Here is a 57,671-nt window from a genome sequence, read left to right as displayed (position 1 = left end):
TTTCGCAAATAACGCCACTGCTTGCCAATCTTGTACAGGTTTAAATTGATTGAGATAAATATTGATTTCGGCGATTAATTCCCAGTAAAAATCTGGTTTTGGTTGAAATTGCACTTCTACAAAATAGATGGGTTTTTCTACGCTATCTGCCATAAAAATTCCATCAAATCGAAATGCTTTTTCTTTCACTTCCACAGAAGTAAATTGATAATCTGTGGCGTTTTCTGTAGGTTCACCCAGAATTTCAAATAATAGAGTGTGAAAAGTGAGGAAGATTTGGTAGAATATCGTGTCTGTGTGCATTATTCCTGATTTTGAAATTTCTTAATTACTTGGTTATCTCAGATTTTAACCATGTTTCCAAGTCATTAATATCTGTAAAATCTAATAATGCTTCTCCCAACTTTTCCAGTTGTTCTATGTTCAGACTGTTGATATTTTCGATGTAAATATCTTTTAATTTTCCAAACCTTTTTGATAACTGGCGTATTAATAAAATCATCTCACCATTCTGCCTACCTTCTTCTCTACCTTCCTGTCTACCTTCCTGCTTTGCTTCTTGATATACCCTTGTTTGCTTAATATCACTCACTAAAAACATTGCTTCTATCTCCTGACGGCTTAATTGTGAAAATTTGGACAATAAAACAGTCTCCAACAATTCTATAATACCTTGTTTTTCTCTGTCATTCTCAACTTCTGTCTTAGTCCTTGCCATGAGGGTTTTAACTAATTCCGGTGCTTGTGCTTCCTGACTGACAATTAACTCAATTAACCCCATACCAATTGAACCTGGTGGTAATTCATCTAAATAAATTCGTTTAATTCTCCCACTATTAATCAATTCTTGTTGATAAGCTGTTAATTCTCCTACATCTAAACTCCGTTTCGCAAATAACGCCACTGCTTGCCAATCTTGTACAGGTTTAAATTGATTGAGATAAATATTGATTTCGGCGATTAATTCCCAGTAAAAATCTGGTTTGGGTTGAAATTGCACTTCTACAAAATAGATGGGTTTTTCTACGCTATCTGCCATAAAAATTCCATCAAATCGAAATGCCTTTTCTTTCACTTCCACAGAAGTAAATTTATAATCTGTGGCGTTTTCTGTAGGTTCTCCCAGAATTTCAAATAATAGGGTATGGAACGTGAGGAAGATTTGGTAGAATATTGTGTCTGTGTGCATTATTCCTGATTTTGATATTTCTTAATTACTTATTTATCTGCTGATTTTACCCATCTTTCCCAGTTCTATATCTACTGTAATTGCATCTTCATCCTGAGATACAAGATAACGTTTTGGTATTTTGGTTATGAGAACAAATTTTATTTTCTTATTTCTCTGCTTCTGCGATTTATTTGGGAAATAATTATCTTGATAAATAAAAACTCTATATATATGGGCGCACACTTTCCCACCTCTAACATAAGGATACCCAAAACTCAGAACACTGTCAACCCCCCAAGCTGAAATTACCAAAACTCGTTACATTATTGATAAAATTCTCAATAATAATGAGAATAAACCCCCAATAATTGAGAAAGTGCTTTTTTGCCAAAATCCCATACAAATAACTTAAATAACTTATATCCTGACGTAAGGAAACCCAACATGATGAAAATTTAATTGGCTGGATTTGTTGGGTTGCCTTATCACTTAGCCCAACCTACAGAGTATAATATTTACCACAACCTTAAATAATTAATTATTAGGAAAATGCCATCTACCGTCACCCTCACCATTACCACAGGAAAACTTTCAGGAAAACAATATATATTTGATAGTCGCAGCACTTGTATTATCGGCAGAGGTGAAGATTGCAATTTGCAAATTGCCGATAATATTGATATGACAGTTTCCCGCTATCATTGCTTATTAGATATCAATCCTCCAGAAATGAGAATCCGTGATTTAGGGAGTTTAAACGGTACGATTGTTAATGGTAAAAAAATCGGACAAAGGAAAGCGGGAGAATCTCCAGAGGAAGCAAAAAAGATAGTTTTTACTGAATATGATTTAGTCAATAATGACCAGGTAGCGGTAGGAGATATTATTTTTGATATTGGTGTAGAAACAGAACTGGAAAAACAGAAAACTCCTTATATTCCAGTTGCAGAAGAAAATAATAGACCGAACTTTTTTGAAATTATTAAAAACCTGCTAAATTTAGCAAATCAAGGTAATCAAAATCTCCAGAAAATTTCTAATTATCAGATTATAAAATCTTTAGGTGAAGGTGGATTTGGAGAAGTATTTCTAGCTGAACATATCCCCACTAAAAAACGGGTAGCACTAAAGTTAATGTTACCTAAAGTTGCTGCTAAAGAACTGGGTGTAAAAATGTTTTTGCGAGAAACAGAAAACACCAAATATTTACAACATCCTCATGTGGTGCAGATGTTAGATTATGGCTATGTCGAAAATACCTTTTTCTTTACAATGGAATATTGTGCAGGTGGGGATGTTTGGAATTTGATGGAGAAATCAGGAGGACAGTTACCTGTTAGCATAGCTGTTGATATTACTCTGCAAGTTCTAGACGGGTTAATATATACCCATAATGTTGAAGTTCCTTGTGTGAAATTAGCAGACGGAAGACTAGGAAAAGGAAAAGGTTTAGTACATCGAGATTTAAAACCGAATAATATTTTTATTACCAAGGTCAACGGTAAAATGGTGGCTAAAATTGGAGATTATGGATTATCCAAAGCTTTTGATTTAGCTGGATTGAGTGGACACACTTTCACAGGTGCGAAAATGGGTACTCCTGCGTTTATGTGCCGTCAACAATTGCTAGATTTAAAAAATTCCTTACCAGAGGTTGATGTGTGGGCAAGTGCTGCTTGTTTATATAATATGTTAACGGGATATTTCCCCCGTGATTTTGTTGGTGATTCCTGGAATTGTGTGCTAAGAAATGATGCTGTCCTCATTCGTCAACGTGATAGTAGTATTCCCGAAAAATTAGCAGAAGTGATAGATTTGGCTTTAATAGAAAAGCCAAAAATTCATTTTCAAACTGCGGCTGAGTTTAAAGTAGCTTTGTTAGAATGTGTTTGATTATTAAATTTTAGTAATTTGAGGATCTAAAACAATGCGTGTACCAGTTATATCTACATGATAAGTCCAGAATTGATTTTTGACCTTAACAATTACTTCCCAACCTTTAATGGGATCAAATATTTGAGCGCAGACTTCACCAAAATTAAACACACAGGAATTGCTAAAAGTTTTCTGGGTTGACTGGGTAACTTTCAGAGAACTTATTGCTAAACCAGAACGTTTAGAAGCATCACTCAAAACCCCATTAGTAATTTTTTTTGGTAATTGATTATTGCTAATTTTCGGGTCTAAAAGAATTTGTGAACCTGATTTATTGACATGATAAATCCAAGATTGTTCTTTCACTTGTACAATTATAGTCCAGCCTGGAATAGGATTATATTCCTTTGTACAAACTTCTCCAAATTGGAAAATACAGGGATTACTAAAAATAGTAGATGTAACTTGAGTAATTTTCAAATCAGAAATTTTTAACCCAGAAACTCTAGAAGCATCTCTGAGAACTGCTTGAGAAATAGATTGAGGTAAGCTATTTTGGCTTAACTGTGACCGTTGGGGATTTTTAGCATTTGCAGATGTACTATTTTCAGTTACACTACAAGCAAACAAGCTAGTAATCATGAAAATAAAGACAAAGACTTGGGGAAAACAGCGATTACGGTACATTTGCAAAAATATCCTGGTAATTAAGTTCATGAGATGTCAATTAACAGTTGAATAATTCTCCTGGTTCTACTTTAGCTGTTTATAGTGAAATAGATATAAGTAGGTGAACACAATAAAACCAATCTGTGTAAAGAAACGTAAAATCGCCCAAACCCTCTTCACTCTTGCCTCTTGCCTTGCCATAACGACTATTTTCAATGCTAACCTACTTATGACGTGATTGATATTGATACATAACGCCAGATAATGCAGCTAGGAAAACCCAAGAGAGAGTATTTAACCGAATATCAAAAGTGGTGACATCAACAGTATTAAATAGTATCCAGCCGCTAAAGGTGAGAAGATAACTAAAGAAGATTAATCTGTTTTCTGGTGCTATAGATTTAGATTTCCAGAGAGTTTGACTGGCTGTAATTAAGATCCAAATTAGTAAACCACAAAATAGCAAAGTAGTAATTAACCCAGTTTCGGCAGACAGCATTAAAAATAAATTATGAGGATGGTTAACATCAATTTGCATTTGGGTTTTATAAAGTCTTCCGAAACTGCGTAAACCTGAACCAGTTAAAGGATGTTGTTGAGTGAGATTCCAGGCAAAATCCCATTGAGTTTTCCGCATTAATCCTACTGGTCTATTAGGAAACATATCATCATTTAATCGCGCCCAAATACCGTAGGGAACAAAAAGTCGGAAAAATTGGGCAATAGGTGCAGGTGCAAAAGCTGCGAAGAAACAAAGACTGGTAATGGTGAAAACAGCCGCAACAATTAATCGCCAACCTTTATATAAAGCATAAGCTAAACAAGCAAAAATAGTGATTCCCCAACCATTACGAGAATTGGTGAGAATTAAGGCGATAAAGTTAGTACATACAGTAATTGTCAAGAAGATAATTAGGGGATTGTTTTGTTTGAGTTTGTGGTAGTTTTCTAGCCATAAACCTAAACCCAAAATAAAAATAGTTACTAAATAAGCAGCTAAAGTATTAGGGTGCATGAAATTAGCAGTCATGCGTCCTGATAATGATTTTTCTGGTGCAACTATCCAATCAAAAACAATCCATAAAAACTGAAATTGGAAATTCCAACCGAGAAATAATTGCCCAAAACCGATGATTAAAACAGGTATAGATCCAAATACCATGATCCAAGCAATTTGTCGTAATTGGGCGGGTGTTTGGATGAGAGGAGTGAGTCCGGTAAAAAAGAAGAAGAAGGGGATGAAGTTGAATAAACCCAAAACAGCATCGAGTTTGCCAGAGGCGAATCCGGTGGTAATCAGGAGTAAGATACTCAAAATAGCAAATCCCTTGTGAATTGGGCGATCGCTAATGATATGGTATTGTTTACGCCAGGTTAGCAATGATGCCACAACAATAGAGATACCGCCCAAAAATGGACTCAGAGGAAAAGATATTAGTCCAAATTGTAGCCAATGCCAAGGGGTTTGTAGGCGGGGGTTTGGATGATAAAAACTTTTATTTAAGCTATTTCCCAACATTCTGTACGGGTAAGACGAATTTGCGCGAGGGTGAAGACTGTAGGAATAATTCTGCCATAGTTTGTGGCGATCGCTCTCCAACCCAAATCAGCAAAAAACCAAGCCCACATCACAGGACCTACCAAAGCAAACGCACCACGAACCGCACCATAACGGGCTGCACTCATGGTCATACCTCGACGGGACATTTGCAAAGCCACATAGTTTTGAAACTGTTTGGTAGCTAATCCTGTACCTGTAATTGCTGCTTCTTTAGCTACTTGATAGGTAGCAAAATGAATAGCAAATTGACGGGCGATTTGTTGAAGAACAAAAGGTTGGATGACAGAAGTTACAGCCAAAGCACTACCACCTTTAAATATTAATCCTAAAGGATCACGTTGCAATGACAATGGTAATGGTTGTTTAAGTTTTGATTCTACTAACTGACGTTGCACATTAATAGTTAATTGTTGCTTTTCTTGTTTTGGTAGCTTTTTCCAAACCTTTCCCAGTAGATGCAAAAAAATTTCTGCTTCTAAATCAATTGTTGTTAGATCTTGATAATAGTGAATTTTCAAATATTTGCATACTTGAATTAGGGCTTGTCGGTAAGTTACTTGATCAGTGCGTCCTCGTAATACTGTTATACCATCAGCCGCTAAAAACCGAAAGCGGTCTTCTATTGTATCTAACCAAGCTTGGTGATCTTGGCTTTGCACTGCAATAGGTTCGGGTGTATGAACATAATCTAAGGGGTTAAACTTGCGACTAAACAGAATAGCTGTCAAGTCCTGTAGTTCCTCTTCGGTGGCTAATTCCAATACCGCCCTGAGTTCTTCCAATTTCCCTTCCTCTCTTCTGTACCACGTAGTCTGTACCTTATTCTACTATCTTGTTAATCAAAATTATTGGCGTTACTGATTCAGAATATGATTTTACCTCACGCAGAGGCGCTCCAGTCGCAGAGAGTAAGAGTTTAAAATCATTGATTTTTCAATTTCATACTTCAGTTCAGCAACACCTAATTATTAAATTCGCTTTAATATCTGCGGAAGGTTGATTCTAACATTTCCTGGCGTTAGGATCTTCAAATTCCCCAGGTTCACGGACTAGAAATTGATTTAAAATCGCCTTACCTGAAGGATCTATTACCTCTAATCTTACTAATTCAGGTTGAACAATTTGCCAAGAAACTCGGTATTTATATTTAGCATTAGTCCAAGTGAAGACAGGACGGGCTTGAGTACCAGATGCTTTAGCACCAATTAAACAAAGTTTTTTACCTGTTTTGAGGTTTAAGTTTTTATAATAATATTGACCTTTAGCTTGCCAAAGAGTTAAATGCCAATTTCGTGGTTGTCCTTGCACATCAAAAAATTCCCCCTCTGGAAAAGCCAGGTTAGCTACAGCCTGACTCTGAACGGAAACATCTGCAACTATGGGTAAAGAAAGACCCAAAACTAAAGAGATAGCTATTCCTTGAACTTGCATCATTAATTCTCCCTTTTTAAAACAAGTTTATAGTCAAGCTACTGGTAATTTTTAGATACATAGCCAAGTGATTATGTATCTGTAGTAGCTTGATCTAAAGATGGGTTGCCACCGCATTATGATCTAATATTAAACCACCTTGCTCAGTAATTTTTTTCGCTGCATCTAAAAGATACTGGTAATAAGTATGAGCAATAATAGATAACTGCTTACCAGCAGGGTAAACCATATACCAGGTGCGTTTAATCGGAAAGTGTTGGACATCCAAAATACTGAATTCCGCAACGTCTGTGAGTAAAGTATGACGGGATAATACAGAAATACCTAACCCACCAGCGATCGCTTGCTTAATCGCTTCATTACTCCCCAACTCCAATTTCACCTTCACCTTTACCCCATGTTCTTCAAACAGACCTTGGACAGCACTGCGAGTTCCCGAACCCGGTTCACGCATAATAAACGGTTCTTCTCCCAAACGTTCAATCGGAATATTTTTTTCCTTCGCTAAGGGATGATTTGCCGGTGCAAAAACTACTAAAGGGTTTTCTAGAAATGGCTGAAAATTGACATCGAAATGATCAGGAATTTGACTCATAATATACAAGTCATCCAAATTACCCATCATCCGATCTAAAATCAGTTCATGATTTGTAACTTGGAGAGAAATATCAATCCCAGGGTAAAGCTGACAAAAAGGACCTAACAATCTGGGAATAATATACTTAGCAGTAGTAATTACAGCCAGTCTTAATTGTCCTTGCTTCAATCCTTTTAAATTTGCAATAGTCATTTGAAACTTGTCCATAGTCTCAAAAATTTGCCGACAAGTAGCAAATAATTCCCGTCCCGCTTCCGTCAAATATAAACGCTTTCCTACCTGTTCAAACAATGGTAAACCTACTGATTTTGTCAACTGTTTGATTTGCATGGAAATGGTAGGTTGAGTCAAAAACAACTCTTCCGCAGCGCGTGTAAAACTACCATGTCGGGCAGCAGCCTCGAACACCTTCAACTGGTGCAACGTCGCTTGATTCAAGCTGATTCTCCTCTGATAACAATTTGTAGATATAGCTTGGTATCGCGTAACACTAGGGATCTTTTCAGTGTTATTTATACAAAGTCCTCAAGTTTAGTATATATATAAATGTATATTCTTTGTCATTATATTTGTCCTGAGACTAGCTAGGGTAGCACCTAGTAGTCAACCCGAAAATGACGGGTGGAGGGAAGCAGGGGTAGGGGGGGGTTGGGGGGGTTGGGGAGGTTGGGGGGTAGGGGAGGTTGGGGGGGTAGGGGAGGTTGGGGGGGTAGGGGAGGTTGGGGGGGTAGGGGAGGTTGGGGGGGTAGGGGAGGTTGGGGGGGTAGGGGAGGTTGGCGGGGTAGGGGAGGTTGGGGGGGTAGGGGAGGGAAGAACAGAAGTTTTTTCCGATCATTATCCGTCAAAATAACTTTGACGAACTACTAGATATGGTAAACATAATATAGCTACGCCACGCTATGCGAACGCGGCTATACAAACGAAATAATCCTGTAATTATACTCAAAACGGCTAGAAGCTGGACTCTTTTATTATACAAAGAACAAGGTTCAAAGCCTCTCCCCGTTGCGGGGAGAGGTTTGGAGGGGGGTTTCATATTTGGTTAAACTATGAACCGTTTGCAGTATACAAAAGATGGATTCGATTATTGTGTTCCGAGAGTGACAGAACGGGGTTAATGGTTCAAACTTTGAGAAAATGTAGCAATTCATCTGATAATCTAAAAGGTAATATTCCAGTTAAAAGCTCAACTGCTTTTGCACATCTACACCAGATACCTAACAACGGTGTCAATTATTAGTACCATGTCTGATTTTAACGCTAATTCCACCCAATTACGAACACAACTCGCTAAAAAATACTTCGATTTATCCCCTGCTATCCAAAAGATTATCCAATTGTTTTCGATAATTTATGCACCGATAGACAAAAGTTCATTCCTCAGTTGTCTTTCGCAAACTGCTGCCTTAGACGAAAAGAATAGACCTTGGACTGCTACAACCCTCAATTACCAAATTGAAAAATTGGTAATAGCACTTTTGCTAGTTAAGGAAAACAAATCAGGTCCTGAATGCCATCCGTTACTCACAGAAATTGCTACTCGTCATGCGGTAGAAACCGGAAAGTTCGATATATTAGTTAAAGCCGTAGAGGAAAAACTACCTGTAAGTAATCACTGGAACAAGAATTCGCGGATGTTCCGCAGTCTCCGCCAGTGTATCAGAGAAATCCGCATTGGTCTTTACCGCCAAGACCTTAATTTTATTAATAAGCAAATTGAAGATTACCAAAATTACAGTAATCATACAGAAAAAATAGTCATAAAAAATATTTTTGAGCAGATATGCAATAACCCATTTGACGAAAATTGGTTTAAGACCTTACCACAAGAATTATATGAACGTGGTATATCTAGCATCCTCTTCAATTCGGCATTAAAATTGGCTGACTGCGAAGATGCGTTTATGATGCTAGACGAAGAATGTTGTGAATCTGAAAAATATGCTTCAGATTATCTAAATCTGGTTTTGACAGAACAATTCTTATTACGGGGTGATACCGAAGAAGCACAGGATAGTTTAGAACGGATATCAGAGAAATATCAACATAACACAGCTACTTATTGGGGTTGGTTGAATTTTCTTCGAGGTGAAAATGAACAAGCCATTAAATATTATACAGATGCCCTCAAAGCTATAAAAAAAGCCACAGGCAAACGCTCAATATATTTTAATACAATGGGCGGCTTATTTTTTATCTTAGCATTGTTAAAAGATGGTTCAGCAGAACGCCTCAAAGAAGCAGAAGAGTATGCCACATTAATGTCTCGTGAATCAGATCATTGGCTCACATTTGTTTATGTCAGATTGAAAATGGTACTGCAAGTTCAGCGAGGTGATATTACCCAAAAAGAACTTGTAGTAAGTGCCTATATTGCTTCTGTAGAAGAAAAAAATAGCTTAAATACATTATTTTGTTCTCTGTGCCTTTACTGGATGGATGCTGAGAGTGCAAAAAAACGCCTACCTGATTTATTAGAACCATTATATCGGCGATCGCTCGCATCCGGTCATCACTGGCTGACAATGGAAACCGCAGAACTTCTATCCCGACTCAAACCCAGCAGCAACTATAAACAACAAGCAGCGGCACTACGAGAAGATAGCGGCATCCAAACCATAGTAGATGTAATCCAACCCCAAGCAGATTGGGAAATGTGCCTCAATGCCCTCGCAAATCTCCAGAAACAACCACAAAAACCTGGCAAACCAGAGTCAGAACTGCGGTTAGCATGGTTCATCACCTTCCATTTCGTTCAATGTAGTTTACAGCCCAAAGAACAAAAAGTTAATGCCAAAGGAGAATGGAGTAAAGGTCGTCCCATAGCCCTTAAACGTCTTAGCAGTGGATTAGCTGAGTTTGATTACGTCACACCCCAAGATATGCGGGTCTGTGGTTGTATTGAGGCATATAGTGAGGGCTATTATGGCAAAGTTGACTATATGTTTAACGAAAAAGCCATCTTAGCTTTAATTGGCCACCCCACAGTTTTTTGGGAAGATACGCCTAATATCCGGGTAGAAATAGTTAAAGGAGAACCAGAACTACTGGTGAAAAAAGAAAAACAAGGTCGTCTCACCTTGGAATTTTCGCCCAAATTACCAGAATCACAGAATATTCTGCATATTAAAGAAACCCCAACCCGCATCAAAGTTATTGAAATTAAAGCTGAACACAGACGTATTGCCGAGATTATTGGTAAAGATAACAAATTAAATGTTCCTGCGATCGCCGAAAAGCAAGTTTTAGCAGCCATTAATGCCGTCTCTGGTATTGTTACCGTCCATTCTGACATTGGTGGGGGACTAGAAAATGCCGAAGAAGTCCCCGCCCAAACCCTACCCCATATTCACCTCTTACCTGCCAATTCGGGCTTGAAAATCACCCTGTTATCCCGTCCCTTTACCCAAGGTGGCCCTTATTTTCGTCCCGGTGCAGGTGGTGAAACAGTCATTGCCGAAATTGAAGGTAAACGTCTGCAAACTAAACGCAATCTATCAGAAGAAAAACAACTTGCTAAAGCTGTTATAGCAGCCTGTCCCACCTTAACGCGCATTGAAGAACAAGATGGTGAATGGACAATAGAAGAAGCAGAGGACTGTTTAGAACTGCTGCTAGAATTGCAAACACTGGGAAACAGCGTTGTTATGGCTTGGCCAGAAGGGGAAAAACTGCGGGTTAGTCACAATGCAGACTTGAAAGACTTTAATTTATCAATTCAACGTCAACAAGACTGGTTTGCAGCCACCGGTGAATTAAAATTAAATGACGACCTGGTGCTAGATATGCAGCAACTCCTAGCACTCTTAGAGAAAACCCCCAGCCGATTTATTCCCCTGGGTGATGGTCAATTTCTAGCTTTAACCCAAGCTTTTCGCAAACGTCTTGACGAATTGCGGATGTTTTCGGAAAAACATGGTAAAGGTATGCGTTTCCACCCCTTAGCCACATTAGGATTAGAGGATTTTGTGGATGAGGTAGGTAAGCTAAAAGCAGATAAACACTGGAAGGAACATATCCAGAAACTCAAGGAGGTGAAAGACCTGCAACCAGAACTCCCGTCTACCTTTCAAGCCGAATTACGGGACTATCAAATGGATGGTTTCTGTTGGTTGGCGCGTTTGGCACATTGGGGTGTAGGTGCTTGTTTAGCCGACCAAATGGGACTGGGTAAAACCGTGCAAGCATTAGCAGTCATTCTTAGAAATGCCCATGCAGGTCCAACTTTAATTATTGCCCCCACTTCCGTCTGTATGAATTGGGTGAGTGAAGCGCAGAAATTCGCCCCAACTCTGAATATTATGCAATTTTCTGGTGCTAACCGCCAAAAATTATTGGATGGTTTACAACCATTGGATATGTTGGTATGTAGTTATGGATTATTGCAGCAGGAAGAAGTATCTCAAATGCTTGCTCAAGTGCAGTGGCAAACGATTGTATTGGATGAAGCCCAATCAATTAAAAATATGGCTACTAAACGTTCCCAAGCAGCCATGAACCTGAAAGCTAATTTTAAACTGCTGACAACTGGAACTCCCATTGAAAATCATCTGGGTGAGTTGTGGAATTTGTTCCGCTTTATTAATCCTGGTTTATTGGGTTCTTTTGAAAGCTTTAATCAACGCTTTGCAAATCCCATTGAGAGATATCAAGATAAACAAGCACGTAATAAACTGAAAAAACTAATTCAACCATTCCTATTACGACGGACAAAAAATCAGGTGTTAGAAGAATTGCCTTCTCGCACGGAAATTCTGCTTCATGTGGAGTTAAGTAAAGAGGAAAAAGCATTTTATGAAGCGTTGCGTCGTCAAGCTATATCTAAACTAACTGAAAGTAATGCAGATGCAGGACAGAAACATTTACAAGTTTTAGCAGAAATTATGAAACTGCGTCGCGCTTGCTGTAATCCTAGTTTGGTAATGCCTGACACTGAATTATCCAGTTCTAAGTTGCAGCTTTTTGGTGAGGTGCTGGGTGAACTGCTGGAAAATCGCCATAAGGCGTTGGTGTTTAGTCAGTTCGTTGACCATTTACATATCATCCGCAATTATCTGGTTAAAGAAGGGATTAAATATCAATATTTAGATGGTAGTACCCCAATGGCAGAACGGAAAAGAAGCGTGGATGCCTTTCAATCTGGGGATGGGGATGTTTTTCTCATTAGTCTCAAAGCCGGGGGTACAGGACTGAATCTCACCGCTGCTGATTACGTGATCCATACAGACCCTTGGTGGAATCCGGCTGTGGAAGATCAAGCTTCTGACCGCGCCCACCGGATTGGACAACAACGCCCGGTAACAATTTATCGTCTGGTGGCTAAGGATACTATTGAAGATAAGATTGTGGAGTTGCATCATCACAAGCGAGATTTGGCGGATAGTCTCTTGGAAGGTACTGACATGAGTGGTAAGATATCAACTGAGGCTTTACTGCAATTAATTCATGAAGGTTGATGAGTTTTATACAAGTAGGCTTTGCTGGAAAAGTTGTCTGTGAGGGCTAGAAGTATGGCTAACGCTACGCTATCAGCAAGCCCTACTTATTCATCATTCCAAATCTCTTCCTTAACTCTCACAGGCAGTTTCGCCAAATCAGGCAACTCCACAGCTTCCACATCTGTTATTTTATCTTTAATATTAATAGGTATATTAACTGGTTGACGTTCTTCCATCCAGCAACTAGCCACAGGTAAAGTTTCTTCCAACTCATCCAAAGGACGAGGAATCACCATAACTGCATTTAACTCACCAATGCGTTCCGCTTCAAACATTCCCGCTTCTACTGCTACGGCAACATTAGCCACTGAACCGCGAATAATTGCCGTACACAAACCAGCGCCAATTTTCTCATAAGATGCTAATTGCACATCAGCAGCTTTAAGCATAGCATCACAAGCACCCACCATAGCAGGAAACCCGCGAGTTTCCACCAACCCAATCGCTTGATTACTCAAACGGCTGTATCCACCACCATCTCCCATAAATCGAGTCAGACGGTTAATAGGTAGAATTATATCTAAATTAGGATAAGGACGCGCAATCACCAAACTAGAAACCAACTGTCCAAACTGTTCAGCCGTTTGCACACCAGCTTCCACAGCCAAACGGACATCAGCAATGCCACCTCGGACAATTGCTGTACAATGACCACTACCAATTTTTTCATAACCAACTAAGTGGACTCCAGCCGACTTTAACATCATGTCAGCCGTGCCAACTATAGCGGGAAAACTGAGAGTCGAGACTAAACCTAAAGCAGTGTCTTTGAGGCTATCACGGCGACGTGGTGCATGAATATTACTCAAAGCACTTTGATTATATGTTTCCATCTAAATTTTCCAGGATAAGGTTCGTATAGCGTCTTCAATCACAAAAGAATGAAAACTAGCATTTTAATATGGACTTACGTTCATACTTCATACTTAACACTTAACCTGAAGAATTGTGAGAGTTTTCGTTACCCAAGGATTGTCTATGGGGAAATAATGTACTCAGCAGCCTATTTATGCTACCTTGTCCATAGATTTGCGTACCAAAAATGTTGTGAGCTTCTAGATCAGACTCGCTAGGTTCTAAGTTTTCAGAAGTAGTTTCTGTAGACTCTGGAAGCGGAGTTTCAACGGGGGTGGAATCACTAGCCACAGCCGTTTCCGACTCTGGTGGAGACTGGCTTTTCGGTGTAGGTGAAGGTGGAGATACAGGTGTAGATTGGTGTTTAAACTCCAGAAAAGCCGCAACCGAGAGTTGAGTTGAGGAAAATACTTTTTCCTGTTCCTCTGGTTTCTCTGGTTGAGAATGAGGAGATTCAAGTTGTTCGGCTAATTCCTCTGGTTTCTCTGGTTGAGAATTAGTAGATTCTGGTTGTACCGCTGACGGTTCAACAATCTGCCGACTAGTATCTCCCAAAATTGAACCAGAGGGAATAACTTGTCCTGGCGCTACGGAACAGTTAAAAACCGTTGTGGCTGCACCAATACAAGCATTAGCCCCAATTTTGCCTTCACCAACCATCAAAAAACCGGCTCCCAAGTTTGCTCCTGCTTCTATTTCTAGAATACCCTCACTTACTTGGAGAATTGATCCCATACCCAGACATACTCCAGCCCCAATCACAATTGTACTGTTAGTAGCTGCTTGCAGAATTACCCCAGGAGCTATTACTGCACTGGGATGAATAATTACGTCGCCATGAATATGAGCATCAAATCTATCGCCCAGGCGTAGCAGCGATACAGACATGGAATTTATTACCTCGGAAGCCGGAAATGGTCAGTTGTCAGTTGTCAGTTGTCAGTTGTCAGTTGTCGGTTGTCAGTTGTCGGTTGTCAGTTGTCAGAAGGAAGAAAATTTCTCCCCTACTTCCTCTGCTTCCCCTACTTCCCCTGCTCCCCTGCGCCTGCCTCTACGGACGTTGGATAATTGCTTCTAATACGCGGCGTTTCGCTTTAGGGTCAGTCCCAACTAAGCGTACATATTCGCCTGGGTATTCAGAGACGTATCCTTCTAGAGCAGCGATCGCTTCTCTTTCAGATGTAGCCTGAATTTGACCCGCAACTGTCCAAGTTCCTGTGCGGAAACGGCGTTGATCTACGTGTTCCACCGCAATTTTTGCCCCACTGGACAATAGTTGGCGCAATTGACCTACTATTTCCGCAGTTAACCGGGTGCTAGTAGCTGTCGCCGTTGCAGTGGCAGAACTTGTACTGGTAAATGATTTTGCGCTACCAGAAGATGCTACTTGTCCATTCGGTCTTTGGATAATTGCTTCTAATACGCGACGTTTGGCTTTAGTGTCAATCCCAATCAAACGTACATACTCACCTTGATGAGTTTCTATACACTCTTCCAAGGCAGCTACAACTGCTTGAGCCGAATTAGATTGAATTGGTTCACAACTGTTCCAAGAACCTGTACGGAAGCGACGCTCGTCTACGTGTTCTGTCCCAATTTTGAAACCACCAGCCAAAAGTTGACGAATTTGATCTACAGTTTCTGCACTCAATTTGGCACTACCAACACCATTGCCGTTACCATTACCATTGTAACTACCAGCAGATGCAGCGGCAGGGGCTTTAAAGCTAGATGTACCAGCAACAACACCTTCAGGACGTTGAACGATTGTTTCTAATACCCGTCTTCTGTTGCTGTCAATACCAAATAGACGCACATATTCACCGCTGTGGTCTCTCAAGCAAGACTCTACAGCCGCAACAGCTTCACCTAAAGACCGAGTTTCAATTGCTTGACAACTTTGCCAAGAACCTGTACGGAAACGTCTTTGGTCTACGTGTTCTGTCCCAATTTTAAATCCTTGTTCTAGTAGATAACGTAATTGATCTACTGTTTCTGCACCCAAGCTATAGCTAACCACGTCACTACTCCTTTCTAACTCTTCAACTTCAATACTTGTATAAGATTTAGCACCGGAAAGATTGAGTTCATCCCGAATCGGCGCAATACACTTGCTATCCGCAGCACAGTGATAACCAGCCCGTAAAGCCTGATTAATCCCTACTACATGGTGAGCAAATTCTTGATCCTGTGCTTGGACATCTGGCAATCTATCCGCTTGCTGCTGGGTCGTAATTATTGATCCAGAAGCTACGTATTTACCCGGTGGAATTTCCACATCTTGAATTAGGGCGTGCATCATCACAATGCAGCCTGCACCCACCCTGGCATTAAATACCGTAGAACGAAAGCCAATAAAACAACTATCGCCAACGTAAGCAGGTCCATGAATCAGTGCCATGTGGGTAATGGAGGCACTTTTCCCAACCCATACTGAGTATTTCTTGCCATCATCACCAACGACTCGGCCTTGCTCCAACCCATGAATGACCACACCATCTTGAATATTGGTATTTTCACTAACACAAAAAGGTGTCCCTTCATCGGCTCTAATCGAAGTCCCCGGAGCAACAATTACATTTGCACCTATATTGACATCACCAATGAGGTTACAAGAAGAGTGGACAAATGCAGTTTCATTGATTTTTGGTTCTGCTAAACTCCTTGACCATGGGGTTGGGGGTGCCGCCGTGCTGCGGACTACCATTGCGAGATTCCTCCTGAAATAAGCTTTTTGTCAGTGGTCATTGGTCATTGGTCAGTGGTCATTGGTCATTGGTCATTGGTCATTGGTCATTGGTCATTGGTCATTGGTCATTGGTCATTGGTCAGTTGCCTATTTTCATCAACTCTTACCTCTTACCTCTTACCTCTTACCTCTTACCTCTTACCTCTTACCTCTTGCCTCTTGCCTCTTGCCTCTTGCCTCTGTTCTGACTATCTATACTGGTCTTTCTTGCTGTAAATTACACGATCTTCAACGTAAATGGTGTCTATAATTGCCACTACTGCTGCGTCTAACGGTCGTTGTTCATTACCTGATAATTGACGAGCAGCACTGCCACGACTGACAAGTACCCACTCATCTACTCCTGCCCCTACACTGTTATCGGCGGCTACCTCGTATACTGGCAGGAGATTGCCATTTTCATCTATTAATTGCAACATTAGTAGCTTCACACCCCGCAGACTGGGATCTTTTTGGGTGCTGGTTACTGTGCCACGAACTCTGGCAATTTGCATTATTAATTATGGTCTTCTACCGAAAGGGCGGATTGTGTTAACACCTTCCCGGAATTGTTCTACATCTTCGGTATAACGAATGGGGAGGACATATTCCAAGTTTTCGTGGGGACGAGCAATAATGTGGGTAGACAGCACTTGTCCACCGTTGACGCGCTTAACTGATTCTACTCCAGCACCTACGGAAGCTTGAACTTCGGAAACATCACCACGGACGATAACTGTCACCCGACCACTACCGATTTTTTCATAACCAACCAAGGTAACACGAGCAGCTTTTACCATCGCATCAGCAGCTTCTACTACGGCTGGAAAGCCTAGAGTCTCTACCATTCCTACTGCAATTGACATTTGTTTTTGTCCTTAAATTAAATTTTTACTTGTACCAGATTTAAACTCAAGCAAGCAGTCCTGTTAATGTTTTTCGTTTAAACAGTAATTAGACTAAGCCCGGAACTGTTCTACAGCTTCTGTATAACGAATTGGCAAGACATATTCTAGGTTTTCATGAGGACGAGCAATGATATGGGTAGATACCACTTCACCACCGTTGACTCTTTTAGCTGCTTCAATGCCGGCTGCTACTGAAGCTTGAACTTCAGAAACATCTCCTCTCACAATAACTGTAACGCGAGCGCTACCAATTTTTTCATATCCTACTAAAGTCACACGGGCAGCCTTCACCATTGCGTCAGCAGCTTCTACTACTGCGGGAAAGCCTTTAGTTTCAATCATTCCAACTGCAATTGGCATCGCAGAACTCCTCAAAATTTAATCGAATTAGAACTATGGGTGGAAATTTTGGACGGGGATGCTCATCCTGATCCGAAAATACTGCCACATTTAAGCATAGGAAACCTTGGCATCCCTGGCAACATAAATTACTATAATAGTTTGTAATAAAATATATTAAAAAAAGTTAACAAAAGTTCATACGGTCTTTTATGAGATTAAAATTCACTGATCCCTAGAGTGACAACTTATGCTTTATAATTTCTTTATCACTTTGAGAATTACTATAGTTCATAGCCCAAGCTAATTCTTTGATGAGGAGGATTGGTGAGTGCTATATATGGGACGGACGGGCTACTGGCTATATCTTTCCTGTGATTCGCTATGGCTATAAACAGTGGGTAAAAATCTGCAAATTTTACCAACGTACTTAAAAAACAAATTTAAAAAAAGCAGAAAAATAAAAAATGTTGTTCAAAAATTATTAGAATATCTAAGATGTTAAATTATATTTAATGGCTCAATAATAGGCTAATCTAAAGTAAATGTGCTTAGGCATATTGAGCTAAAAAAAGTTAAGAAAACATAGATTTTCACAAGGATATTGTTTTTTGAGCAAATGATTATTTAAAGGCTGCTTAAGAGAATCGGAACTGAGTTGTTAAGGAAAATATTAGATGAATGAGTTTCTATTTTTAACGAGTTGCTTCGTGCCTCTTTATAGTTTACTAGGGGCAATTTTGACTTTGCCTTGGAGTATAGGAATCATCCAGCGTACGGGACCTAGACCTGCGGCTTACTTGAATTTATTGACTACCATCTTAGGTTTTGTCCATAGTTTCTTAGTATTTAAAGATATCTGGAATCGAGAACAGGAAAATTTAGTAATTACTTGGTTTCAAGCTGCTGATTTTCAATTATCTTTTGCTCTGGAAATTTCCGTAGTCAGTGTTGGGGCAACAGTTTTAATTACTGGATTAAGTCTATTGGCGCAAATTTACGCACTAGGCTACATGGAAAAAGATTGGTCTTTAGCCAGATTTTTTGGTCTAGTCGGATTTTTTGAAGCTGCTCTGAGTGGTCTAGCAATTAGTGATTCTTTGTTTCTCAGCTATGCTTTGCTGGAAGTTCTCACCCTTTCGACTTATTTACTGGTGGGATTTTGGTATGCTCAACCGTTGGTAGTGACGGCGGCGCGAGATGCCTTCTTGACGAAGCGGGTAGGTGATTTGTTGCTGCTAATGGCTGTGGTGACTCTTTCTACTTTAGCGGGTAGCTTAAACTTTTCGGATTTGTATGAGTGGGCGCAAACCGCTGATTTAAACCCTGTGACATCAACCTTGCTCTGTTTGGGTTTAATTGCCGGTCCTGCTGGTAAGTGCGCTCAATTTCCCCTGCATTTGTGGTTAGATGAGGCAATGGAGGGACCCAACCCAGCTTCGGTGATGCGAAATTCGTTGGTGGTAGCTGGAGGTGCTTATTTCCTCTACAAAGTCCAACCATTATTATATTTGTCCCCTATTGCCTTAAATACTTTGGTGGTTGTGGGGGTAATGACAGCGGTGGGGGCGACATTGGTATCTCTAGCCCAAATTGATATTAAGCGATCGCTCTCCCATTCCACCAGTGCTTACATGGGATTAGTATTTTTGGCTGTAGGCTTGGAACAAGGTGGAGTGGCGTTAATGTTACTCCTGAGTCATGCTATTGCCAAAGCCTTATTATTCATGAGTTCTGGTTCAGTTATCTACACTACCCAAACCCAAGATCTAACGGAAATGGGGGGTTTGTGGTCAAAAATGCCAGCTACTACCACAGCTTTTATAGTCGGTTCGGCAGGTATGGTAACACTATTACCCTTGGGCAGTTTTTGGGCAATGTTAGCTTGGGCTGACGGCTTAGTAAAAATTAGCCCTTGGGTAATTGTGGTTTTAATCTTAGTTAACGGCTTAACGGCTTTGAATTTAACTAGGGTATTCCGGTTAGTTTTTTGGGGACAACCCCAACCAAAAACCCGTCGCGCTCCAGAAGTTGCCTGGCCAATGGCATTACCAATGGTGACTTTAACTATCCTGACGCTATTATTACCCCTGATGCTACAGCAATGGTATTTATTACCTAGCTGGGAAAGCCTAGATTGGTATGTAGTCGGATCTTTAGTAGCTTCTACCATTGCTGGGGTGACTATTGGCGCAACAATTTATCTGCACAAGGCTTGGTCAAGATCGAGAATTTTGATTTGGCGACTTATACAAGACTTATTAGGCTATGATTTTTACATAGACCGCATTTATCGCTTAACGATTGTAAGTGCTGTGGCGCTGTTATCGAGGATATCCGCGTGGAGCGATCGCTTTTTGGTAGATGGTCTAGTCAACTTAGTCGGCTTTGCTGCGATTTTTAGCGGACAAAGTTTGAAATACAGCATTTCTGGTCAATCACAAGGCTATATGCTAACAATCCTTGTCTTTATTAGCATTCTTGGTTTCCTAATTAGTCTGTCATTAGGTTTATTCGAGAAATTACCTTTTTAGGTAATGGGTAATGGGTAATTGGTAATGGGTAATGGGTAATTGGTAATTGGTAATGGGTAATTGGTAATTGGTAATGGGTAATTGGTAATGGGTAATGGGTAATTGGTAATATTCTTCCCCTACCTCCCCCACCTCCCCCACCTCCCCCACCTCCCCCACCTCCCCCACCTCCCCCACCTCCCCCACCTCCCCCACCTCCCCCACCTCCCCCACCTCCCCCACCTCCCCCACCTCCCCCACCTCCCCCACCTCCCCCACCTCCCCCACCTCCCCCACCTCCCCCACCTCCCCCACCTCCCCCACCTCCCCCACCTCCCCCACCTCCCCCACCTCCCCCACCTCCCCCACCTCCCCCACCTCCCCCACCTCCCCCACCTCCCCCACCTCCCCCACCTCCCCCACCTCCCCACCCTCTATTCCCTAACTTTCATGCTCAGTACATTGATCTTACTGCCGTTAATTGGTGCGGCTTTTATTGGTTTCTATCCTTTTACCATCTCTGGTAAACTATCCCGAATCATTGCTTTCGTCTTTAGCGTGATTATTTTTTTATGGAGTATTTTCCTGGGAATTCAGTTTAATCCCGGAGAAATTGGTCAACAGTTTGCTGAATCCTTACCTTGGATAGATGCTATTGGCTTAAACTACAATTTGGGTATAGATGGTTTATCTCTCCCGTTGTTAATTCTCAATGGACTATTAACCTGTATTGCTATTTATAGCAGCGATGAATCCCAACAACGTCCGAGATTTTACTACTCTCTAATTCTGCTCTTAAGTGCTGGGGTGATAGGAGCATTTTTAGCACAGGATTTATTATTATTCTTCCTGTTTTATGAATTGGAACTAATACCCCTATATTTGCTAATTGCGATTTGGGGGGGAGAAAAACGGGGTTATGCAGCCACAAAATTTCTGATTTATACAGCTTTTTCAGGAATCGTCATTTTAGCCAGTTTCCTGGGGATGGTTTGGTTAAGTGGTTCTCCCAGTTTTGGACTAGCAACCTTAAATGCCCAATCTCTACCCTTAGCAACCCAAATTTTACTCCTTGCCGGAATTTTGGTAGGATTTGGCATTAAAATTCCCCTCGTTCCCTTCCATACTTGGCTACCAGATGCCCACGTTGAAGCCTCTACACCCATATCTGTGCTATTGGCGGGGATATTATTAAAATTAGGGACTTATGGCTTACTGCGATTTGGGATGAATTTATTGCCAGATGCTTGGGCTTATGCAGCACCTTGGTTAGCTACATGGGCAGTAGTTAGTGTTTTGTTTGGGGCATCTTGTGCGATCGCGCAAACGGACATGAAAAAAATGGTAGCCTATAGTTCTATCGGTCACATGGGCTATGTCTTATTAGCAGCAGCCGCATCCACACCCCTCAGCGTTTTGGGTGCAGTCATGCAAATGATTAGTCACGGGTTAATATCCGCCATGTTATTTCTGTTGGTGGGAGTTGTTTACAAAAAAGCTGGTAGTCGAGATTTAAATGTCATTCGGGGACTATTAAACCCAGAACGAGGTTTACCAGTTATTGGTAGTTTAATGATTTTTGCCGTTATGGCCAGTGCAGGTATACCGGGAATGGTGGGATTTATTTCCGAATTTATTGTTTTTCGGGGCAGTTTTGCCATTTTCCCCGTCCAAACATTATTAGCCATGCTCGGAAATGGTTTAACTGCGGTTTACTTCCTAATTCTCTTAAATCGTGCCTTTTTTGGGCGGTTATCAGCAGCAGTTACTAACTTACCTCGTGTGTATTGGAGCGATCGCATCCCTGCAATCATATTAGCAGTAGCGATCGTTATTTTTGGTATTCAACCCAATTGGTTAGTCTATTATACCCAAGCCACAATTACCACCATGGTAAAAACTAATAATCATCATCTAGTAGCAAATCGGGAACCATTGGATTCTTAACCAAAACAAGCCCATCATAGTCATCAAAAAAACCCCAAAAATCATAGTTTAGACATTTTAATTCCAGGAGAATTGACATGATAACGACTAAAAACAGCCCCACTTACAACCCTCTAGCTGAATATATTCAACGCTTACAAACTGGTCAGGTATTACTTAAAGATAGTCCCGAAAACGTTCTAGAAGTTGTTGGTATTCTCAAAAGTTATGGTGTAGTTTTAGATGCCTATTCTAAAAATCTTATTTACATTGCTGAACATCAATTTTTAGTATTTTTTCCCTTCTTTAAATATTTTGATGGCGATATTTCTGTTGCCAAATTATTCCGCCATTTATGGCATGATCGGATTAATTTTGAATATGCTGAATATTGCATGAAAACCATGATGTGGCATGGTGGCGGCGGTTTAGACGCATACTTAGATACTCAAGAATTTCACGATAGAGCTAAAGCTGTTATTGCTGCTAAATTTAAATATAATCCCCTCATTTGGGGAGTAAATGAACTGTTTCCCGAATTCTTGATAGAACAGTTACGAGTCTCTGCTTATTATACTGGGTTAGGTCAATTTTGGCGAGTCATGGCGGATATGTTTCTGAATTTATCAGATCGCTATGACAACGGCGAAATTAAAACAATTCCCCAAGTTGTAGAACATATTAAATTGGCTTTAGTTGCAGATGCAATGAAACCAATTACATATAGTGTCAAAATTGGCGATAAAGTTTATGATCTTATTCCTCAATCAGTTGGGTTAACCTTCCTTGCAGATACCGCAATTCCCTATGTAGAAGCGGTATTTTTTAGAGGCACACCATTTTTAGGTACAGTTTCTTTAAACGCACAAGCATATCAAGTTCCCCCAGATTTATCTCGATTTCAATATGGTGCATTATACGCAGATCCTTTACCTATTGGTGGTGCAGGTATTCCTCCCACATTGTTAATGCAGGATATGCGCCATTATCTCCCAGAATATTTACATAATATTTATCGTCGCAGTCTTCGGGGTGAAGATGATTTGCGAGTGCAAATTTGTATGAGTTTCCAAAAGTCTATGTTTTGTGTAACTAGTGCCGCAATTTTAGGACTTTTACCTTATCCTCTAGATAGTCAAGATCCATCTGAGCAAAAACATAATCAAGTTTATTTAGAAAAGTGGATGTCAAGATTAGAGAATTCCCGGTTATTGGAAGTGAATAAATAGGTAAAGCTCTTGGAAGATTTTTTGTCAAAATCAGGATGTCCAGGATTTGAGAATTTACAGGATGTTATTTGATGATGGTTGGTTATTCTTGAAGGATTTTTTTGTCTGAATCAGGATGTCCAGGATTTGAGGATTTTCAGGATGTTATTTGATGATAGTTAGTTACGCACAAGTCATGGAAGAATAAACCACGAAGAACGCAAAGGAAACGAAGGTAAGAGGTTTTAGAGAGATTTTCCTATTTCATCCTCTACATCCCTAAATGTTGGTTATCCTAATTCTCACCATCTGCGTCTATCTGCGTTCATCTGCGTTCTTATCCTGTACATCCTTAAATCCTGGTTATCCTGATTCAGACAAAATACAATTTCTGAAAATCCAGATCAATCTTCAAAAACCATCCTGTGCATCCTTTAATCCTGGTTATCCTGACCCAGACTATTCTAGCCGCCAAATTTTGATAGTCCAGTCATCACTTCCACTCACTAAAGTCCTAGCATCGGGGCTGATGGCTAGGGAAGTAACTCCCACTCACCAAAGTTTGACCATCAGGGTTGATGGCTACATCATTTACATCCTGAGAATGTGCAGTTAGGGTATGAATTAAAGTTGCGGTAGTGATATTTTTGGGAGTAACTGCGGGTGTGGTTTGAGTAACTTTAACAGAAGTAGTATTAGTTTTAATAAGGGACTTCCGATATTAGGAGGTTTAATATCTCAACGTTTTAGCGTCACTACCTTAATAATTCTTAACCCCATTTTGCCAAAAAAGTCTAACCTGGCATTTTTACCCAAAATTATTGAGAATACCTGCGAATGACTCAACGTATTTTCAAGGGTCTTGACTTCTGAGAGGGTTATGTTATGATAGTCTTGAGAAAAATCCAAGGGGTTTATCTTATCTAAATTAAAATAACTCCTAATAGAAGTCAAAAACCAAAAGTTTGTAGGTTGAATTGACTCCGAACAAAAACATAATCAAATTTATTTAGAAAAGATCCTAAATTAATATCCCCGACTTCTTTAAGAAGTCGGGGATATTACTCTTGCAAGTCAAAGAAATTTACAGACCAAACCAAGCTAAGAAATTATCCCACCAAGAAGTAGAAATATTTCCCACAGATAATTGCATTTTTTGGCGAATGTTTTGGATATTCCAGTTGGTAAGTCTAGCTAGAGTTTGCGCTTCTTTTTCAAATCGCTGATTTAATGAACTTTTATATTGTCTTCCTGCACTACATTCGAGATTACCTGTAAATGGGTGTTGTAAAATATAACGTCCTTGAAAAGAATCCCGTTGTGAAGTTGCTTGAAACATCAAATCTTCAGGAAATTTATTTCTGGTGTAGCGAACGTGCAAGCGAGTAATGAAAACACTGCTACTGGGAAAACGAGAACGAAAACGGGGAGATACTGGTCTATCACTGCTATTATTATCCAACCAAAACACACCCGCTTGTTTTAATTCTTCATTATTGAGTGGTTCAGCAGAACAAGGATCACAACTACTCATATCCCAAGCATATTCCAAAAAGCCAACTTTTTTATCTTCTTTGGTGTAGGAAGTTTGGAACATGGATTTATAAAAATCACCAAATTCATTTTTCACAAAAATAGGAATATTTACATCGGAAGGAACTTTAACAGTGCGATAATTAGTAATTTCTGCCTGTCCCTGGGGTGAGAGAATATAAACAATTAAATCTTGTTCTTTGGTAGCATTAATCATTCCTAAACGAATCGGTAACATAAACTTTAGTGATTCGTAGGAAATTTGCAAAGGACGCAGTAATTGATAACCTAATTCGGCAAATTTATCTAAGTTGACTTTAGCAACAAAGAATTTCATTGAAGAACGAATATAGGGTTTTAGTAATTCCTTTGCACCTTTAGGAATTTTATAACCATTGCGATTTAGCCAAATTTCTAGTCCACCAGATTCTTTAGCACTCAAGATGACAATATCATATTCACCAACATTAAATTTGGCTTCAACAGTCACACCTAAACTGCTATCTTTCTTCATGCTATTTTCTGCACCTCTCATTCTTGCTGCTGCTTGTGGTGCTGGCATATCCGTCATTATATTATCTTGAGCGCAGGGGTCAGAATCGAAATATTCAACTAATCTGGGGGCGCTAAAAGCATCTAATCGTTCAATAATTTTCGCTTGGGCTACATGAACTTGTTCTTTTTTTAAAACAGTGGGAACGGGAATAACAACGGCAAAATCTTTAACATCACCTTGAAAATCATTAGCCATTGTTAAGACGGTACGATTTCCATCTCTTGCTAGTATGACTTGTGAAGCTTGATTATAGAGTTTTGTATCAGCTTTAGCCACATAAAAACCACAAAAAGCCCAAGCTGTAGGCACAAAACACAGCACTGCTAAAAGTGCAGAAATTAAGGGCATGAATAGGCGTAAAAGTTGCATTTTGATCCTTAATTAATGATAGTTGATTGGTTATTTTTCTGCTGATAATTCTGGTTGCTGCCACCAAGAAAATCTCGGTGTAACCCAGAATCTATCTAGGAAAATAGTTAAGGGTGCGAGGGCAAATAAAGCCCAAAAAACAGCGGTGGGAATAAAGAAGAAATTTCGCAAAATAAATGTTAATAAAGCAATAGATATTGCCCATAAAATTCTACTCATGGGGGCGTTGGGAATTGAACGCGGATCTGTCACCATAAATAAAGAAAATAACAGTAAAGATCCACTCATTAAATGATGAAAATAAACGTCCCAAGTCCAACCTAACCACATATTTCTGATGGCTGCTAGGAGGGAATAAGCACCTAGAAAAGCGGCGGTAGTATCCCAACGACCAATACGCTGTAAAATCATGCCTCCAGTCCCCACAAATAACAACGCATACCACCATTCTTCTCCCCATTGTCCTGGGGATACCCAAGCATCATTAGTGAGGGTAAGAACGGCAATAATGCCAAAATTAGCAGGGTTGAAAAAATGCTTTTCCCCAAATTGGAAAATAAATTTACTAGCTATGGCTGCAAATCCAGCTAAAGCCATTGTTGACCAATGATCAGCGCGTAGTAATAAACTCAGTCCCAAAGAGGTAATTAGGGGACTACGGATATTAATTACTGGGATTGTCTTTTCAGATTTAGTGAGCAATGAGCAGATAATTTGAGTTATAATGCAAGAGGCGATCGCCACACCAATAAATTCTGGATGTAATGTCCAGTCTCGCGTCGCAATTCCCAAAATCAGAAATAAACTCAAAAAAAGAATTTGATAATCTCGAATATCTTTGCACAACGTCATTTTCCGTTCAGGGATGACCCGCAGATTTTTTACCAATTTAAACCAGTGTGATCATAAATTAGGTTGTTGTTACAGTTTTTGTTACAAAGATATTTTTAACAATGGAATTTGCACCTCTATTTCCCCTTGTTTATCGGCTTCTCCAACCCACCTTTCCCCATTGTCTATGGTGTGGAAACTCGAACAGTAAAACTATCGCCCTTACCTTTGATGATGGACCTCATCCCCAATACACACCCGAAGTATTATCGGTTTTAAAGCGTTATAACATTACCGCTAGTTTTTTCTGGTTAGGAAATTGTGTGAATCGGTTTCCAGAAACTGCGAAAACAGTTAGCACACAAGGACACTGGATCGGACTACATGGATATGAACATGATTCTTTTCCCCTACTTTCGTCAACCCAACTCAAACAAAGTTTAGAAAAAACCCAAGTTGCTATTTATAATGCTTGTAATTTAACCCCCGAACAAGTACGAGATGTGCGTCCTCCCAACGGTTTTTTCACACCTCAAACATTACAATATGAAATAATTGTCAGATAATCATCATCGATAGCATAAATAAGACGATTTGTTTCATCAATACGGCGAGACCAAAAACCTGACAAATTCTCTTTCAAAGGTTCGGGTTTACCGATTCCTTCAAAGGGATCTGATAAAGTATCTTGGATAAGTTGATTGATTCTTTTTAAAGTTTTCTTGTCTTGAGATTGCCAATAAAGATAATCTTTCCACGCTTTACTACCCCAAGCTAATTTACGCATCGATTAAATCGTGTTCTTGTGTTTTCCCTGCTTTGTATTCGGCGATCGCTTCTTCTAAATGTTGAGCATTAGCAGGGGATTTTAACAGATAAACTGTTTCCATCAGACTGTCATAATAACTTTTAGACATGACTACAGCATCTTCCGCATCTCTTCTAACAATGACGGTACAGTTTTTATCATTGGCCACTGTATCTAGTACGGATTTAAAATTGTTTCTTGCTTCGCTAAAGTTGACGATGTTCATGGCTAGAGTTGTACATAGTTAGGTACAACTATGATTATAGCCTTTTTTGACTCTTATCCCCAAAAAGCGAACTGCTTGCAGCAGCGCTAGTTCCCTCCGGGACGCACTCGCGTTCGCTATCGCTCTACCACACCCCAAACAGCGAACTGACAAAAGCCGCATCCAAGAAACAGCGCTTGCGCTATTGCCCCCCACATCCTCCCAAACAGCGATCCTCTCAAAAAATTAACCAGCTAAAAACTTCTTGAACGGTTATATCTAATTCAACCCCTGTAATAACTGGTAAGTGATCGCTATTTTTAAGTTCCCTAACTCGGCGATCGCTATCTACTACTAAAATACTCTCATCTTCAGGATCAAGCAACCAACCCAACTCAGTACCATACTCAGCACAGTGTAGTAATTTGGCTAGGACTTGTTTATATCTCTGATCGGGAGAGAGAATTTCAATAGCCCAATCTGGATGGATTTCAAAACGATTGGCAATCCGTCCTGATGGCAACCGAGGGATTCGCTCCCAACGAAATACAGCTATATCTGGAACGATTGCTAATCCACCAAAAACACAGCGTAGTTCTGGAAAAGCTTTGGCAATTTTTTGAGGTTTAGTAATTTGATTAATAGTTTCGCATAGATTGATCTGAAGTTGGCTATGTTCCCCTTGAGGCATAGGTTTCTGTTTGATTTGTCCATGAATAAATTCAGAAGCAGGTTCTGTTTCTGGCAATTGCAAAAATTCTTCGATGGTTGTGGGTTTAATTGCTGCAATAGTCATAGCTTTATGCCTTCTCAAACCTCTTTAATTTTAACAGCGATCGCTTTCCTAAATTCCTGCATCCCCAAAACAGCGAACTGCTTGCAGCAGCGCTAAGTAGGTTGGCGTTGAAAATTGTCGTTATGGCAAGGCAAAAGGCAAGAGGCAAGAGTGAAGACTTTTTGTGTATCCCATTCAAATTCCATACATATAATTAAATTTTAGACTCAGTAATTATAACATTATTACAAGCGATCGCATATCCCCAAACAGCGATCGCCTTCGGTAAAGTTTTCAAACGCCCTCTAAGACTAACGTATGTTATAGCCTACACAACAAACATTAATTACAAATCATCTTCTACATCTTCTACCAATTCAGCTATCTTCATGATTGATTTTAAAGTCCCAAGTTTTAAATCTTGATTTCTATGTACAGGAATAGAAATAATTTGGCTCTTGCGTCTCTTTTATGGTGATTGAGGATTGATGATAACAAAACCCTTACGGGACAAGGGTTATAAACAATTATTTCCATATTTTCAATGAAATGCCTACAGAATAAGGCTTTCAATGATTTTGAACCAGGTTTTCCATAAAAATAACCGAAGAACCAATAATTTTACTTTCATCAGGTTTTTCATAAATATGGTGACTGCCTGTAATTTTTTTGAGAATCCAACCTTTGTTCTCAACAATTTTACATAATTTTTTCCCAGAAATTGATTTCATACTGCAATTTCAATCACTTGTGAGATTGGATCTGGTTTTTGAATTTCATTTGCTACTTCTAGCCAACCTTGTATAGCATCTTGAAGATTATTAATTAATTCTTCCATTGTATCCCCTTCTGTTATACAACCAGGAAGTGCAGGTACTTCAGCCCAGTAACCCCCTTCTTGGGCAGGATAAATAATAGCTTTAATTTTCATTGATTTTACATTTGGAGTTGTTTACCTGAACAAATTTTAACAGATTAATTTAATTCCAAAAATTTCTCCATTGAGAGCGAACTGACAAGTCAGCACTGGGACGATCGCCCTCCCACACCCCAAAAAGCGAACTGCTTGCAGCAGCGCTTCGCTATCGCCCTCCCATATCCCAAAAAACGAACTGCTTGCAGCAGCGCTTCGCTATCGCCTCCCACACCCCAAAAAGCGAACTGCTTGCAGCAGCGCTTCGCTATCGCCCTCCCATATCCCAAAAAACGAACTGCTTGCAGCAGCGCTTCGCTATCGCCCTCCATACCCCAAAAAGCGAACTGCTTGCAGCAGCGCTTCGCTATCGCCCTCCATACCCCAAAAAGCGATCGCTCTAATCCAATTATCACAGTTAGTAAACTTCATCATGAGTACCGACTGACTCTAACAGGATTGCTTGTGATTCTTCATGTTCAACAAATGTAAAAATAATTCTCAAATCATATCCTGCGCTACAAGCCCAAGAATCTTGTAAATCTCCTTTTAATTTATGAGTTTTTAGGCGTGGATGAAATGGATCTGTAGATAATAACTCCAGAATACTTTGAAAATTTTCAGTGATTTCTGGTTGTTTTTTTAAAATTTTTCGGGCTGAACGAATAAATGCACTGGAACGTAATAAAACAAAACTCACGAAAGAAGTTCCTCCATCAGTTGTGCAGGAGTAACAGTCCGACATTTACCTTCTGCAAACTCTTTTTGTGCTTCCTGAACATCTTTCACTAGACTATTTCTTCGGCGATCTCGTAGTCGTTTCTGTAAAATCTGAATTAAATTTTCCTGATCTTCGGGTACTAATTTATCCGCAGCTTCTAGGATTTCTGCAAAAGTTGTTCCTGTCATCATGTTTTTACTTTTGTCTTTACTTGGTCATCTTAAATTATATTTTATCTAAAACAGTGACAAATAGTGATTGCCCCCACATCCCCAACAGCGAACTGCTTGCAGCAGCGCTAGTTCCCTCCGGGACGCTCCGCGAACGCTATCGCCTCCCACACCCCCAAAAAGCGAACTGCTTGCAGCAGCGCTTCGCTATCGCACCTCCACATCCCAAAAAGCGAGCTGCTTGCAGCAGCGCTTCGCTATCGCACTCCACACCAAAAAGCGAACTGCTTGCAGCAGCGCTTCGCTATCGCCCTCCCATATCCCTAAAAAGCGAACTGCTTGCAGCAGCGCTTCGCTATCGCCCCTCCACATCCCCCAAAAAGCGAACTGCTTGCAGCAGCGCTTCGCTATCGCACCCACATCCCAAAAAGCGATTCCTACGGAGCGCTTCGCTATCGCACTCCCACATCACCAAAAAGCGATTCCTACGGAGCGCTTCGCTATCGCCCCTCACATCTCCTAAAAGTAATTTGACAAGTCGGAATTTGCGCGATCGCAATATGAGTTTAAAATATCAAATAACATTAGAGTAAAATAGCAGTCAAAAAGCCCCCCTTTGTAAGGGGGGTTGGGGGGATCAAAATGAATTATCTACCATACAATAAAAATTTGGTATCGAGAGCTAAAGAGTTAAGACAAAATATGACTTTAGCAGAGAAAAAAATCTGGTATGATTATCTAAGGGACTTCAAATATAGAGTTCATAGACAACGCCCTATAGATAACTTTATTGTTGATTTTTATTGCCCAAAATTGAAGTTAGTTATTGAAATTGACGGCGATAGTCATTACGCCGAAAATGCTCAAAAATACGACCAAGAAAGAACGGAAATCTTACAAGGTTATGGTTTAAAAGTCATAAGATTTAATAATGAGGATGTCTTACATAATTTCACGGGTATTGTCGCATTAATTGAGGAGTTGATCCCCCCTAACCCCCCTTACTAAGGGGGGAACAAGAGCGCGATCGCCCCTCCAAAATCCTAATTATCAAAATGATCGCCCTCTCACATCCCCAAACAGCGAACTGCTTGCAGCAGCGCTTCGCTATCGCCCCTCCACATCCCAAACAGCGAACTGCTTGCAGCAGCGCTTCGCTATCGCCCTCACACACCCCAAACAGCGAACTGCTTGCAGCAGCGCTTCGCTATCGCCCTCCCACATCCCAAAAAGCGATTCCTGCGGAGCGCAACGCTTACGCACTAAACAAGCATAAAATTATTGAGTGCTTAATTTAGATTTTTTTGTTTTGTATTGTTGCTGTAATTCTAGATAATACTTAATTAAGTTATGCGGATTATGCTGATTATTTTCAGAAATTTGATGACGAATTTCTCGAATTTTTTGCAGTACGGAATCATCAATAGTAATCATTAGTTATCTTCCATTAATTTTAAAGGTGTCACGAATGCAGGGACATATAAGCATAGCATAACATTCACTCGTCTAATATGTCCAAACTTGTTAGCGTTAGCTAAGTGACGACAATTCCATGTTAACAAGAAATCACATTTATGATAGGATGCTATGGCAAGATGGAGAGCATCGCCTAAAGGATCATTAGGCATAACCTGATTTTGAATATAGGTTTGCACAATTTCAGCAATTTCCGGCTCGATATCTATCAACTGGATATCATTTATAAGTTGAATTACTTCTTCTTTATTAGGAAAATTTCCTTTGTTAAGTTCATCTAAAACTGCAATACTTGTAACCAGTTCATATTTTTGTTTGACGTTATTTCACCAAAAACGAGTCCATTCTTTACGCGCTATCATATCCGGTTCAGTCCGAATTTCATGGTAAAAACTGGGAACACTTGTTTCAATGTAAATTTTTGATTTCATTATTATGTTGAGTTGACGTTAGAAAATCCTGAGTTTAACACAGAAATAGCTGTAGGGATGCTATCGTGATCGCACCCTCACATCCCAAAAAAGCTATTCCTACGGAGCGCTTCGCTATCGTACTAGTTAATTGATTATTGTTACAGGGTACTGCGAAAAAATAGAATCAACGGAGATGAGAGGAATATTTTCGGCTATGGATTGAGCAATAATGAGCCGATCAAAGGGGTCTTTATGATGCAATGGCAAATGGGAATGAACATAAAGGTGGTTTACTTTGATGTCAAGTAAATTGATACAACTTTGGATAATTTCTAACTCAACAAACTCTTGATATGACCTCTCAAATTTTAGTTTTCCTAAATTATATTTAATAGACATTTCCCAAAGACTAGCAATACTTAAATAAATGGTATTGTTTTTGTCTTCGATTAAATCTTTTAGATGATCATTTAGTTGCGGATCATCGTTAACGAACCAAATAATTATTTGGGTATCCAATAATAATTTCATTCCATATAATCCTTAAAGTCTTCGAGAGGTTCGTTAAAATCTGATGATATCCACACTTTTCCTTTAGCACTACCTCGTTTCAATGGGCGTTGAATTGGGGAAATTTCTGCCACTGGTTTATTATCTTGTGTAATAATGATTTTCTCTCCTTTGATTACCAAGTCAAGATATTTAGTCAGATTAGACTGGAATTGATTTATTTCTAGTTGAGTCATGATTAGTAATTCTCTTACAAGAAGTGTTGAATACTGAATCTGAATATTATCTTCATTCTAATCTGAATCGAAGAAAATGGGAAAAGCCCACACCAACATGGACGAAAAAGCGATTCCAAAAAACGATTCCTACGGAGCGCTTCGCTATCGCACTTCCACATCCCCAACAAGCGATCGCCCCTCACAACCCCAAACAGCGATTCCTGCGGAGCGCTTCGCTATCGCACCTCCACACCCCAAAACAGCGAACTGCTTGCAGCAGCGCTTCGCTATCGCCCTCCCACATCCCAAAAAGCGATTCCTGCGGAGCGCTTCGCTATCGCACTCCCACACCCCAAAAAGCGATCGCACCCCTCCACATTCCCAAAAAGCGATACGCTGCGCGAACGGTAAGCTTGGCTAACACACTTTACATATCATTCAAGTTATAATCAAGTTATAATAAGGAAGATTAGGTTATATATTCAAGAAAACATGACACTAAACAACTTATTAGAAACTCAGGGAATTATTCACTGCGATCCTGAAATTATGAGTGGAGTTCCAGTGTTTACGGGAACTCGTGTTCCTTTACAAACATTTTTTGATTATCTTGAAAGTGAGGGTGGATTAGCTGAGTTTATTAATGATTTTCCTTATCTGGAGACTCAAACTATGAAAGTTTTAGAAAATGCAGCTAAATTAATAATTGCTCAGGAACGTTGCGCTTAATGATTATATTGCTAGATGAAAATCTTTTAAGTAAAAAACTCAAACAACCTTTTTTACATAAAGGTTATATTGTTTACAATGTTAATGATATGGGGTGGCGTGGTTTTAAGGATCACCAAATTCTTGATTTGGCTGAAAAACATCCTTTTGATGTGTTTATTACGGCCGATAAAAATCTTCCTTATCAGCAAAATTTAACTGATAAGACTTTGAAAATTATTATTTTAAACTCTCGTAGCACTCGTCCTGATCATTTAGTGCCTCTAATGAAAAAAATTAGTGAAATGATCTCATCTTTATCAATAGGTTCATCTGTATTTATCAATGATGCGGGTGAGATTGAATCGATTGGTTAATTATTTAGTTACTAGCAGATAATTATTTCTAACAATTTTCACAACCTCAAGCGATCGCACCTCCCACACCCCCAAAAAGCGATCGCCCCCCACAAGCCAAAAAGCGATCGCCCTCATCACATTCCTAAAAGCGATTGCCCCTTACACCCCAAAAAGCGATCGCCCTCCCTCATCCAAAAAGCGATCGCACCTCCCACATCCCCAAAAGCGATCGCACTCTCACATCCCAAAAGCGATCGCCATCTCACATCCCCAAAAAGCGATCGCCCTCCCACACCCCAAAAGCGATCGCGCCCTCACATCCCAAAACAGCGATCGCACTAAAACCACTAAGATTTATGTGGTGAGCAATGCCACCTTATGGGAAAATCCATCAGTTTAATAAGTCCCGTGATACATCACCTACTTCAAAAAATTCCTGAAATATTTTTATTACAACATCAAATTCTGTACAGACTAATTTTGAATCCCACAAATTTCCTAATATGATCACTTGCTGCAAATCACTAGAAAGGTTTGTGTAGGTTCTTACTATATAGTCTTCTTCATCATTCTCTCCTAATGATAAAACAAAGTAACCTTTTTCCGTTTGAACCTGCAAGCTTTGAGGTCCAAGTTCAGATCCATTGATGAGATAAAGCGTTACAGTACCAGATTTTTCAGTTATTTCCGTCAGGATCTCTAGAATGTCATCTAAAATCACATTCTGCCTGTTACCACCACGACAACTTTTGCCAAATCCAATAGTCCATGATAAAGAAATCGAAGACATTAATTATTCACCTTTTTTTAAAGATTTCATCCCAGGTTGCCAGAAAAAACTATTCCCCGTAGCCTCTTCAATTACAGTTAGTGATTTTAAGCCAGATTCATTTGCCATGGCTGCAATATCTCCCATGCAAAAACCGCAAACAGGTTTTCCACTAACTGTTAGCGTCATATTATTCCCAACCGTTTTTCCTGCATCAAATGCTTGTTGAATAGCCCCAATTTCTGCATGAGCCGTCCCCATATTTCCATTGGGAAGAGATTTACCAGATGTTTCCATTTTAGTAGCAATTCGATCAGCAATAAGGGTAGGCTGTTCAGAAACTGCTCCAGTTCTTGCAGTCTGATTTACATCTGTAAACACTGAATTACCGACTTGCGCTTTCGCAGTTACTACTGGAGATACTACTGGCTCTTTTAGTCCAAAAACAGAATTTCTAACTCCTTTAAGACCAAATGGCGCTAACGAGGTAGCAATGTCAAAAGCACCAGTAGCATAGTTGCCACATGATATTTGCTTAATGCCACTGTAAATGCCTAACCCAGCAAGAGGAATCGTTAACCATGGAGCAGCAGCAACAATTGGAGCAGCAACTGCACCAACCCCTGCACTAATACCGACTTCACTCCACGAAAATTCTTTGCGGCTTCCCTCTGCAATTTGAATACCTTGTCGAACTGCATCCAGACCACCTCCAATCGCTGCACCACCAGCAGCAATTAGTATCAAAAGAGGAATAATTTTGCCACTAGGATCGGTAAAGTTAATTGGACTGTTAATTACATACCGATAAAGGTTAGCATCCCCAGCATTAAATCCAATCGGATCTTCACCAATAAATCTACCTACATTTTGATCGTAATATCTAGCGCGATAGTAGTATTGCCCCGTCTCACCATCAAACTCGCGCCCAGTATAAGCAAGAATTGTCTTAAACGCAGGATCAGTCTGACTAGTAATCTTGCCAAAACTGTCATAGGTAATGTGATTCTGAACAGTTCCAGTCCCATCAACCAGATCCCTCACCGTACCTTGATTATCAGTCAGCGTCCACAATACCTGACCTTGACTATTCTCATCCGCTAAAATCTGGTCAACGCCCGTACCATAGAAATAACGGTGAGTTTGCGTACCATTACCATCAAAAGTCAGAGCAATATTCTGTCCATCATAGACATACCTTTCCACCGTCGGAGTAGCCAGACCAGAACCATCAGCATCAATACTCTTGGCAATGCGACGGTTATTAACATCGTAGGTGTACTCTACAGTCTTAATCTCATTACCAGCCGCATCTTTGAAACTTACCTTTGTCAGACGATTTCGGTAATCCCAGACATACTCTGTCACCTGACCAGTAGCAATTTCTGTCCGCTTAGTGCGATTACCTTCACCATCGTATTCATAGTTATAAGTGCCATCAGACAACAGTTGATTATTTGTGCCAGTGGTATATCCCGTATTAGTGCGATTACCATTAGCATCGTAGCTGTAAGCTTCATCAGTTTGATAGCTGTGGTCTGTACTGGTTAGCTGATTAGTTGCATCATAATTAAACGTGCTAGTACCATCAACGGAAGTAGTCTGAGTAATCCGATTTACTGCATCATAAACATAGCCATAAGCAGCTAAATTGTTATTACCTTGCTTGTGGGTTAAATTAGTCAGTCGTCCATTAGCATCATAAGTATAGCCAGTATTTGCTACCGCATTTAACCCTGCTAAATCCGTGAAGCGATTTAAACCAGTCATCTGACTAGCAGCATCATAGGTCATATCAACCCGTTTATTAGCCACACCATTACCAGACTGGGTGAGGCTTGTTGCTCGGTTCAGAGCATCATAGGTATAGCTGGTAGTTCCTTTCAATTGATTATTGATAGTGTCTGTAACTTTAAGCAGGTTATCAGCCGCATCATAAGTGTAATTGAGTAAGACATTGGGAACAACCGGAGTATCTTTGTTATCAACAGAAGTTAGGCGATTCACCGCATCATAGCCATAGCTATATTTGGAGCTAGGATCATTGGCAGTGATTAAATTACCAACAGCATCGTAAGTGTAGCCAGTAGTGCGAATGGCAATATTATTAGCATCTAGCCATTGTTCACCAATTTGCCGGTTCAGCTTATCGTAAGTGAATTTGCGAACGCGACCATTGCGGTCTGTGGTTGCTGTCTCATTACCAGCAAAATCGTATTGATAAGAAGCGGTTTTACCTAAAGCATTGGTATCGCTGCTTAATCTGTCATTTGCATCGTAGGTATAGCTAGTCTTATTACCAACTGGGTCAGTAATAGAGAGGATATTGCCAACTGCATCATAAACAGTGGTTGTTACCTGACCTTTAGCATCAGTTACTTTAGTGCGACGGTTGAGAGCATCGTAATTGTAACTGGTGGTTTGGTTAAGAGCATCTGTCACCGATATGACATTATCAACTGCGTCATAAACAGTGCGAGTTGTCTGACCTAAAGGATCTGCGGTGCTAACTTTACGATTTAGTGCATCATAATTGTAGCTACTGCTGCGATTTAGCTCATCGGTAATGGTTTTAAGATTGCCAACCAAATCGTAGCTAAAGGTAGTTGTACCATTCAACGGATCAATAATCGTTTTTGAGCGATTCCGATTATCGTAGGTGTACTTGGTAATTCTTCCTAATTCATCGGTAGTGGAAGTGATATTACCAACGCCATTGTAGCTAGTGCTGGAGATCCGACTTAAAGCATCTTGAGTTTGGATACGACGGTTTAAATCATCATATTGATATTTGGTTTGATTCCCATTCCGATCAGTTTGGGAAATAAGATTGTTCGCTGCATCATACTGGTACTGTGTTGTCTTACCTAACGCATCAGTTTGACCCGTCTTGCGATTCCTTGCATCATAGGCAAAAGTAGTTAAATTACCAGTTATGTTTTGCGCTGAACCCAAAATCGGACTACTCAAATTACTTACCGTTTTCTGCAAAGTTCCAACGCCAGTATCTTTGTTTATAGCAATTTGTTTTCCGTCCGATGTAAAGCCTAACAGATTACCTGCTTCATCTAGGAATAACCCGTATACCCCTCCAAAGCCTGTATTACCAAGTTTGGTTGCAGTACCACTCAGTGTAATCGAGAATAGGGTGTCAGTTCCTCCTGAATTGGAAGTAGCCCAGAATAAGCTGCGAACATGATCGAATACAATGTCGCCACTGCTAGAAAAATTAGTTCCCAAGTTTGCTATTAAAGAAGCAGTTCCCGTTTTGGCATCAATCTTATAGAAATTAGATCCTCCAGTTGCATAAAGTTCATTGTTTGGCGCAATTCCCAACGCATTTAAATTACTTGTCCCTAGATTTCCAATTAGTGAGATATTGCCCGAATTTGAGTCAATTTGGTACAGCCCAGTTGAAGTAATTCCAAATAACTTGTTATCTGAAGTGAGGGCTATATCAGTCCAGATTTTACTAGTTGATGCTAGTTTTGTAAACTCTCCCGTCAGTGTATTGATAATGCCAATTTGTCCATTATTAGTGGAGACTAAAGCATTATTTCTATTGTCTTTTGTGGTGCTAACTTCTAAAACTGTGGCGAGATTATTATCTGAGTCATAACTGAATCTATTACTACTTCCTGACGGATCAATTGTCTCAACCACCCGATTCCGAGGATCATATTTATTCTCAGTCTTATGTCCCAAAGGATCAACAACCGAGAGCAGATTACCCAGCTTATCGTAACCATAAGTAGTCTTCTGGTTCAGAGCATCAATAGACTGAATGAGACGATTTAACTGATCATAAGCATTTTGAGCAACATGACCGACAGCATCAGTAGTCGAGATTAAATTCCCTCTGGCATCATAACTGTAAGTATTCACAGGTGAAGTTAATGGACCAGCACCATCAGGGTCAGCTTCAACAGTTTTCACCAACCGATTCAGAGCATCATATTCAAATGCAGTGCGATTACCATTTTCATCAATAATTGCCGTTTGATTACCTGCTGCATCATACTCAAACTGCTTTTTAGCTTCATCTGCCGTACCCTTGGCGTAGGTGATAGCAGTTAAACGACCCTTAGCATCATAATCTTCATCCGTGATGCGTCCCAAGGGGTCAGTAATCAGGTCAACTAATCCCTTGTCGGTATAGGTGAATTTGGTAACAAGGTCATCATCACCACCCACAGCGCCAACAACTTGAGTTAGAGATAGCAAGTTGCCATTATTCGGATCAATTTGATAAAGAGTTTGATGACCTAATTCATCAGTTTTACTGGTTAGTTGGTTGAATTTTGAGTCGTAGGTAAAACTAGTATCTATACGTTCAAAACCAATTAAGTTGTTAATTAAGTTTTGGTTATCTGTAATATCATTTGTGCCGAGGAAGAAATTAGTGTCAAACATGACAGTTAATTTTCCACCAAGAGCATTGGGAAGATCATTTTCATCAAAGTAGATGGTACTACCTCGATTTGCATTATCCACCGTGACAAACTGCCCTGTCCCTGCACTGGCAACACCTCCAGTTGCAACTCCACCATAGGTTACATTCCCATCAGAAATAGGATTAGGACTATTAAATGGGGCTAGAACTTGCTGAACGAAAGTAGGCTCAACGAAATTCAGTAAGCCGCCACCTGCTTTTTCAATAAAGTTCAAGATTGAATTGTTACGAGTTGCAAAGTTCCCATTTTCACCCACTAACATTAAATTACCACCAGACCGTAAAAAATCAAGGTACAGTGCCTTATCTGAATCTTTTAGGGCAAATTGATTGTCATACCGAATATCTAAAACTTGAGTAAATCCGTTTAAATTGGTTGGAACCGTATTAGCAATCGTAGTTTTTATCCCTGATTCTTGAAGTAAGTTTACAAGAAAGTTTGTCTCACTACCATTACCACCATTGATAATTAAGGCATTTCCTCCAGGAGAAAGAAAAGACAATGAATCTTGAGTAGTAAGGACATTACCTTTTGCATCATAAGTAAATGAGGTAGCGTTTCCTCTCGCATCAGTTTGTTGCGTAATCATGTTATCCTGATTGCGTTTTACAGAAGGCAACAACCCAACCGCATCAGAAGAAGAAACAATCTGTCCTGCCCTATCGAGAGTATTCACAATCTTATTGCCATTAGCATCCGTATAGGTAGAAGTCGCTGCCCCTAATTGGAAAGCCACAGGCGCTTTGAGAGGATCATTCGTCTTATTTGGCTCATATAAACCTTGCACCTCTACAGGATCAAACTTGACTGTTGAACCATCTTTCAGAATCGAGTTAGTCACCCTACCTGCAAAATTATAGAAAGTCTGTCCGCGATTTCCTAGCTGGTCAATACCTGCGGTCATGTGATGACTAGCATCATATTCCCAAGTTTGACCCGTACCATCAGGATCAGTAATTTTGAGTAAATTCCCATTGCTGTCATAAGTTAATTTCGTGACACGCCCTGCGGGGTCTGTAATCGCGGTAATCCTATTACCAACGTAGGTAAAAGTAGTTTCCAAGCCAACAGGGTCAACAATCTTACTCAATACCCCATTTTGATAAACATAGCGTGTTTCATTGTTCAGGCGATCGCTCACCTTAACCAATTTATTCTGAGTATCAAAGCTGTACACCGTTTGATCTGTCGTAGTATGACGGAAAGTACCATCTCCCAAACGTTCTAAGGTGGAGAAATGCCCAGCAGGTGATTTATAGGTATTATCTGCATTCTTCTCAAACAACAACTCACTACCATCACCATCAATTAACATTACCGAACCATCAGGATTAGTAACTAATTCCTGCAATCCTGCTAATCCCCAACCACTACCAAAAGCACTATTTACAGAATTGACAACCAGTAATTTACCCGTACTATTAGAAGTCGAACCATTAAACTGATTATTATTAAATCTCAATAATCCCGTTGTTAAATCATAATCATAACGCCCAGAGGATAAAGTTCGTAAATCTGCCTGAAGTGCAGCATCAATCTTGCCACCACCACTAGGAATTGACCAGAAATTTTCTCCCCCATTCAATCCATATTTACCACCCGCAAAACCTGGGACTGCTAGAGTGAAATCACCCCGTTTAATCGTCAATTCCGCCATCAATCGCAGATTTGGATCAGATGGTACATTGCTATATCCAAAATGTACAATTGGTCTAGCATCAGCACGCTCCGAATCGTAACGCAAAGTCAATCCACGACTGACTCCCAAAGATTGATAGGATGCTAAATTATGGGTTTCTATTTCTGCACCAGAATATAGTTCCACATCAGAATTACTCTTTGCTTTTGCTTTGTCTCCTTCACACCCTTTTTCAGGGTTACGAGGATCAGCATTAGGATTATTAGGAGTTGGTGCTGGTGGTGCGAAGAAATGCCAACTACTATTACGAATACCACCACTAATAGTATTAATCACCTTGCCATCAGCACTAACTTGACCAACTCCCACACTGTCAAAATTTCCGGTTTGGGGATTAATTGACCATAAATCCATTTGCGTACCTGCCGCATATCCAGCTATATTCGGTAAACTCAGAGGTGCAGGAGTCCTAAAATTCATTTCCCCTGGTTGAATTGTCACCACCAAATCAGGACGCAAGTTATCAGGTAAAGCCGCAGGAGTAAGTTCTGTGGGAACTGTGGTAATACTCAGTTTGCCAGTATAAGGTTTATTGTCTTGATCGAATAAAGTATTAGCAGCAACTCTAACCGATGAACCAGGAATTGCAGCACTGGTAACAGTTTGAGTAATTGCAGGGTTAATAGTTTGAGCGTTGCTAATGTCAATAGGTGGTAAAAAGATGGGACGGTCAATAACGTTTTTCACATTCGCATAAACATCATGTCCCAACAGTAAAGGTAATTTCTCAGCAATGGATGGATAAACAATATTATCCACTTGCTGACCAGGTTGAATGATCAAAGCTGCATCAGCAGACGGCACACCAGCCAAAGTCAAAGTAAATGAACCATCGGCGGCTGTAGTAGCAGATACATCACCAATTTTCACCACGACACCAGATAACGCTTTCTGATCAGTATTTTGAATTACTCCAGAAATCCTTGTAGTTGTCAATGTGTCAGCAACTACAGCTAAATTAAACTTCTTGGTGGTAACTTGCTCACCATCTCTAGCTACCAATGTAAAATCATAAGTGCCTATTTGCGCGGGTGTAGGCTTAAAGATTAGCGTTCCATCGCTATCTAGCATCCCTGTAGGTAAGCTTTCTTTACTTTCCAGGGCAAAATTGGCATTTTTACCAAAAATATCTTGTGATTCCAGTTTTAACTGCTCTCCAGGCATCACACTTAACTTTTGCACTGGTTCAGTAATCGGCGCTAACAAGTTTTGCAAGACATAATTACCCACTGACTTACCAGTAGCTAATCCATCTACATTGTCTGCATTGAAATGAATCCCGCCATAAATCCGACTAATTCCCGCCTCATTTGCAGCAGCATTGAAATTAGTGAAAGTGCGATTAACACCAGGAGTTCCCAGAGAATTGAGACTAAAGCCGACATTATCGCCCAAAATTGTCGTTAATACCGTTGACGCAGCCCCACTAAAGGTACTATGTCCAGAAATATAGCTGGGGAATGGCGGTGTGGTAATTAGGGGTTTCCAATTGGTGTCAGCAGTGGTGTTAGGATTACCATCTGTATCAGCTTTTTGAATTGCGGTAATGGGTCGCCAAGAATTTTCGGTATATTTAGCATCCCAAGCAGCAATTCCCGCATCTGCTAGAGAAATATCCAATAAGGCAAATAAACGGGCATTATCTACTAAAGAATTACCCTTAGTTGCAGCGACATTTTGGGCTATTTGATTCCAATGTCCAGGGGGTGTAAATGTACCTGCACCATCAGCCCAGAATTGGGCAATTTGGGTTTGGTCAGCAGTGCGGGTGTTACTGTTAATACTGCCCAAATCTTTGACCTGATTGAAGTCTGTAGTATATTGATCACTCGTTAAAGCGGGTTCACCAGCAGGACGGAATTGAGAACCACTCGTTAATCCGAATGGTGTCACCTGTCCCCATTGTGGTAACAAGGCTGAAGCATTAGCTGGGGGAGTTGGTTGCCAATCACCAGGATTAGTTCCAGGTGTGTAATTTACAGTGGTATTGGACCCATCTGTACTCCGTAAGGTGAGGATATCATTGGCAACAGTTTGACCAAAAGTTACTCCTGTATTTTCTGCTTCACCATCAGTAATTTTAGCCAGAGAAGTTGTTAAAGCAGTATCAAAGAAGGCTTTTTGCTTGGGGTAAAGATTGACGAGAACGGTATAAGCTGCTGAGGCGGCGGCGGCTTCTGCTGATACAATTTTCGGGGCTGTACCTGTGAAGTGATAGTTTTTGTAAGTTCCAGTAATACTATTTATGGCATCAAAAACCGCAGTTTGGGCGATCGCCATGTTGCGAGAAGCAACAGGTGGTGCTGTTTTATCTGTGTAAATAGCATTTAACAATGTGGCGTTCCAATCTAAAACTACATCGCTATTATCTTGATTAACTCTTTTGATAATGGTGGTAAAGGTGCTGGTATTTCCGGCTGCATCTTTAGCATTCACAGTCAAGGAATTATCACCTAATATGAGAGGTACATCAGTAAATGTAAATTTACCCACAGTATCAGCAGTAATTGATATCCCTGTTTGTTGTAATGTTACGGTGGCGTTTGCTTCTGTTTGTCCTATTAGTTTGACTTTATCATAGGTTGTCTGAGAATCTCCAATAGGTGCAGAATCAACCAGAGAATCTAACATGAAGCCCGGTGTTTGTGGTGCTGTGGTATCCAGGGTAAAGTCTAATTTAACTTCGCTAGAAATATTACCAAACTTATCTTCTGCTTTCAAATTAAGTTGATAAACACCATCTGGTAATTGTCCACCATTAATTTGAGTTAGTGTGGCTGTATCTAAAGTAAAATTACCATTTTGCAACTTAGCTAAAACATCTACAAAGTTGCCAGAATTTAACTTAGCTTGGAATGTGGTTATTTCACTGATATCTGTGACTGTTCCTGTGATGGTAGAATCGAAAGTGATACCATCGGTGTTGATGCCTGTATCATTATTAAGACTAGCAGTAATTGATGGTGCTGTTGTGTCTGGTGTTGATTGATTGACGACTACATTTTGAGTAGTTTCTTTACTATTTCCGGCTAAGTCAACCGCTTTAATAATCAGGTTTTGTTGTCCAGATAAATCGGTTAAATTCAATTCAACATCAAATGCACCTTGATTATTTACTGGTACATTAATTTCACTACCATTACCAAAACGATAACTTAATTTATCTATTGTTGAACCTGTACCATTTACAGTACCTTGCAATCTTGCACCTGGATTCAATATTGCATTAGTTTGAGGATTGGTAATATTAATTTGTGGTAAAGCAGAATCAATGGTAAATTCTGTATTACTAGCATCACTCGGATTACCACTAATATCGGTGGCTGTGATAGTTAATTTTTTCAATCCATCGGTAATTTGAGATGTGGTAATTTCCCAAAAACCATTAACAACTGTTGTCTGTCCTAATTTATTTTGTCCATCAAATAGTTCTATGAATACACCATTTTCTCCGTTACCTGTAATAGTTGGTGTATTTTGATTTGTAACTCTATCACCATCATTTTTCAAACCTACTTCTGTGGGTATTCCTGGTTTAGTTGTATCCAAGGTGAATTTAACTAAAAATTCAGAAATATTACCAAATTTATCTTCAGCACGTAAATTTAATTGATAGTCTCCGTCTGCGATTTGTCCACCTTTAATTTGAGCTAATTTCTCTTTATTTAAAACAAAGCTGCCATTTGCTTTTAACTCAGATAAAATATCAACGAAATTACTACCATCACTGAATTTAGCTTGTAATTTGCTAATATTATCAGCATTGTTGACAGAACCGGAAATTTCTGGATTATTAGTAATAATATCTAAATTACTAACTCCTGTATCTTGAGATAATTTGGCTATTAAGGTTGTATTATTAGATTGGGAAGCAAAGGTAATAATTTCTTGAGCTAAGGGAACATTCCGCCAATCTTTACCACTAGCAAATAATCCTCCTATATCTGTTAGTGATCCAATCGCACCTTGAATTTTAAAGATAATATCGTTGTAATCTGCATCTGTACTTTGGTCATTTCTAATATCTTCCCAACCAAAAGTACCTGGCACTAATTGTCCTATTTGTGTGGCATTATTGGGATTAGCAGCCGCAATAGAAAATAAGGGACGTTGACTATTACCTGCGTTGGGATTATCAAATACTTGTTGAACAGTTCCTTGGGGAACTAACATAAATGCAATTTTACCTCCAGGGGTAAAACTGAAGGTTTTTAAACCAGAATAATTTCCATCATTTTTATTACTTTCTCCTATTTCTCCAACAAATTTCGCACCTTCGTTAATATCAATAATTACTGTATATCCTAATGTTGAATTACTTAAAGCCCGACGAGCCGCTTCTTTGATATAATCTGCTGAACCAGGTGTTAAACTATCCATATTCTCAAGGCTGAAAATAGCCATTTCGTTATGGTAACTACCGGAGTCAGCTAAGAAGTCAATTGAGATTCTTCCTGTATTATCAACTAGAAATACTCCATGAGTATCCGCGTGTTCTATGGCGATATTTTGCCCGTTAATATTTAAGATACCATGATCATCTTCCGCTTTTAATGTTATTAGTTCTCCTGGTGCTAAAGGTTGATTTTGAACGAGTTTAGCAAAAATTGCGCCTTCATCTCCGGGAGCATCTTGAATATTTATTTGCGAATCTATATAGTGTCCCATTTCTTCTAACAGGACATTGACAACTTGACTAAAATTAGACTGTTGTGAGTTAACTAAATCTTGAGAGATATAAATAGTATTATTGCCAAATGCTCCATCAGCTTTTAACTGAGATTGAGGGATAATTTGGATATTGGGAATTTCTTGACCACTGGCTAAATTGTCAACTATTTGATGTGCGAATTCAACATTGCAACCATAGCCAAAAGCTAATTCTATATTATTTGAGAACTCAGAGGAATTGGAAAATTTTTGTAGTGCTATTTGTGTAATTGGGAGAATTTCTTGATTCAGATATTGTGTTGGTGTAATAGTAGCAAGGGAATCAAATTCTGAATGAATGAATGAATGGGAATTTTTATCTAACGGGTTTACGGGTAAAAAGTCGTTACTCAATATACTAGAAGTGACAAGTGGTGAATTGGAGTCGTCACGAACATTAGATATATCCATAGATGCTCAACTTTTGGTTGTATATTTGCCCAGAGTGTGTAAATCTGCTACTAAACCGCAACGGCTCTATTGGAATATACCCTGAACAGTATGGTATAAACAAGATGTTTTTTGTAAAGACTTATGTATTTTTGTATTAAAAAATTAACTAATTTGACAATTTACGCAACTGGCACATTGGTAAGGTGCGTCAGATATCAACAATCTGTTTATCTGCGGTCAATTAAGTAGGTTGGCGTTGAAAATTGTCGTTATGGCAAGGCAAAAGGCAAGAGGCAAGAGTGAAGAGGGTTTGGGCGATTTTACTTTTCTTTACACAGTTTGGTTTTATTGTGTTCACCTACTTACCCTGAAAATATTATTCTACGCAGCTTCATCTTAATGCTGATTAAAAGAATGATTTTACTGCACGCAGAGGCGCAGAGGCACAGAGAGTAAGAGTTGGAAATTACGGAACTAGCCATAAATATTGGTAAGCTAATATAGGACTCCTATTTGATTTTTGAACAGAACTCGGTACATACTGAAATCCTTCTTCCCTGTTCCCTGTTCCCTGTTCCCTGTTCCCTAACTCAACGGAAAATTCAGGAATCAAACCGGATTCCTATAGTAATGTTGGCAAAATGCTGGCTATTCATTCATGTTATGGTAGGTAGCAACGGCAGAAGGTGAAATCCGATTTAAGTAACGGAAAATCCAATATTTGAAGATCGTATCTAAAATTACGGGAAATGTGGCAATAAATAAGAAAATAAAATCACGATTGGCTGGTAATCCCCAATGTCGTGATATTCCTTCTAAGAGAACTTCCCAACCGTGAGGAGAGTGGAAACCGACAAAAACATCGGTAAATAAAATGATAATAAATGCTTTAGCACTATCACTTAAACCATAAACTACGTTATCAAAAAATTCTTTGAGGACTGCGATAGAACGCTTACTAACAAGTAATAAGATGGTGAAGGTAATTACTGCGAAAATATCAGCAAATACATTTTTAATAGCATTATCACTTTCTTTACGAAATTCCTCTTTGACTTCCTCTGCTTTCTTCTTTATTTTGAGTTCTAATTCTTCAGCCCCAAGCGCAGGTGCATTACTAATTAAGGCTTCAAATTTGATTCTTTCTTCAAACCTTTGTAATGCTAATAATCCTTCTTCTTCCATTTCTCCATTTAGGAAAACTTCTACTGTTTTATCATGGCGAAAATGTTCTACCAATGGACCAACAATTAAAGCCTTGGATAATTGATGAGTTAGAAGAGGAACGATAATTAGTAAAAGTATAAACCGAATTGAGATAATACTTCTTTGTTGAGCTTTCCGAAAATTTTGAACTACATTTTGTTCAGATTCTGGATCTAATTCTACCTGTAGGCGAGTGATTGTGCTTAAAATTGACCGTGGTAAAATACCTGTTGTATTAGTTTTTCCTTTCGGTGTATTTTTGTTGGCTTGATTTGATGTTTTAGGAATAAATTGTTGGGAATTAACTAAATCTGTGGCTGGTACAACAGGTGAAGAGTTGGAGTTGTTATAATTTGTATCTATATCATTATTAGTATATTTGGAGGTAACTTGATCAATGAATTCTAGTTTCTCTAAAATTAATGCGGGGCTAGAATATTCTATACCCAATTTTAGGGCAGCTTTTTGTTTAGATTCATTCGCAAACCACCGACTAGCTTTAAATTCTGTCAGCCGCATTTGCACAGTTTTTAATAACTTTTGCAAATCTCCTTGAAAATAATCCATGACACTGGCACTGTGTATGGTAAACTCGAAGTCTATTTTGTTACCATTAAAGTGTTGATCTTCAATTTCCTTAATTTTTATAGCTGCTTGATAAGCTGTACTTAAAGAACGTTCTGGTGTCAGTAGATACCATCTGTAAGCAGACAATAAAAAGGGGTATATTTTTTGGCTAGACACGGTACTTTTCATCGAGACGATTATTTGGGATTATCTACTAAATTCTTAAACTTAAGTTAACGCAAAAACCATGATTTCTGATTCTCTTTGGATTTTTGGTACTAGTCGTAGTGGTAAAACTACTCGCTTGGTCAGCTATTTTGATGCTTGGTTGCAAGTTAATAATCAAGTTTCCGGTTCATTTTATAATAAAAATCTTAACAATTCTCAAACCCAATCTATAGATCAAAATTTAAATTTACACCAAAAAGAACCAGGTATTTTATTGTTAGCTGCTAATGATGATAATCGCAGGGAATTAGCTGATAGAGTTACTACTTTAACACTGGGAAAATATCCTATTCGTGTCAAAACGGCTTTAGGTTTTTTCCAAGATGAGGTAATTTTGTTTTGGCCGTTGCTAATTGATTCATTGTCAATCAAAGCACAATTTCCGGTTAGATTACGTCCCGAAACGGAACAAGAGTTGGCGACGAAACTCTGGAGTTCTCAGTTAAATTCAGAAGTTTTGCGGCGTGTAGGGATGAATGAGAATCGTTTGGTCAGAAGGATTCTAGATTTATGGCAATTGGCAGCTTATAGCGGTGTATCCTGTGAAGATATTCCCCAGATATTACAAAGTGGTTTAGAGGATAATTCTATCAATTTAGAGCCGGATTTTTTGGGTTTTTTACTACTAAATTGGCGAAATTGGTGTTTAGAAACAGGTTTATTGACTTATGCACTAATTACCGAATTGTATCACCAAAAATTATTACCTGATGGTAGCTATCAACAGCATTTAAAACACCGTTATCAAGGGATCATAGCAGATGATGTGGATGATTATCCGGCGATCGCTGCTAACTTATTTGCATTTTTGTTAGATGCTGGTGCTGTGGGGGCTTTTAGCTATAATCCTCATGGGGCTGTCCGCTGGGGTTTAGGTGCAGATCCTGAGTATTTATACCAATTATCTGGGCGTTGTCAAGTAGAAACTTTAACTTCACCACCTGTAAATAGTTTGGGATATTCTTTGACTGAGCAAATGGTAGAATTGGTAACACAGCCAATGACGATGTTGAGTTTACCCAGTTGTGTCAAGCCTATTCAAACTAATTCCCGCGCCCAATTATTACGCCAAACAGCCGAGATCATTATTGATGGAGTGCAGTCAGGGGAAGTAGCGGCGGATGAAGTAGTAATTATTGCACCGGGTTTAGATGCGATCGCTCGTTATACTCTAGTAGAAATATTAACTAAACAAAATATCGAGGTAGAATCTCTCAACGAACAACGCCCCTTAATCAGTTCTTCAGTGGTGAGAGCATTACTTACCCTCATGGCTCTAGTTTACCCCGGTTTGGGGCGGTTAGTAGATAGGGATGCAGTGGCGGAAATGTTGGTGGTTTTGAGTCAATATCAAACCCAAAATGGGCAGGAAAAAGAATTCCATCATTCTCAAATAGATCCGGTGCGGGCTGGGTTAATCGCTGATGCTTGTTTCGTTCCCCACCCCGACACACCCAATTTATTACCAGTGAAAACCTTTGAACGCTGGGATAGAATTGGCTATATTGCCACTCAGGCGTATGAAGATATATTACAATGGATTGGCAAACAGAGAGAGGAATATCACCAGGGACTTCTCCTCACCCCCATTTTTCTCCTCTACAAAGCCATTCAAGAGTTTGTGTGTAAGGATAAAAACCCTTCATATCAAGAATTAGCAGCATTAAGAGAATTAATAGAAACCGCTCAACATTATTGGGAAGTAGATGCCCGCTTAAAACAAAATGATACTCTATTACTTTCACTGCATACACCAGAAACCCTTAGTATTACCATTAGTGATAGCGATAGCGTGGCGATAGCGATATTTATTCAACTGCTGCGACGAGGAACAATTACTGCAAATCCCTATCCTATCCGTCCTATCGGTAGCAGTAGAAAAGCCGTAACTTTAGCAACCATCTTTCAGTATCGTGCAAGTCGTAAACATCACCGTTGGCATTTTTGGTTAGATATTGGTTCACCACTGTGGGCAAAAGGTGGTGCAGCTACTTTATTTGGTGCTACTTTATTTTTACGAGATAGGTTAGGACAACCTTGGACAGCCGCAGATGAACAACTAGCCGAAGCACAAAGATTACAAAAAATTGTCACCGATTTACTGGCGCGGGTGTCTGATAAATTGTATTTATGTCATAGTGATTTAGCTATAAATGGACAAGAACAAATAGGTCCATTATTACCTTTAGTTCATTCTTGTGAAGTAGTTTAGCAGGAGTCAGGAGTCAGGAGTCAGGAGGAAGGAAGAAAGAAGAAAGAAGAAAGAAGAATCGTTTTCACCAATGACCAATGACCAATAACCAATGACCAATGACCAATGACCAATGACCAATAACCAATGACCAATGACCAAACTACTTATAAATAAAACCTCCAGATTAAGTTCTAGAGGCTGTTTATTCAAAATTTATTTACAGGCTTTTTTAGCAATCTGTACTTCCATTAGAAGAACTAAGATCAGTAGGAATTATCTTAGTTCCTGATTGATTTAGACTAAATGAACCGGAAGGGTCTGCTTTGAATACTGCTGGACTAATTCCGGGTTTTGATGCCGAAGAATTATACAAAATAAACTCTCCGGGATAAGTACCGCTCTCTCCTGGTTGTAAAGTTTGTTGTTTGAGGGGTGACTTCTCCCCAAAATTATAGAAAATCCTTGGTGCTTCTGTATTATTTTTAAGTGTAAATCCTCCAACAATATTAGAGGCTTGTTCCGAACTTAATTCCGATAAACAACTTTCATCAAAACCAATTAAAGAAGCATCTATTCCCTTCTGAGAAGTCGTAAAATTTTCTTGCAACATTATCTTAATATCTCCAAAATAACATAGTTGGAATTAACCTGCTATAACCAGCTTATGCTTTAGTCAAAGTAATTTAATTAATCCTAAGTTAGATATTTTAAATTAACCCTAAGTTAGATGACTGACATCAATATGATGAGATTTTTGTCAGAAAATGCCGCAATAACAACGTAAGTAAGTGAACACAATAAAATCAAACTGTGTAAAGAAACGTAAAATCGCTGAAAACTTCTTTACTCTTGCCTTGCTATAACGATAATTTTCAACGCCAACCTACTTAGTTCCCTCCCCTTTATAAGGGGAGGGTTAGGGAGGGGTAAAACATTTGATACAGCAATCATGACTTTTCAGGTATTGGGATTTGTGAAGAAACTTGTTGAGGGATTGCAGTTTGTAACTATTTTGTACAACTCTCCAGCATATTCCTTTAAACTAAATTTCCATAGGAATATAAAAACATTGGAAATGGAGACAAAAATCAATGCCTACAGTGAATTTATGTTGCCATGAATTTGTGGTGGCTATTTCCTCAATCGCTTGTATTGTCGGTCTATGGTTATTAAAGGATGATAATCAAGCCATAGATGATTTTCAAGAAACAGAAGAAAGTCTCTTAAGAATGAGCTTTGCTTACTGGTTAGTTTATTGCGTTGCTTTTGGGATAGAAAAAGTATTTTTATTTGACTGGGACGCTGTAATGATGACTTTAAGAATTACTACAGCTTTGTCATCAGAAGTGTTGAATGTTAGGAAAAGATTAAAAAAAAGTACCATAATTTGATACAATCTAAAAAAATCTAGATAAAGAATTATCAAATTATGCGCTTAAAGAATTTTCCAGAAGTGGTCAAAACAATATTGAAACCATTGCCCAAAAAAGATTATCCAGTTCTGGACACATTTTCATTTGTATCAGTGTGGTTACAGTATGTCATGGATAAAAGTATAGTGAGTATGAGAGATTTATTTCAAAGACTAAATAATCAAGGGATAGATTTAAAAATATCAAATTTTTCCAAGGCAAGTAAAAAGAGAGATACTCAAGTATTTTTGGAGATAATAACTGAATTAAACAATCAACTGAGAAAGAAAAAAGGAAAGGAAGAAACCCAAGCATTATTTCCTATAGATTCAACAATTATTACATTAACAAGTAAATTATTATGGAGTCAAGGATATCATCAAGTAAAACTATTTTGTGGGTTAGATAGTTTGACATCAGAAGTTGGTGGAATGGTGATTCATTTTGGGCAAGGACATGACCATAAATATGGACAAGAAACAGTAGAAGCAATTCCGTCAAAAGGAGTAGGGATAATGGATAGAGGATTTGCATCCTCCGAAAGAATATCTGAATTAAAACAACAAAAAAATAAAGCTTTTGTCTTAAGAATTAAAAATAATGTCACTTTAGAAATGCTAGAAAATGGTAATTGTAAAGTTGGCAAAGATGAAAGAGAAGTGGAAATTAGAGTAGTAGCATTTTGTGATATAGAAACTAAGAGTGAATTTCGTTTAGCAACAAACTTATTAAATGAAGGAGAAGAGCAAGTTAGTAATCAAGAGATTATGGAAATTTACATACAAAGATGGCAAATTGAATTGTTATGGAAATTCTTAAAAATGCACCTCAAGTTAGACAGACTTATGACAAAGAATGAGAATGGAATTAGAATTCAGATAATGTGCTGTTTAATCGCTTATTTGATATTGCAACTAATAGAAATACCGCAAGAATTTGGCAAAACTTTATTAGATAAACTCCGTTATCTTCAGTCCTATATGTGTCAGGAAATAAGTTATGTTCATTGGTTTAGAAAACTTATTTGGATAAGATGAAAAATAGCACTTATAGGCTAAGTTTATTTCAATATGTAAAGTTTTATTACGCTATTCAACATTTCTGCTTTGTCATATTTCTTAACATTTTCTTGTATTTTGAGTTTACCGTTACATAAGTTTGCAGTTCATAAAATTGAAGAATAATCAAAAGTCAAGGTTAGAACTGAACTTAGCTCCAACCTTGCTATTTGTAAATTCATAATTTAGGCAATTCTCATAGCAATAGCGATCGCACCTTCGAGTTCATCCTGTAGTAAAGTTGTGAGGATAAACACCTCCTGCACCGTCTTACCTTGACGAGCAATGATTTTATAGCCACCACGAATCGGTACAGACACCCGCAACTGCATTTTTGGTGCATGACCCTTAGCTCTACCAATCACCGCGGGTGTCACAGTTCCAATACCATGCTGTTGACACAAACGTTCTAAAATGGGAATTAGACCAGGAATATGGGTAGAGTGATTCCAAACAAGTCTACCATCAGTAGGTTTTGACATAATTAGGCTGCTTCCAGGGGAGCCATTGTCAACCCAGCCCGACGAAGTTGTTGGTGGTATAATTCTGCTGGTTCTTGGGGACCGGTCCAAACAATCGCTTGTCCTTCATAGTGTACCTGATTAGTGAGATCCCAAGCGCGATCGCCCGACATCCCCGGAATATACTTCATCAAACACTCAGCCACGTGCTGGAAAGTATTGAAATCATCATTCAACACAATCACCTTATAATTAGGATAGGTTTTCCGAGTCACTTGATTAACCCGGTCAGGTGTCACAGTTGGTGCTGAAGCCATACTGTACACATCTGCAATTCTTGTCACCATAGAAAAATCAGCCAAAAACGACATTGTAAAAACTGACATTACAAATAACCAGTTTAATCCATTGCTGGCTGAGTGAGAAAGTAGGGGCGCAGGGCCTGCGCCCAATTTACTACCGCCAATCATCCCAACTTTCATTAAAAATAGAAGTATCAGGAAAAGCCGTAGGATTCCCATTCGCCTCCAACAACTTTCTTAAAATTTGTAATTGTGGTTCTTGTTGAGGTAAATCATCAACCAATTGATATGGTGCGATTCCTTCTTTTAGTGCAAAACTCGCCACAGTTCCCGCAGCCGCACCAGAAGACCATTCAAAAGAATGAACCCGATAAGCCGCCGCCGCAATATGACTAGTAGCAATACTTTTTCCCCCTACCAATAAATTATCAATTTTTTGGGGAATCATTGCCCGCAAAGCAATTTGAAAAGGATAAGCAAGTCCTGCACCCCGCCTTTCTCCAGCACGTTCCTGATTACCAGGTGCTTCCACCGGACTTTTTGCCATACAAGGATGAAAATCTATGGCATAATGACCAATACCCACAGCATCAGGGTAAATTGTCGAACGACTCCGGCGAATAACTTTTTCTGGAGGAATTTCCCCACTAATTACAGATGTCGCCTCCAAACCAGCCACAGTTGCTTTTAGATTGCCATACATATTTGCTGGCAAAGTTTTCCGATAATATTCATCATTATAATTACGCCGAGAAATATCAACTTCCCAAATACCAAAACCTTCCGGTTGTCCCCAACTTGGACGACCAATAATCCGTCTTCCTTCCCGCATATAAGGGTATTTAGATAAACCATGAACCGTCCCCATAGGCGAATCTAAACCTGTTAAGAAACGGATATTTGTTTGCGGTTTTTTCACACCATTACCCAACTGAGAATCTGTAGTTCCCCCATACAACCAATAAAAATAGGAAAATGCTTTTTCTTCAGCTTTACGCAAAGTTTCTGTGCGTAGTCCACCTTGCCAACCTCCAGATTTTAACTGTCCAGAATTTTCTAATTGTTGCCGAGAATAAATAAGATTATCCGCCGCTGTTCCTGGACGGTAATCATTTCCCCAAGTCCAGTTTTGCATAGAAATATCCCCCGGTGTTGATGAAGTAAATTTCACACCATTGAATGTAGTTACTTGGCCTTTTTGCGGACTCCAAATTCGGCGATAGGTAAATACTAAATCAAAGTTTGCTAATCGTTTTAATTCATAACTAAAATATGGTGAATATTGTAAATAGAATGGCGGCATTATTTGGGTCTGGTGATCTTTTGTAGCCTCCATTGCAAAGGTATAAGTGAAACCTTGAGGACAATAAGGATAATTTATCGTGCTAGAAGATGAAGGTTCAAGATAGGAACGGGCATCAATTCCTAGACGATAAGGGACATCTGCTAAAGCAATAATTTCTCCAGTTTCACTTGTATCTACAACGTACCATTTTCCAGGATTATTTTGAGATGTTTTAGGCAGAAAACGAATAATAGTTTTACTCAATTGTGATGAGTTTTGATAACTATAAGCATCTTCAATAGTTTGAGATAAAGGATAAGTATTTAAAGGGAGTTGATTTTTTGCTGGTTGATGTTGAATTGCTATGGAATTATTGATGATTTTGCCATCTTTGCTAATTCCTAAATCTTTAATTACTGTATTGGGAAACCATTGTAATTTTCCTCTACCTTTTCTTTCCGCATCTTTGAGCATTTGTGTCATGATCTTGTGAGCATCACGAGGCAGAAAACAGGAGTCACTTACCCAACAATCACCAGGGTTAAGTTTGCCATATTTCCGTTCAATGCGGTTTCTTAATTCGGAATAACCGCGAGAATAGAATTGTTTAGCTCGTTGAGTTGGTCTTTCGTCTAATGCAGATGTCCCTTGGGAGGAGATTTGTCCCCCCAACCAGTCAGTTATTTCTGTTAAACAAACTGTGCGTCCTGCGAGTAACCCTTCGTAAGCTGTAGCAACTCCAGAGAGTCCACCACCCACAATGAGAAGCTCACAGTTGACGGTCTTATCCGGGGTACGTAGAGGGGTAGCGGTCACGGGATATAGCGTGATTAAGGTGGTAAATAGGCTAAAGCTGATGAATGATTGCAAGCCTTTTTTGTATCTACGTCTCATGGTTTTTGCACTCTATACACTACTACGTCAAATTGTAGACGGTAGCGCCGGGGAAAGGTTCTTTGCAACTTGTTCCTTGTAAGTTACAGTATAATCAATGGGTATCTCCAGAAATTAAATATGCGTACCCTAGAACCCTTGTATACTAAACACGGTTCAGACATGGACTTTTACAAAATTACGAAAAACCTCAAGTCGTCTCATTCCCAGTCTCTGACTGGGAATGAATTCTAGAAGGCTCTGCCTTCAATGATATTAGAGGCAGAGCCTCATCAACTGCATTCCTAGTCAGAGACTAGGAACGAGATGTGGTAGGGATTTGAGCTTAAGTTGACACATATCAGCTTTTGGTTGACCCCTACTACACATCTGGGTTCTTTGTCATTTGGCAAAAGTTTAAATCTCACCCGTGTTTAGTATAGAGAGGTTCCATGGGTAGGGATTCTCGGCTCTACATTCTTTTCTGGAGATGTCTAATCTTTTAATTACACCTAAGTAGGTGAACAGAAAAATTTAAAGGTATGTGAAGAAAAGTAAAATCACTCAAAACTCTGTTCCCAGTTAAGAGTTCCCTGTTCCCTTGCCCCAACGACAATTTTTAACGCCCACCTACTTATCGGCAGCATATTTATTAGCACTCATTTTTCCAACACTTAGACTTGTTCATGATCAGTTGAATAAGTCGTATAAGTGCCTTTAGTAACATTTCATGAATATTCCAAACTCTACCATAACTTTGAAAAATAAACTTGTATGAGCAGTAAACAAACTACAAATTTTGTTCAAGGAGACTTATTTTCTGGGTTTGATGCTATTGGTCATACAGCGACTAATAACACAAGGAAACAAATACTATCTTTACCAGATGGGGAAGTTACTTTTTACCCTAATTTCTTCACAAAGCAAGAGAGCGATGACTTTTTTCAAGTTCTGCATAGTGATATTAAATGGCGACAAGATAGAATGAATATCTATGGTAAGGTAGTAGATGTACCAAGAAAGACAGCTTGGTATGGAAATAAAGGTAATTCATATAAATTTTCAGGTATTCATTTCGATCCTGAACCTTGGACACCAACTTTGCTACTAATAAAAGAGCAAATTGAGAGAATTGTAGAATCTCAATTCAATAGCGTTTTGCTCAATCTTTATCGTGATGGAAATGATGGAATGTCTTGGCATACAGATGCGGAAAAAGAGCTAGGTAAAAATCCTGTGATTGCTTCTGTTAATTTTGGTGGTACGAGAAGGTTTATGTTTAGGCATAAGAACAACAAAGATTTGAAAGCAGAAGTTGAGTTAACACATGGTAGTTTTTTGTTAATGGCTGGTGAAACGCAGCATTTTTGGCAGCATCAAATTCCTAAGACATCGAAGAAAGTTGAACCTAGAATAAACTTGACTTTCAGAGTAATTGTTCCTGTCTAATGATGTAGTTTATCAATAGTTTTAGAGTGCGTTATACTCTAGCTAATGCACTATCTTTACAATGAAATTAAAATGGTTGATGGCTAAATGGTATTTATCCATAATTCCATCCTCCACCCAAATCTGTTAATATCAAAAAACCCCATAGAAATCCAGTCACCCTACAACAATCATCTATCATAGATGGCATATAAGCACACCGCTGTCAATACTAACCACCGGATAGGGAAAATAGTGATGAAGAACAAAAACCCCTTATACTCAAATCTAGCTTTAAAAAGCGCCATTTTCTTGTCACCCTTGCTGCTATCAACGGCTTTTATCAGTGGGTATCTTGTACCATCTGCTACGGCTCAGGTACTATCAAATCAGGAACGGGAAGAATTAGCACGACTGCGACAAGAAACCCGCACTCAAAAACAAGTGCAATCTGATTTTGAACGAGCTTTTACTCGCACGAATACCTTACTCAATATCTGGTTGACTATTTTAAGTTTATTTCCTGTGGCTTTAATTGCCATATTATGGTTTTTTCGTCGAGCCGTAATTCGGGAAATTGGAGAAAGAGCAATGCAGCAGATTCAAGGAATTGAAAATTTGCAAACTCAATTAACTACAGTTCAAGCAGAAGCAAAACAACTGATTCAAAAATCTAAAAACACTACTCAAGAATTAGCACAGGAAGTTAATGCTCTTAAACAAAAAATTCAAGGTGAAGAAGAAAATTTATCTATTCTTTTATCTGATTTACCCAAGTCAAAACAAG

52 protein-coding genes and 1 pseudogene (2 of these 53 cut by a window edge) are annotated in these 57,671 nt (G+C 39.3%); 16 read left to right on the top strand and 37 right to left on the bottom strand.

Translation table 11 applies throughout. The features are described 5' to 3' along the window. Positions 1–303 carry the start of an Rpn family recombination-promoting nuclease/putative transposase gene (locus AA650_RS14625; protein ID WP_053539570.1) on the bottom strand. 534 nt of this gene lie to the left of the window's left edge, so the window shows 303 of its 837 coding nt (coding positions 1–303); the start codon lies at positions 301–303; its stop codon lies off the left edge, out of view. A gap of 25 nt (positions 304–328) precedes the next feature. After that, positions 329–1,189: an Rpn family recombination-promoting nuclease/putative transposase gene (locus AA650_RS14620; RefSeq protein ID WP_053539569.1), complete on the bottom strand. Its 861-nt coding sequence runs from the start codon at positions 1,187–1,189 to the stop codon at positions 329–331. Positions 1,190–1,720: 531 nt separating this feature from the next. Between AA650_RS14620 and AA650_RS14610 the strand changes: the two genes are divergently transcribed. Continuing rightward, positions 1,721–3,064 carry a protein kinase domain-containing protein gene (locus tag AA650_RS14610; protein WP_053539567.1) on the top strand — a complete coding sequence of 448 codons (1,344 nt, stop codon included), beginning with the start codon at positions 1,721–1,723 and terminating at the stop codon, positions 3,062–3,064. Between the two features lie 3 nt (positions 3,065–3,067). Here AA650_RS14610 and AA650_RS14605 read toward each other — a convergent pair whose 3' ends face one another. The 5 genes from AA650_RS14605 to AA650_RS14585 form a co-directional block, all read right to left on the bottom strand. Further along, positions 3,068–3,763 carry a hypothetical protein gene (locus AA650_RS14605; protein ID WP_027401071.1) on the bottom strand — a complete coding sequence of 232 codons (696 nt, stop codon included), beginning with the start codon at positions 3,761–3,763 and terminating at the stop codon, positions 3,068–3,070. Between the two features lie 175 nt (positions 3,764–3,938). Continuing rightward, a complete protein-coding gene (locus AA650_RS14600) occupies positions 3,939–5,234 on the bottom strand; it encodes an O-antigen ligase family protein (RefSeq protein ID WP_053541295.1) in 1,296 nt (431 codons plus the stop codon). Next, positions 5,216–6,058: a YaaW family protein gene (locus AA650_RS14595; protein ID WP_053539566.1), complete on the bottom strand. Its 843-nt coding sequence runs from the start codon at positions 6,056–6,058 to the stop codon at positions 5,216–5,218. The genes AA650_RS14600 and AA650_RS14595 overlap by 19 nt, the downstream gene beginning before the upstream one ends. Before the next feature lie 220 nt (positions 6,059–6,278). Continuing rightward, positions 6,279–6,710, bottom strand: coding sequence for a hypothetical protein (locus tag AA650_RS14590; protein ID WP_168636772.1), 432 nt, complete (start codon positions 6,708–6,710; stop codon positions 6,279–6,281). A 91-nt stretch (positions 6,711–6,801) separates the two neighbouring features. After that, positions 6,802–7,743, bottom strand: a complete 942-nt coding sequence (locus tag AA650_RS14585; protein ID WP_053539564.1) for a LysR family transcriptional regulator — start codon at positions 7,741–7,743, stop codon at positions 6,802–6,804. An 806-nt stretch (positions 7,744–8,549) separates the two neighbouring features. Between AA650_RS14585 and AA650_RS14575 the strand changes: the two genes are divergently transcribed. Then, positions 8,550–12,761, top strand: coding sequence for a DEAD/DEAH box helicase (locus tag AA650_RS14575; protein ID WP_053539562.1), 4,212 nt, complete (start codon positions 8,550–8,552; stop codon positions 12,759–12,761). Between the two features lie 86 nt (positions 12,762–12,847). On the opposite strand, the gene AA650_RS14570 is transcribed toward AA650_RS14575, so the two are convergent. The 6 genes from AA650_RS14570 to AA650_RS14545 form a co-directional block, all read right to left on the bottom strand. Continuing rightward, positions 12,848–13,636, bottom strand: a complete 789-nt coding sequence (locus AA650_RS14570) for a BMC domain-containing protein (protein ID WP_053539561.1) — start codon at positions 13,634–13,636, stop codon at positions 12,848–12,850. A 100-nt stretch (positions 13,637–13,736) separates the two neighbouring features. After that, a complete protein-coding gene (locus AA650_RS14565; RefSeq protein WP_053539560.1) occupies positions 13,737–14,546 on the bottom strand; it encodes a transferase in 810 nt (269 codons plus the stop codon). A 163-nt stretch (positions 14,547–14,709) separates the two neighbouring features. Then, complete coding sequence (locus AA650_RS14560; protein WP_053539559.1) at positions 14,710–16,365, bottom strand: ribulose bisphosphate carboxylase small subunit; 1,656 nt, start codon at positions 16,363–16,365, stop codon at positions 14,710–14,712. 230 nt (positions 16,366–16,595) lie between these two features. Beyond that, positions 16,596–16,901 (bottom strand): EutN/CcmL family microcompartment protein, encoded by a 306-nt coding sequence (locus AA650_RS14555; protein ID WP_015080436.1) that lies wholly within the window; start codon positions 16,899–16,901, stop codon positions 16,596–16,598. A 6-nt stretch (positions 16,902–16,907) separates the two neighbouring features. Further along, on the bottom strand, positions 16,908–17,252 hold the full coding sequence (locus AA650_RS14550; protein WP_015080435.1) for a carbon dioxide-concentrating mechanism protein CcmK: 345 nt from the start codon (positions 17,250–17,252) through the stop codon (positions 16,908–16,910). Between the two features lie 93 nt (positions 17,253–17,345). Continuing rightward, positions 17,346–17,654, bottom strand: coding sequence for a carbon dioxide-concentrating mechanism protein CcmK (locus AA650_RS14545; protein WP_027401081.1), 309 nt, complete (start codon positions 17,652–17,654; stop codon positions 17,346–17,348). Positions 17,655–18,310: 656 nt separating this feature from the next. On the opposite strand from AA650_RS14545, the gene AA650_RS14540 reads away from it, so the two are divergent. Then, on the top strand, positions 18,311–20,167 hold the full coding sequence (locus AA650_RS14540; RefSeq protein ID WP_053539558.1) for an NAD(P)H-quinone oxidoreductase subunit F: 1,857 nt from the start codon (positions 18,311–18,313) through the stop codon (positions 20,165–20,167). On the opposite strand, the gene AA650_RS14535 is transcribed toward AA650_RS14540, so the two are convergent. After that, positions 20,156–20,560 (bottom strand): hypothetical protein, encoded by a 405-nt coding sequence (locus AA650_RS14535; RefSeq protein WP_234413187.1) that lies wholly within the window; start codon positions 20,558–20,560, stop codon positions 20,156–20,158. The two genes, AA650_RS14540 and AA650_RS14535, sit on opposite strands and share 12 nt — an antisense overlap. A gap of 36 nt (positions 20,561–20,596) precedes the next feature. Between AA650_RS14535 and AA650_RS14530 the strand changes: the two genes are divergently transcribed. Both AA650_RS14530 and AA650_RS14525 read left to right on the top strand, forming a co-directional pair. Next, positions 20,597–22,093 (top strand): NADH-quinone oxidoreductase subunit M, encoded by a 1,497-nt coding sequence (locus tag AA650_RS14530; protein ID WP_053539556.1) that lies wholly within the window; start codon positions 20,597–20,599, stop codon positions 22,091–22,093. A 77-nt stretch (positions 22,094–22,170) separates the two neighbouring features. Further along, positions 22,171–23,301 carry a CO2 hydration protein gene (locus AA650_RS14525; RefSeq protein WP_053539555.1) on the top strand — a complete coding sequence of 377 codons (1,131 nt, stop codon included), beginning with the start codon at positions 22,171–22,173 and terminating at the stop codon, positions 23,299–23,301. Positions 23,302–23,794: 493 nt separating this feature from the next. On the opposite strand, the gene AA650_RS26645 is transcribed toward AA650_RS14525, so the two are convergent. From AA650_RS26645 to AA650_RS14515, 3 genes are all read right to left on the bottom strand, one after another. After that, positions 23,795–23,905: a WD40 repeat domain-containing protein gene (locus AA650_RS26645; protein ID WP_335337450.1), complete on the bottom strand. Its 111-nt coding sequence runs from the start codon at positions 23,903–23,905 to the stop codon at positions 23,795–23,797. A 459-nt stretch (positions 23,906–24,364) separates the two neighbouring features. Then, positions 24,365–25,738, bottom strand: a complete 1,374-nt coding sequence (locus AA650_RS14520) for a DUF2330 domain-containing protein (RefSeq protein ID WP_053539554.1) — start codon at positions 25,736–25,738, stop codon at positions 24,365–24,367. Positions 25,739–25,768: 30 nt separating this feature from the next. Then, complete coding sequence (locus AA650_RS14515; protein ID WP_053539553.1) at positions 25,769–26,590, bottom strand: RnfABCDGE type electron transport complex subunit D; 822 nt, start codon at positions 26,588–26,590, stop codon at positions 25,769–25,771. A 101-nt stretch (positions 26,591–26,691) separates the two neighbouring features. Here AA650_RS14515 and AA650_RS14510 point away from each other — a divergent pair. Then, positions 26,692–27,114 (top strand): annotated as a pseudogene (locus tag AA650_RS14510) (polysaccharide deacetylase family protein); the annotation flags it as partial. Here AA650_RS14510 and AA650_RS14505 read toward each other — a convergent pair. The 8 genes from AA650_RS14505 to AA650_RS14475 form a co-directional block, all read right to left on the bottom strand. Next, a complete protein-coding gene (locus AA650_RS14505) occupies positions 27,102–27,356 on the bottom strand; it encodes a Txe/YoeB family addiction module toxin (protein WP_053539552.1) in 255 nt (84 codons plus the stop codon). The pseudogene AA650_RS14510 and the gene AA650_RS14505 overlap by 13 nt on opposite strands. Beyond that, positions 27,349–27,603: a type II toxin-antitoxin system Phd/YefM family antitoxin gene (locus AA650_RS14500; RefSeq protein WP_039201895.1), complete on the bottom strand. Its 255-nt coding sequence runs from the start codon at positions 27,601–27,603 to the stop codon at positions 27,349–27,351. Before AA650_RS14500 ends, AA650_RS14505 begins: the two co-directional genes overlap by 8 nt. A 217-nt stretch (positions 27,604–27,820) precedes the next feature. Beyond that, positions 27,821–28,378: a Uma2 family endonuclease gene (locus AA650_RS14495; protein WP_053539551.1), complete on the bottom strand. Its 558-nt coding sequence runs from the start codon at positions 28,376–28,378 to the stop codon at positions 27,821–27,823. A 325-nt stretch (positions 28,379–28,703) separates the two neighbouring features. Beyond that, entirely contained in the window at positions 28,704–28,805 is a 102-nt protein-coding gene (locus AA650_RS29310) for a type II toxin-antitoxin system HicA family toxin (RefSeq protein WP_290708595.1), read from the bottom strand. 121 nt (positions 28,806–28,926) lie between these two features. Then, positions 28,927–29,088 (bottom strand): type II toxin-antitoxin system HicA family toxin, encoded by a 162-nt coding sequence (locus AA650_RS26640; protein ID WP_081424229.1) that lies wholly within the window; start codon positions 29,086–29,088, stop codon positions 28,927–28,929. After that, the gene (locus AA650_RS14490; RefSeq protein ID WP_028091145.1) at positions 29,085–29,288 is read right to left on the bottom strand and encodes a type II toxin-antitoxin system HicB family antitoxin; all 204 of its coding nucleotides are present in this window, start codon (positions 29,286–29,288) and stop codon (positions 29,085–29,087) included. Before AA650_RS14490 ends, AA650_RS26640 begins: the two co-directional genes overlap by 4 nt. Before the next feature lie 400 nt (positions 29,289–29,688). After that, on the bottom strand, positions 29,689–29,970 hold the full coding sequence (locus AA650_RS14480; RefSeq protein WP_027400629.1) for a type II toxin-antitoxin system RelE/ParE family toxin: 282 nt from the start codon (positions 29,968–29,970) through the stop codon (positions 29,689–29,691). Continuing rightward, on the bottom strand, positions 29,967–30,182 hold the full coding sequence (locus AA650_RS14475) for a hypothetical protein (RefSeq protein ID WP_053539548.1): 216 nt from the start codon (positions 30,180–30,182) through the stop codon (positions 29,967–29,969). Before AA650_RS14475 ends, AA650_RS14480 begins: the two co-directional genes overlap by 4 nt. Before the next feature lie 621 nt (positions 30,183–30,803). Between AA650_RS14475 and AA650_RS14465 the strand changes: the two genes are divergently transcribed. After that, on the top strand, positions 30,804–31,169 hold the full coding sequence (locus AA650_RS14465) for an endonuclease domain-containing protein (RefSeq protein ID WP_199924258.1): 366 nt from the start codon (positions 30,804–30,806) through the stop codon (positions 31,167–31,169). Positions 31,170–31,439: 270 nt separating this feature from the next. Here the strand turns inward: AA650_RS14465 and AA650_RS27990 are convergent, their stop codons facing one another. From AA650_RS27990 to AA650_RS14450, 4 genes are all read right to left on the bottom strand, one after another. Further along, entirely contained in the window at positions 31,440–31,595 is a 156-nt protein-coding gene (locus tag AA650_RS27990; protein WP_168636757.1) for a hypothetical protein, read from the bottom strand. After that, positions 31,595–31,849, bottom strand: coding sequence for a type II toxin-antitoxin system VapC family toxin (locus AA650_RS14460; RefSeq protein WP_168636756.1), 255 nt, complete (start codon positions 31,847–31,849; stop codon positions 31,595–31,597). The genes AA650_RS27990 and AA650_RS14460 overlap by 1 nt, the downstream gene beginning before the upstream one ends. A gap of 345 nt (positions 31,850–32,194) precedes the next feature. Beyond that, on the bottom strand, positions 32,195–32,581 hold the full coding sequence (locus tag AA650_RS14455) for a type II toxin-antitoxin system VapC family toxin (RefSeq protein ID WP_053539544.1): 387 nt from the start codon (positions 32,579–32,581) through the stop codon (positions 32,195–32,197). Beyond that, positions 32,578–32,796, bottom strand: coding sequence for a type II toxin-antitoxin system Phd/YefM family antitoxin (locus tag AA650_RS14450; RefSeq protein WP_053539543.1), 219 nt, complete (start codon positions 32,794–32,796; stop codon positions 32,578–32,580). The genes AA650_RS14455 and AA650_RS14450 overlap by 4 nt, the downstream gene beginning before the upstream one ends. Positions 32,797–32,819: 23 nt before the next feature. On the opposite strand from AA650_RS14450, the gene AA650_RS27985 reads away from it, so the two are divergent. The 4 genes from AA650_RS27985 to AA650_RS27980 all read left to right on the top strand — a co-directional run bounded on the left by AA650_RS27985 (position 32,820) and on the right by AA650_RS27980 (position 34,210). Continuing rightward, entirely contained in the window at positions 32,820–33,227 is a 408-nt protein-coding gene (locus AA650_RS27985; RefSeq protein ID WP_199924257.1) for a hypothetical protein, read from the top strand. A 43-nt stretch (positions 33,228–33,270) separates the two neighbouring features. Continuing rightward, positions 33,271–33,507 (top strand): DUF433 domain-containing protein, encoded by a 237-nt coding sequence (locus tag AA650_RS14445; protein WP_053539542.1) that lies wholly within the window; start codon positions 33,271–33,273, stop codon positions 33,505–33,507. Further along, positions 33,507–33,863 carry a DUF5615 family PIN-like protein gene (locus AA650_RS14440; RefSeq protein WP_053539541.1) on the top strand — a complete coding sequence of 119 codons (357 nt, stop codon included), beginning with the start codon at positions 33,507–33,509 and terminating at the stop codon, positions 33,861–33,863. The genes AA650_RS14445 and AA650_RS14440 overlap by 1 nt, the downstream gene beginning before the upstream one ends. 134 nt (positions 33,864–33,997) lie before the next feature. Next, positions 33,998–34,210 (top strand): hypothetical protein, encoded by a 213-nt coding sequence (locus AA650_RS27980; RefSeq protein ID WP_199924256.1) that lies wholly within the window; start codon positions 33,998–34,000, stop codon positions 34,208–34,210. A 26-nt stretch (positions 34,211–34,236) separates the two neighbouring features. Here AA650_RS27980 and AA650_RS14435 read toward each other — a convergent pair whose 3' ends face one another. The 3 genes from AA650_RS14435 to AA650_RS14425 all read right to left on the bottom strand — a co-directional run bounded on the left by AA650_RS14435 (position 34,237) and on the right by AA650_RS14425 (position 47,832). Continuing rightward, positions 34,237–34,635 (bottom strand): DUF6911 family protein, encoded by a 399-nt coding sequence (locus AA650_RS14435; protein ID WP_053539540.1) that lies wholly within the window; start codon positions 34,633–34,635, stop codon positions 34,237–34,239. 3 nt (positions 34,636–34,638) lie between these two features. Then, positions 34,639–45,888, bottom strand: a complete 11,250-nt coding sequence (locus AA650_RS27975; protein ID WP_053539539.1) for a cytidine deaminase-like fold-containing protein — start codon at positions 45,886–45,888, stop codon at positions 34,639–34,641. A gap of 630 nt (positions 45,889–46,518) precedes the next feature. Further along, complete coding sequence (locus AA650_RS14425; protein ID WP_053539538.1) at positions 46,519–47,832, bottom strand: proton extrusion protein PcxA; 1,314 nt, start codon at positions 47,830–47,832, stop codon at positions 46,519–46,521. Between the two features lie 58 nt (positions 47,833–47,890). Between AA650_RS14425 and AA650_RS14420 the strand changes: the two genes are divergently transcribed. Then, the gene (locus tag AA650_RS14420) at positions 47,891–50,083 is read left to right on the top strand and encodes a hypothetical protein (protein WP_053539537.1); all 2,193 of its coding nucleotides are present in this window, start codon (positions 47,891–47,893) and stop codon (positions 50,081–50,083) included. Between the two features lie 6 nt (positions 50,084–50,089). Here the strand turns inward: AA650_RS14420 and AA650_RS26595 are convergent, their stop codons facing one another. After that, positions 50,090–50,275 (bottom strand): hypothetical protein, encoded by a 186-nt coding sequence (locus AA650_RS26595; protein WP_081424228.1) that lies wholly within the window; start codon positions 50,273–50,275, stop codon positions 50,090–50,092. Between the two features lie 19 nt (positions 50,276–50,294). Continuing rightward, positions 50,295–50,675, bottom strand: a complete 381-nt coding sequence (locus AA650_RS14415; protein ID WP_027401010.1) for a hypothetical protein — start codon at positions 50,673–50,675, stop codon at positions 50,295–50,297. A gap of 481 nt (positions 50,676–51,156) precedes the next feature. Here AA650_RS14415 and AA650_RS14410 point away from each other — a divergent pair, with 481 nt between their 5' ends. Continuing rightward, a complete protein-coding gene (locus AA650_RS14410; RefSeq protein WP_053539536.1) occupies positions 51,157–51,456 on the top strand; it encodes a hypothetical protein in 300 nt (99 codons plus the stop codon). 38 nt (positions 51,457–51,494) lie between these two features. After that, the gene (locus AA650_RS14405; RefSeq protein WP_053537527.1) at positions 51,495–52,514 is read left to right on the top strand and encodes a transposase; all 1,020 of its coding nucleotides are present in this window, start codon (positions 51,495–51,497) and stop codon (positions 52,512–52,514) included. 206 nt (positions 52,515–52,720) lie between these two features. Here the strand turns inward: AA650_RS14405 and AA650_RS14400 are convergent, their stop codons facing one another. The 3 genes from AA650_RS14400 to AA650_RS14390 form a co-directional block, all read right to left on the bottom strand. After that, positions 52,721–53,017: a DUF2103 domain-containing protein gene (locus AA650_RS14400; RefSeq protein ID WP_027401012.1), complete on the bottom strand. Its 297-nt coding sequence runs from the start codon at positions 53,015–53,017 to the stop codon at positions 52,721–52,723. 2 nt (positions 53,018–53,019) lie between these two features. Beyond that, positions 53,020–53,343 (bottom strand): ATP-dependent Clp protease adapter ClpS, encoded by a 324-nt coding sequence (gene clpS / locus AA650_RS14395; RefSeq protein ID WP_027401013.1) that lies wholly within the window; start codon positions 53,341–53,343, stop codon positions 53,020–53,022. Between the two features lie 109 nt (positions 53,344–53,452). Then, positions 53,453–55,477 (bottom strand): FAD-dependent oxidoreductase, encoded by a 2,025-nt coding sequence (locus tag AA650_RS14390; RefSeq protein ID WP_053539535.1) that lies wholly within the window; start codon positions 55,475–55,477, stop codon positions 53,453–53,455. A gap of 753 nt (positions 55,478–56,230) precedes the next feature. Here AA650_RS14390 and AA650_RS14385 point away from each other — a divergent pair. Beyond that, a complete protein-coding gene (locus AA650_RS14385) occupies positions 56,231–56,905 on the top strand; it encodes an alpha-ketoglutarate-dependent dioxygenase AlkB family protein (protein ID WP_053539534.1) in 675 nt (224 codons plus the stop codon). A 237-nt stretch (positions 56,906–57,142) separates the two neighbouring features. Continuing rightward, on the top strand, positions 57,143–57,671 hold the beginning of the coding sequence (locus tag AA650_RS14380; RefSeq protein WP_053539533.1) for a tetratricopeptide repeat protein. 1,817 nt of this gene lie beyond the right edge of the window; the window shows 529 of its 2,346 coding nt (coding positions 1–529); the start codon lies at positions 57,143–57,145; its stop codon lies beyond the right edge, outside the window.

This window comes from Anabaena sp. WA102 (genome assembly GCF_001277295.1).
GTDB classification, from domain to species: Bacteria; Cyanobacteriota; Cyanobacteriia; order Cyanobacteriales; family Nostocaceae; genus Dolichospermum; species Dolichospermum heterosporum.
Note: the sequence above shows the minus strand (reverse complement) of the source record. Positions and strands in the feature narration are given on the sequence as shown.

What these genes read in the sequence shown, in the direction of transcription:
- AA650_RS14405 (WP_053537527.1), top strand. Translation starts at nt 51,495, where the DNA reads ATGCGCTTAAAGAATTTTCCAGAAGTGGTCAAAACAATATTGAAACCA.
- AA650_RS14575 (WP_053539562.1), top strand. Translation starts at nt 8,550, where the DNA reads ATGTCTGATTTTAACGCTAATTCCACCCAATTACGAACACAACTCGCT.
- AA650_RS14505 (WP_053539552.1), bottom strand. Translation starts at nt 27,356, where the DNA reads ATGCGTAAATTAGCTTGGGGTAGTAAAGCGTGGAAAGATTATCTTTAT.
- AA650_RS14420 (WP_053539537.1), top strand. Translation starts at nt 47,891, where the DNA reads ATGATTTCTGATTCTCTTTGGATTTTTGGTACTAGTCGTAGTGGTAAA.
- AA650_RS14435 (WP_053539540.1), bottom strand. Translation starts at nt 34,635, where the DNA reads ATGTCTTCGATTTCTTTATCATGGACTATTGGATTTGGCAAAAGTTGT.
- AA650_RS14425 (WP_053539538.1), bottom strand. Translation starts at nt 47,832, where the DNA reads ATGAAAAGTACCGTGTCTAGCCAAAAAATATACCCCTTTTTATTGTCT.
- AA650_RS14520 (WP_053539554.1), bottom strand. Translation starts at nt 25,738, where the DNA reads ATGCAACTTTTACGCCTATTCATGCCCTTAATTTCTGCACTTTTAGCA.
- AA650_RS14445 (WP_053539542.1), top strand. Translation starts at nt 33,271, where the DNA reads ATGACACTAAACAACTTATTAGAAACTCAGGGAATTATTCACTGCGAT.
- AA650_RS14390 (WP_053539535.1), bottom strand. Translation starts at nt 55,477, where the DNA reads ATGAGACGTAGATACAAAAAAGGCTTGCAATCATTCATCAGCTTTAGC.
- AA650_RS14555 (WP_015080436.1), bottom strand. Translation starts at nt 16,901, where the DNA reads ATGCAAATTGCCAGAGTTCGTGGCACAGTAACCAGCACCCAAAAAGAT.
- AA650_RS14475 (WP_053539548.1), bottom strand. Translation starts at nt 30,182, where the DNA reads ATGATGACAGGAACAACTTTTGCAGAAATCCTAGAAGCTGCGGATAAA.
- AA650_RS14515 (WP_053539553.1), bottom strand. Translation starts at nt 26,590, where the DNA reads ATGACGTTGTGCAAAGATATTCGAGATTATCAAATTCTTTTTTTGAGT.
- AA650_RS14590 (WP_168636772.1), bottom strand. Translation starts at nt 6,710, where the DNA reads ATGATGCAAGTTCAAGGAATAGCTATCTCTTTAGTTTTGGGTCTTTCT.
- AA650_RS14450 (WP_053539543.1), bottom strand. Translation starts at nt 32,796, where the DNA reads ATGACTCAACTAGAAATAAATCAATTCCAGTCTAATCTGACTAAATAT.
- AA650_RS26640 (WP_081424229.1), bottom strand. Translation starts at nt 29,088, where the DNA reads ATGAAATCAATTTCTGGGAAAAAATTATGTAAAATTGTTGAGAACAAA.
- AA650_RS14560 (WP_053539559.1), bottom strand. Translation starts at nt 16,365, where the DNA reads ATGGTAGTCCGCAGCACGGCGGCACCCCCAACCCCATGGTCAAGGAGT.
- AA650_RS14545 (WP_027401081.1), bottom strand. Translation starts at nt 17,654, where the DNA reads ATGCCAATTGCAGTTGGAATGATTGAAACTAAAGGCTTTCCCGCAGTA.
- AA650_RS14525 (WP_053539555.1), top strand. Translation starts at nt 22,171, where the DNA reads ATGATAACGACTAAAAACAGCCCCACTTACAACCCTCTAGCTGAATAT.
- clpS (WP_027401013.1), bottom strand. Translation starts at nt 53,343, where the DNA reads ATGGTGACAAGAATTGCAGATGTGTACAGTATGGCTTCAGCACCAACT.
- AA650_RS27990 (WP_168636757.1), bottom strand. Translation starts at nt 31,595, where the DNA reads ATGATTACTATTGATGATTCCGTACTGCAAAAAATTCGAGAAATTCGT.
- AA650_RS14610 (WP_053539567.1), top strand. Translation starts at nt 1,721, where the DNA reads ATGCCATCTACCGTCACCCTCACCATTACCACAGGAAAACTTTCAGGA.
- AA650_RS14400 (WP_027401012.1), bottom strand. Translation starts at nt 53,017, where the DNA reads ATGTCAAAACCTACTGATGGTAGACTTGTTTGGAATCACTCTACCCAT.
- AA650_RS14410 (WP_053539536.1), top strand. Translation starts at nt 51,157, where the DNA reads ATGCCTACAGTGAATTTATGTTGCCATGAATTTGTGGTGGCTATTTCC.
- AA650_RS14530 (WP_053539556.1), top strand. Translation starts at nt 20,597, where the DNA reads ATGCTCAGTACATTGATCTTACTGCCGTTAATTGGTGCGGCTTTTATT.
- AA650_RS14570 (WP_053539561.1), bottom strand. Translation starts at nt 13,636, where the DNA reads ATGGAAACATATAATCAAAGTGCTTTGAGTAATATTCATGCACCACGT.
- AA650_RS14565 (WP_053539560.1), bottom strand. Translation starts at nt 14,546, where the DNA reads ATGTCTGTATCGCTGCTACGCCTGGGCGATAGATTTGATGCTCATATT.
- AA650_RS14495 (WP_053539551.1), bottom strand. Translation starts at nt 28,378, where the DNA reads ATGACTATTGCAGCAATTAAACCCACAACCATCGAAGAATTTTTGCAA.
- AA650_RS14455 (WP_053539544.1), bottom strand. Translation starts at nt 32,581, where the DNA reads ATGAAATTATTATTGGATACCCAAATAATTATTTGGTTCGTTAACGAT.
- AA650_RS14415 (WP_027401010.1), bottom strand. Translation starts at nt 50,675, where the DNA reads ATGTTGCAAGAAAATTTTACGACTTCTCAGAAGGGAATAGATGCTTCT.
- AA650_RS14620 (WP_053539569.1), bottom strand. Translation starts at nt 1,189, where the DNA reads ATGCACACAGACACAATATTCTACCAAATCTTCCTCACGTTCCATACC.
- AA650_RS14605 (WP_027401071.1), bottom strand. Translation starts at nt 3,763, where the DNA reads ATGAACTTAATTACCAGGATATTTTTGCAAATGTACCGTAATCGCTGT.
- AA650_RS14490 (WP_028091145.1), bottom strand. Translation starts at nt 29,288, where the DNA reads ATGAAAATTAAAGCTATTATTTATCCTGCCCAAGAAGGGGGTTACTGG.
- AA650_RS14500 (WP_039201895.1), bottom strand. Translation starts at nt 27,603, where the DNA reads ATGAACATCGTCAACTTTAGCGAAGCAAGAAACAATTTTAAATCCGTA.
- AA650_RS14385 (WP_053539534.1), top strand. Translation starts at nt 56,231, where the DNA reads ATGAGCAGTAAACAAACTACAAATTTTGTTCAAGGAGACTTATTTTCT.
- AA650_RS14600 (WP_053541295.1), bottom strand. Translation starts at nt 5,234, where the DNA reads ATGTTGGGAAATAGCTTAAATAAAAGTTTTTATCATCCAAACCCCCGC.
- AA650_RS14440 (WP_053539541.1), top strand. Translation starts at nt 33,507, where the DNA reads ATGATTATATTGCTAGATGAAAATCTTTTAAGTAAAAAACTCAAACAA.
- AA650_RS14465 (WP_199924258.1), top strand. Translation starts at nt 30,804, where the DNA reads ATGAATTATCTACCATACAATAAAAATTTGGTATCGAGAGCTAAAGAG.
- AA650_RS14550 (WP_015080435.1), bottom strand. Translation starts at nt 17,252, where the DNA reads ATGTCAATTGCAGTAGGAATGGTAGAGACTCTAGGCTTTCCAGCCGTA.
- AA650_RS27975 (WP_053539539.1), bottom strand. Translation starts at nt 45,888, where the DNA reads ATGGATATATCTAATGTTCGTGACGACTCCAATTCACCACTTGTCACT.
- AA650_RS14540 (WP_053539558.1), top strand. Translation starts at nt 18,311, where the DNA reads ATGAATGAGTTTCTATTTTTAACGAGTTGCTTCGTGCCTCTTTATAGT.